Raw genomic sequence first — 55763 nt, 5'->3', positions numbered from 1 at the left:
CCGGCACCGTGTCGGACAGCATCGTGTGAGCCGACGTCGCGTCCCGGAACCCGGTCGCGGCCTGTGCGGCGGTCGGCGAGCCATGAGCCGCCTGCCGTATCGCTTCGGTGATGTCGGTTTTGAGCCGTTCTTTGGCGAACAATCCCTGCGCGCCGGCCGCAATCGCTTCATCCCGGTAGACGTCCGTCGAATACGAGGTGACACAGATGACGCCCACTTCGCTCGTTCTGCGTCGGATGCGCCGGCACACGTCCGCGCCGGTGACGCCGCCCAACGCCATATCCAGCACAAGCACATCCGGTCTGGTACGTGTGTTGTGACAGTGCTCGATCGCCACGGCGGGCGACCCGGTGGCCCACATAATGCGGAAATCCCTTGACATGGCCGAGATCATCGCGCACATCGCGTCCAACGCGAACGGATCGTTGTCCAATACGCCGATGCGAATCGTGCCCGTCGCACCTGTCGTGTCCGGCTCGTTCCCAAGTCCCATGACGTCCACTGTACCGCCGCCAGACTATGGCCTTCCGGCGCGAAACGGCGGCATCGATGATGTCATGCGGTCGCTTGACGTGACGTTGCGGAGGCGATGCGCAGCGGTGTGTAATAGTAATAGCCGGATCACTATGGACAACGGCTCGAAGAAGAGAGGTGATCGCCATGAAGAAGCCCACAGATAACAGGTCGGCGCATGGACGCAATGCCGGACGGCCGGTCGTCATACTGCTGTTCGCATCCATAACGCTGCAGGCTCTCGCATTCGCGGTATCGGAAGATGCCATCAGATTGCTTTGTCGCGCCGTTGGAGTGACGTTGCTCGTCATTGCGCTGTTTTTCGCTTTGAACAATGCGGGATCGCAAGACGGTCCAGAAACTCCGGATACGAGGTGACGCAATGGGATCGGTATTCACCATCATCGACATGCTGCCCGCATATGGGTTGTTGTGCTATCTGCTGGTCGCTATATGCATCGTCATCGCGTTCCGGGCCATGATCAGGATAGAGGGCGAGCGTCGTCGATTGCGCGTGGCGGTGGTCGCAATGCTCGCTGGTTCGGCGTTCGTCGCGCTGCTCGCCTATGCGACGTATGCCATCGCGGCGCCGTACGCGCAGCCTGACATGGTCGACTTCTACCGCACCTACCAGCCCGTCGTCCCGCTCTTCCTTACCGGACTGTTCTGCGTGCAGACCGTGTCCGGCGTCGCCGCGGCGACCGGCTGGCGACGTGGACGGTGAGACCGGCGGCGTTCCTGATACCGGTCTCATATCGAATGATCCCATGCGATTCTCCGATGGGCGAACCGCATCCACGGCGGTAGACTCCATGCAGTCGGCATTGTGGCATCAGCAAAGGGGGAGCTCGATATGTCTTTGACCACCGCACAGCGTGAGGCGACCATCCGCGAATTCCGCGAGAACATGAATCTGCTCGGCTTGACCGTCGACGAGATCGGCGTCGACTTCGGGGTCGGCGGCCAGACCATCCGACGCATCATCGACCTCGAGTCAGGTGTGCTGGAATACCCGTGGATCGTACGCCGCTACCTGCTTGACAAGGCCGAGGCCGCCGGCATCCGCCCGGTGCCGTTCACCGCGCTGCGCGGCGACCCGCACGACTACTGGTTCCTCGACGACCGGATCATCGACGCGAACCGGCTCGACTGACACGAACAAACCGACGAGACGAGGAAACCGATGACGATCCGCATAGCGCCGATCGAACCGCGATGGTTCGAGGAGAAGGCGCAGGTGCAGTCCCGCACATGGCGGGAACTCAACCAAGGGCATATCCCGCAGGACATCGTGGACGCCATCACCCCGCAGTTCGCGCTGAAACTCACCCAAGCCCACGCCGAGGACCCCGGACAGGCCACGCTGGTGGCGCTCGCGGACGATCATGTGATCGGGTTCGCGGAACTGCTGCGCACGCCCCGGCCTCCGATCGACCGTCCGGACGCGGCGGAACTGGCTTCGCTGTACGTGCTGGAGTGCTGGCATCGGCATGGCGTCGGCCGCATGCTGGTCGAAGCCGGAAAACAGACCATCGGCAACGACCGGCTCGCGTTATGGGTGTTCAGATTCAACGACAACGCGCGTGGCTTCTACCGGCATATCGGCTTCCATGAGACCGGACTGACCCAGACCGAGGATCTGGGCCCCGAACTCGAGATGGCCAACTACCGGTAGAAGCGGCGGATTCTCCGGCTACAACCCGACCTGCTCCCATCGCGAGGGCAACGGGATGCGCCGCGTCGGGGTGAGACAGGCGAGCAGCAGTCCGGCGGCGGCGCACAGGACGACGAGCAGCATGACCGCGCGGAACCCGAATCCCGGCGTCTGCAGCAGCCATCCGACCAACGCGGGCGCCAACGCGCCCGGCACCCCGACCGTCGTCTCGAACACGGTGGACACCCTGCCCTGCATGTCGTCCGGTGTGCGTCCGAAGATGAAGCCGAGCTCGCCCGCGTTCAATGCCGGGAACAGCACCGATGCCATGGCCATGCACGTGACGGCCGCCGCATACGAGTCGGTGAACACGAGCGGCAGCATCGCGGCGGTGAACACGGCGAACGTGAGGATGATGAGCCGGCCGGTCGGCACATGCTCGACCAGCCATCCGGCGGCGAGCGATCCGATCAGCGCGGCGACGCCGGTGGCGGTGCCGACGAGCCCGATGAGCGCCGCGTCCGTGCCGCGTTCCGCCAGCATGATCTGCACGCCGATGACGCTCCCGTAGCAAGCGACGTTCATGACCGCGCCCTGCGCAATCGCCGCGAGCACGGTCCTGCGGGTCAGCGTCCACCGCCATCCTTCGACGAATTGGGATAGGAACGACGGCTTGCCGACGTCCGGAGAGGAAGGGGCGTCGGCCCCGTCGGCGGCGTCGCCGTTTCGTTCTGGCAACGCCATCGAGGCGAACACGGAGGCCAGGTACAGCAGTGCGGAGGCAAGGAACGGCATCCATCCGGCGATTCGATACAGGAGCCCGCCGATCGCGCCTCCGGACAGTTCGACGCATGACTCGCGCGCCTCGCGGATGGCCTGCGCCTTCGCGAACCGGTCCATCGGCACCAGGGATTTGAGCATCGCGTCGTTCGACGGTCCGAGCAGTCCGTTCACCACCGCGAACAGGACGACCGCCACGGCGAACGTCGTCGCGCGCATAGTCCCGGTGGCGAGCATGACCGTCACCGCGGCGGACAGGGCGGTGCCGGTCAGGCCGAGCATGATCATCAGCCGTCGCCGGTCGTGACGGTCGGCGAGCGCCCCGCCGACGGACATGAGCGTCAGCCCGATCGCCGATTCGATGGTGACGAGCAGGCCGGCGACGAACGGCGAGCCGGACAGGGCGAGTCCGAGCAAGGGTATGACGAACGTGCGCAGGCTGACGGCGACCACGTCGGCGGTGTCGGCGGCGAACCAGCGGCGGTATGCGGGGAGCCGCCAGAGCGGGCGGGTGCGTTGCGACGGTCCGTTCGCGGGAGCGGTCGCGGTGGTCGTGATGGTCGCGCTGGGAGGGAGATCGGGGGATTGCGTGTGGATCGGGTTCGGGTGGTCGTCGGCGTTCATGATGGGTCTCGTTTCATGATGCGCCATGACCGGCGCGCGGGCCTTCACCCGTCACCGTCGACGATCGTCCCTCGGCATCCGCTTGCGGTGGAGAATCATGCCGGTCGACGATCGACGGACTGCGTGGGGGGATGCTGCGCACCGTTCATGGACGGCGTTCGGAAAGTTCGCATAAAGGCGCGTCACGGCCGTATGGTCGCCGGCCGTGACACCATGATGTGGAAGGCAGGTGGGGGCCCGGCTCTCAGCTGTATGCGAAGGATTCCAGAACGACGTACATGCGAGGCTCCTTTGGCTCGACTAATGTTCCGATTTTCCATCCATGATAGTCGACGGACGTGCCGCGCCCCGCCGAGGCGGGGCGGACGGATGGGTTACAGGTCCTGGATCTGCGCGCCGAACGGCCAGAGGGCGAGCTTGGCCATCTTGAACGATTGGATGCCGAACGGGATGCCGATGATGGTCACGCAGTTGGCGAGTCCGGCGACGACGTAGCCGATCGCCATCCAGAGTCCGGCGAGCACTACCCAGATGATGTTCGCGAGCGTGGAGCCGAATCCGCCGCCGTAGCGCACGGTCTTGCCGAACGGGGTGAGCGTGAGCCCGGCCATCTTGAACGCCTGGAGCCCCAGCGGGATGCCGACGATCGTGATGCACAACGCCAGACCGATCACCGCCCATCCGAACGCGATGGCGAGCCCGCCGAGCACCAGCCACAGGATATTGCCGATCAGCCTCATGTTCTCTTCACTCCTTCACGTATGGATTCCATGTGCCGCAATCATCCCATTGTCCCATCGCGCGGCGGCGCCTGCCATCGGGGGATTCCCTGATTCCTCCCTGAATGGCCTTCCGTCCGGCGCTCAGAACAGCCGGATCGGTTCGACGTGTTCGACCGGCGTGATGAGACGCCGGCCGTCGCCATCCACCGGCAACGGAGCGACCTCATGGAACCGCAGCCGGCGCGACAGCTCCGTGCCACGCTCCCGCAACGTGCCGGTCAGACGCGCGCCGTCGATCGTGCGGTCCAGCCATGCCGCGGTCATGTCGTCCGGCACGAGCAGCGGCATACGGTCGTGCACGCTCGCCGGTCCGTCCACGGCCGGGCAGGTGACGATCGTGGCGGTCAGCCGCCATGGCGAGGCGTCGGAGGCGCGCCACCACGAGTACAGTCCGGCCATCGCCAACGGCTCGTCGCCGTCCGCATGGAAGTAGAACGGGCGTTTGCCCTTCCACTCGTAGTAGCCGCTCGCGGGGATGACGCAGCGCATGGAACGCGTCGATTCGGCGAACGTGGGTTTGGCGTGGATGGATTCGACGCGCGCGTTGTATGTGGGGTAGGGGAGCGTTTTGCTCCGGCTCCACCGGGGTACGAGCGTCCAGTACGCGCCGGTCAGGTGCCGGCGTGCGTCGCGTCCCTGCGCGACGACGCCGATGGTCCGTGTGGGCGCGATGTTGTACGAGGGTCGCGGCAGCCGGTCGCGTCTGATGCCGTCCTCCCCGACGTCGAGCCACCGGGCGACCGCGTCCCAATCCAGGTCAAGCGCGAACCTTCTGCACATGCGGTTCAGTCTACGCGCGTCCGTCCGCTCGCGGGTACCATGGTGATGTCCGATGGGAGATGCGTGGGACGCGAGGAGGAAGCCATGTCCGTTGACGCGAGGAAGAACGACGGCACGATGCCGCGTCGGGAGTCCGCTGTCGCATCGTCGGACGCGCCCACCCTGTTCGACGTGGAGGACGAGAAGGATCGGACGAGCCGTCGCGGCGTCTCGGTGAAGGCGACCGTGGCACGCGCCCGCTGGCAGCGGCGCAAGAAGATCGCCACGCGCGCGACGATCCGCGAGACCGCGTTGCGCCTGTTCGACGAGTACGGCTACGACAAGGTCACCACGCAGCGCATCGCCGACGAGGCGGGCATGTCCGCGATCACCCTGTTCCGGTATTTCCCGTCCAAGGAGGATCTCGTCCTGGGGTTCCCGACGGATGGCGAGATGTTCGCCGACCTGCGTCGGGAGCTCAAGGAGCGGAAGGGCGGCTCCCCGATCGGGTTCGTCCGGCGTATGGTACCGCAGGTGCTCGGCGGACTCGAACCTTCACAGTTGGAGGAACTGGCGCGCCGGCTTCGCATCGTGCGTTCCGACGAGGGACTGCGCGTCGCGTTGTACGCGCGCATACCGCAGTGGGCGGCCGCCGTCGCGGCGGTATGGGGAAGCGACGACGCCGCTGCCGACGGCGGTGCGCGCGTCGGTTTCCCCGTGCGCCTGTCCGTCTCCCTCATCATCGACTGCATCATCGAATCCCTGCTGGAATGGTCGCGGCGATGCGACGATGGCACCGGCGACGCGGATGTCGTCGACGTGCTCGTCGACGTCGTCTCCGAGGCGATGGAGACACTGTCGCACTGACCCGCCTTCGCGGTTCGCTGCCATTCGGACCGAATGGCTGTCGGCAAGCGCGCGTTTCCGTGCCGAATATTCAAATGATAGTGACTACATTATGAATTAAAACGGCGGAATACAGCCGTTTTTCCGGCTAGTTCGAAGTGTTTGCCGAAGACTGTTTTCTTTCATATGAAAGACGCATACATATGGAAGAAAACAGCCTTGCCATTCATAAGAAATAAGCTTTCATATGAATACTCGGAGTGGGGAAGATCCATGCCGACTCAAACGCATGGACGTTCGGTAGGACGCTTCGTTGCGTCCCACCGATGTGTCGGCCCCGCTTCTTCGATGCCCGGAATGAGAAAGGCGGGTCGTCTTCCGGCCGCATTCGTCATGCGATGTTCGGAAGGCGACCCGCCTTAGCGGTGCCTAGTAGTCATCTAGTCGTCCCGCCTCATCGTGAGGTCGGGATCTTGGCGACGTCACTTCGTGAACGGCTCGGACGCCTTGTCGAGCGCGGCGATCTCATCGGCCGCAAGGTCGAGGTCCACGGAGGCGAGGAGCGCGGGCAGCTGTTCGGGCGTGCGCGCCGAGGCGATCGGACCGGCGACCTGCGGACGGTGGCGCAGCCAGGCGAGCGCGACCGTGGCGATCGCCACGCCGTGCGCCTTGGCGACCTCGTCCAACGCGTCGACCAGCGCGAAGCCGTCGGCGGTGAGATAGTCGGCGACCATGCCTTGGCGTGCCTTGCCCTCCGCGTCGGCGGCGGAACGGTACTTGCCGGTGAGGAATCCGGCGGCCAGCGAGAAGTATGGGAACACGGCGAGGTTCTCTTGTGCGGCGAGGGGCGCGAGCGTGCGCTCGTAGCCGCCGCGGGTGACGAGGTTGTAGTGCGGTTCCAATGCGACCGGCAGCGCGTAGCCGTGTTCGCGGGCGATGCGGAACCACTCCTCGATACGGTCCGCCGTGTAGTTGGACAGGCCGATCGCGCGGATCTTGCCCGCCTTGACGAGCTCGTCGAACGCGGCCGCCGTCTCCTCGAGCGGCGTCGCCTTGTCGTCGAAGTGCGCATAGTACAGGTCGATCGCGTCGACGCCGAGACGCAGCAGCGACTCGTCGGCCGCGGCGACCACGTTGTCGTGCGAGAGGCCCTTGTACTGCGGGTGCTCGCTCACCTTCGTGGCGACGACCACCTTGTCGCGGTTGCCGCGCACGGCGAGCCAACGGCCGAGGATGATCTCGGATTCGCCGCCCGCATTGCCCGGCGCCCACGCCGAATACACGTCGGCCGTGTCGATGAAGTCGCCTCCGGCCTCCACGTATTCGTCGAGCACCCTGCGGCTGGTCGCCTCGTCGCTCGTCCAGCCGAACGTGTTGCCGCCCAGCACGAGCGGAAACACCTCCAGGTCGCTGTTCCCCACTTTCACACGTTTGTCCGTCATGGCCCAGACCATCCTTTTTCGTGTCGTCGCCGCGGTCCCTTCGCCGCCGGCGTTCCCCATCATTATGCAGCCGGCATGACGTGGCCATGCGGCGGACGCTATAGACATAATCCATGGCCGGTTGCCCGTTCCCGGCACATGCCGTCAGATGAGGATGCCGTCGCAGTGGTCGATCTCATGCTGGATGATCTCGGCGGTGAATCCGTCGAACGTCGCGGCCGCCTCCCGCCAGCGCCGCGTCCGATACGTGACGGTGATGCGCTCGTAGCGGACCGTCGGCCTCACGCCCTTCAGGGACAGGCACCCCTCCTCGGTCTCGTATCGGCCGGACTTCTCGACGATGACCGGGTTGAGCATCGTCATGTTCCGGCCGGTCGTCTCGTCATGGAACACGATGATCCGCTTGGCGACGCCGATCATGTTCGCGGCCATGCCGACGCACGAGTCCGCGTGCGCGGCCAACGTGTCCATGAGGTCGGCCGCCACCGGCAGGTCGTTCTCCTTCGCCTCGTCGGACGGTTGCCGCAGGAACGCCTCGGAGGTCATGATCGCCCGTTCCATGATGTTTCCCTTCTTCTCGCCCGTGGTGAACGCTCCGATTGTATCGGCTTCCCGGGTACATGCCGCGTTGCGCGGCGGGAAGCGGGACGGCGTGACCGCGGCTATCATGTTCGGATAGCCCCGATGTCGTCCCGGAGATTCGAAAGGCGGGTCCCGCATGCCGGTTTCCTATGAGGAAGCGTTGTTCCACTCGTATTTCGCGTGGCTGCTGCCCGACGAGACGATCGTCCAGGGGGATACGGAGCAGTTGGACGGCCAGGAGCTCGACATGTACTTCCCCGACCGGAAGGCCGCGTTCGAAATCGGCTCCTGGGGCCTGCACAGCAGGACGCAGGACAAGGACACGCGCAAACGCCGCAAGGCGAAACGACGCGACATCCGACTGGTCACCCTGTTCACCGACCGCGACCGCGCCACCATGCCCAAAGCCGACGGTGAGCCGCTCATGGTCGCGCCCTGCCCGAACAGTCCCAGCATCATCTGGGCCGCGACCTCGATCCGATGGACGAGCGGCCGCAAGGGACGCATCACCCGCACCCGGTTCCTCCAGATCGCCGAACCGGTGTGCGAGGCGCTCGACTTCACCTACAAGCCGATTCCCGAAGACCAATGGCCCACGATGCGCGACGAGGCGGCCTGCGCCTGCGAGACGCTGAAACTCAAATCCGCCGCGGACGGCAAACCCGCCCCCGGCAAGCGGAACGCGAACCCGGCCGCCGAGCCGGCTACGGCCGCATCGTCGCAGGAGCTCGCCACGGCGGACGGGACCGTCAAGGAACTCCGCGCGCAGCCGGCCGCCGACCTGCCGACGATCGGACGGGTCTGCGAATCCCTGCACCGCGACTGGGTGCTCGTCTTCGCCACCATCGCCGGACTGCCCGACGAGGCGAGAACCGACTACGCGCGTCGGCTCGTCACCGACGTGTTCCCCACGGCGATCGGATACGCGAAATGGCCGCAACCCGTGCAAAGCCGGTTCCAGGCGCTCGGCCAGCGCGCACTGGACGCCATCGCCACGCAGCCGGGCGACACCGACGCGGAACGCACGCTCGCCGTCGTCGGCGCCCTCCAACAGGCGTACCGCCAATGCCGGGAGCACGCGAGGACCGCGTCCCTTGCGATGGGCTCCGCGGCCGCCGCGTACCGGCTCGGCTGAACCGGGGGTGGGCGGCGCATGCCATGCCGTCCGCGCCGTGATTCCCGCGCTACAGTGGAGACATGCTCGACCATCTGACGCTCAAGGTACGCGACATCGACCGCAGCATCGCCTTCTACACGCAGGCGCTCGCCCCGCTCGGCTACATCGTCAAAGCCCACCACGAACCCACGCTCGGATTCGGCGTCGACGACGGCACCCCGCATTCCGACTTCTACCTGTCGCCCGCCGACGAACCGGACACGGCGCGGCAGCCGTGCCCGGTCACCCACATCGCGTTCCTCGCCCCCGACAAGGCCGCCGTGTGCGCGTTCCACGCGCGGGCGCTCGCCGCCGGAGGCCGCGACAACGGCGCCCCCGGCCCGCGCCCCTACCATCCCGGATACTATTCCGCGTTCGTCCTCGACCCGGACGGCAACAACATCGAAGCCGTCACCGACTGGTCCGGCTGGTACAGCGAAGATCGATGACACCCGGGGACAAGCGGGACGAAACCCGCCCGACAGCAAGACGGCCACACGCAACACCACACGAAAGGCGACATCATGACGGGACTGCTCATCGGATCGCACCTGTCCACCGCGGGCGGATGGGACAAGCTCATCGAACGCTCACACGCGGAACATGGCACCACGTTCGCGTTCTTCCCACGCTCCCCATACGGCAGACGGTCGAAAGCCCTCGAGCCGGACAAGGCCGCCGCGTTCGGCGCGCGACTGGCCGCGGAACACTACGGGCCGCTCGTCGTCCACGCGCCCTACGTGTACAACCTCGCCGGCAAGGATCCGGCCAAACGGGCGTTCGCCATCGACGCGCTCGCCGAGGACATGCGCCTGCTCGCACCCATCCACGAAGCAGGCCAGGAGACCTACCTCAACATCCACCCCGGCTCCCACGTGGGACAGGGCGCGGAAACCGGATGCCGGCTGATCGCCGAAGCCCTGAACCGCGTACGCGAACAGGCGGACGGCACGGGCATCACGATCCTGTTGGAGACCATGGCCGGCAAAGGCACCGAATGCGGGCGCAGCTTCGAGGAACTCGCCTCCATCATCGACCGGCTCGACGACCCCACGCGCATAGGCGTCACATTCGACACCTGCCACGTGTTCGACGCCGGCTACGACCTCGTCGACGACTACGACGGCGTAATCCGCCGACTGGACGACGTCATCGGCCTCGACAAGGTCAAAGCCATCCACGCGAACGACTCCATATACGGCCTCGCCTCCCGCAAGGACCGGCACGCCAACATCGGCGACGGCAAGCTCGGCCTGCCGTTCTTCACGCGTCTCGTCAACGACCCGCGCATGAACACGCTGCCGATGATCCTCGAAACCAAGGAGAACACACCCGACACGCACCGCGAGGAGATCGCCCTGCTGCGCGGACTGCGGGAGAACTGACCGGCGGGGGAGCGGCGGCCGACGGCACGGCGCGACAACAGCGACGCACGCCGCCGGCCGGCCACGATATCATTCGACCGCCGCCACATCCCGCAGACCGTCGGTGAACTCCCGGGCCCAACGCTCCGCCTCGCCAAGCTCGCGGAACGAACGATGATGCACCATCGCCCCGCCCACGATCAACGCGCCCGGCGTGGTCTCCCTACGCGACGGAAGCATGCCCTCCGGCACCGTGACGGCCACATCATAATCAAGATGCGGCGTCAGCCGGGTGATCCGGACGCGCACGCCCTCCGGAACATCCGTCGCACGCGAATCATGATCGAACGTCGAATCGACAGCGATGAATCTCATATGAACACTCTCCTGGACAAACAAACAGTCGCCGGAACCCCCAGCAGACGGAACAATGACGGCGACAACCAATGCTTCGAACGGCTTCCATAGCCGTGGGAACTACTATCCAACACCCGAATGCTACACGCAAGCCCCACACGAAGTCAACCGGCGGCCATGCCACCCCGTCCACCCCGTCCGGCATGGCGGGACAATGGAACCATGAACACAACCACCACACGCACCGCACTCATCATCACATCCAACCCCGAACACCACAGCCTCACCAACGCCGCCGGCAAAGCCTTCGCCGAAGGATTCCGCGCACACGGCGGCGAAACCCACACCATCGACCTGTACGACACCGGATTCAACCCCGTCTACACCAGCGCCGACCGCGCCCACTACCTCGGCAAAGCCGACACGCCCAAAGACGTCGCAGCCATCCAGACCAGTCTCGCCCAAGCCGACGTGATCGCACTCGTCTTCCCCATCTACTGGTACACCATGCCCGCCATGGTCAAAGGCCTCTTCGACCGCGTCATCTGCCGCGGATTCGCCTACAACGCCGACGGCACGCCCGGCGCGCTCGCCGGCAAGACCGTGCGCGTCATCATGCTCACCGGCGGCCCGGAATCCTGGTACGAGTCCGACGGAATCGGCGAGGCGTTGGACAACCAGATCCGCCGCCAGACGTTCATGAAGTACTGCGGCGTGAAGGACGTCGAGATCGTCTACGTCGACAACCTCTCGATGGGCGACGACGACCCCGCCAAGCGCGAAGCCGCGGCCAAGCAACTCGACGGGATCAGGGAGCTCGGCGCCTCGCTCGCCTGAGACGCTTCCGTCGGGTATGAGCGGCGTCCCGGCATCTACGCCGATGGAGGGGAGACGCCGGGACAGCCTATGCCACGGGGATTCCGTCGATTCCGGCGAGGAAACGGTCGGCTCCCTCCCGTTCCTCCCTCCACAGGCGCAGCGTCACGCCCATCGCCTCGCATGCGGCGTCGGCGATGGACAGGCCGAGTCCCACGCCGGAGACGGCGCTGATGCGGGAGTTCACGCCGCGATGGAACGGCTGGACGAGTTCGGTCAGATCGTCGGGCAGTCGCTCCCCGGTGGTGTTGCCGATCGTCAGGAGGAGCCGGTCCCCCTCGCGGTCGAGCGTCACGTCGATCGAGCCTTCGGAGTCCGTGTTGTGCATGACGGCGTTGCGGATGAGATTGTCGACGGCGAGCCGCATCAGCGTCGGGTTCGTCTTCGCCGTGATGCCGTCATGCCCGTCCATGTCGATAGTGACGGCGATGCCGCGTGCGGCGATCTCCGCGTCCATGTCCGCCAGGGCGTCCCTCACGCAGGCGGCGACGTCCGTCGACCCGTCCGCGGCGCTGCCGGCATCCGCGGCGCCGTTGCCTTCGAGCTTGCCGTATGCGCCGCTTTGGATGCGTGAGAGCGTCAGCAGCGCGTCGACCAGTTCGGCGCCGCGCCGGTTGGCGGCGAGCGCACGGCGTACGGAAGGTTCCACGTCGGCGGGGAAACGCCCTTGCGCGAGGGGCGCGTCGAGGTTCGTCTCGACGGCGGCGATGGGCGTGCGCAGCTCGTGCGACGCGTTCGACACGAACCGGCGTTCCGCTTCGGAGGCGGCCTGGATGCGGTCGAGCATCCCGTTGATGGAATCGCCGAGCCGGGCGACCTCGTCGTCGCGTGCGCTCCGTTTCGCCGCATCCCCGCGTCCCACGTCGATGCGCGTGCCGAGGTCGGAGGGGTCGAGCGCGGCGGTCTGGTCGCTGATGGATTGCAGACGTTTCGCCATGCGCGAGGTGACGATCCAGATGACGAGGATGCTGATTGCGCCGAATGCGACGAAGATGATGGCGGCGCTGATGCGCAGCCCGTTGGCGATGGTGTTCTGGTTCCATACGGAGACGCCGTAGGGCGTGCGGATGGTGAACGACCCGTCGCCACCCCAGTCGACGCGGTACGGTTCGCCGTTGATCCGTCCGCTGGCGCTTCCCTCGCCCTTCCCGTCGCTCGAGGAGCCGAGGAAGTCGGGGACGTTCCCGCCCGCGGAACGGTGCGATCGGCTCCATGCGTCGGGATCGGGGTCCGTGGACCAGCCTTGGGCCGACAGATAGTCGTCGTTGTCCGACGACGATCCGTTCGAGCCGTCCCCATTCCCGTTCCGGCCGTTTTCATAGGTGATGGTCATCGCGTAGGAGAACATGCCGTTGACGACGAACATCTGTACGATGGTGGCCGATCCGAGGGCGATGAGGAACACGAGGCCGATGGCGAGCGTGAGCTTCGCACGGAACGTCCTGGGACGGATACGGTCGAGCACCCCTCTGAAGCATGTGGCGACGCGACGCCGGACGCCGGGTCTTCCGCCGGAGCCGGCGACGGGGGTCGTCCTATCGGTTTCGTCGGTCATGCGAGCCGGTATCCTTCGCCGCGGGTGGAGACGATCAGGTCACGGCCGCCGAGTTTGCGCCGCAGCGAGTATACGGTGGTCTTGACCGCGTCGGAGGGTTCTCCCGTGCCGTCGCCGTCCCAGACGTTCCGGTAGAGTTCGTCCACGCCCACGTAGCCGCCGTCGGCGCGCATGAGCTCCAGGAGCACGCCGTACTCCTTGGGCGTGAGCCTGACGAGCGTGCGCCCGTGGTCGCGGAACACGAGCCGTCGCGTCGAATCAAGGGTCAGATCGCCGCGCGTCAGGACCGCCTGTACGGCGAGCCCTTTGCCGGTCCGACGCTGCAGGGCGCGGATGCGGGCGAGCAGCTCCGGGTAGGCGAACGGTTTGGTCAGATAGTCGTCGGCCCCCAAATCGAGCCCGCTGACCCGATCGCCGATCTCGGCGGCGGCCGTGAGCATGATCACGGCGACGGGGATGCGGTTCGCGGCGATCGTCGTCATGACCGCGTCGCCGGACAGGACCGGCAGATCCCGGTCAAGCAGCACGATGCCGACATCCGTATCGGCGAGCGCCGACAGCGCCTCCACTCCGGTCGAAGCCACATCGGTCGCATACCCTTCGTATCTCAGCGCATCATCCAACGCGGCCGCCAGCTCACGGTCGTCCTCGACGATCAGTATCCGCATCCCCGTCTCCTTCCCGTCCCAGGACGGACGTCGTACCCGTCATTATCCTCCCCGAACCAAGGTAAGACGAAAGTGAGAGCGCCGACCACCCGGACGTCACCGCGGACGGTGTTCGATGGATGGTGAAGGAGGGCCGCATCATGATACGCATAACCGCAGCTTCCACCGGCAAGCCGGGAACGGCCGTACGGCTCGCCGCGGTCATGGCGGCGACGCTGATGACGCTGCCGCTCATGTCCTGCACGGCACCATACGCGCATCCCACCACGGACGACGCCGACACGACGGATGTTTCGGCGCAAGCCGGCTCCGACGATACGACCGACACGTATCCGATCCCCACCATCACGCGCCGGTTCGTCGCATGCCTCGTCTCGAAAGGATTCGACGCGCGCGTCGTGGGGGAGCACAACGACCAGGTCGCCCTGCTGGAGATCGACGCGGCCGGCAACCCCAAACAGCCCAAGCTCATCGACGACGGTGACGGCGTCGTCACACGGGATTGGACCACCGATCCGAACCTGTACCCGAACATCACGTCGACAGGCACCATCAGCAACACCGTCACCGGCGACGATTTCCCATACATCATCGCCGACGGCGCCGCCGACCTGGCCGGCTCACCGTACGCGTCCAGACAGGGTGACTACGCGGCGTGCGAACACGCCAACCCCGACTTCACCCAAGGCGTGGCCTCCACAGGCATCGACGACTCCCACGCCAGCAGGAAGGACAAGGACGCGGCACTCGCATTCGCCCGGAAAGCCCGGGCCAAAGGCTTCACCTGGGTCGCCGACCCGACCGGCGACGAACCCCTGCGCATCATCATCCCCGACACCGTGCCCGAAACCGACGTGCGCCGCTTCTTCAAGGAATGCCCCGCCGACGGAGCACCCGTCATCTTCAGCTGGACCGGCGACTACCCATACGACACCAATGCGGTCCAACAAGGACGATGACCCCGTCCGGTCCGCCGGAACCATCAAACCCGACGGGACGATGAACACGGTAATCCGAAAGTGAGCCGACTCCACACGGACACTCCACGCGTCGCACGCTTGGATGGAGACACGGCAACCACACAGGGGAATGGGACACGCCATCCCCAAGATGACCAAGGAGGACGCCATGACCAGCATCCAACCAATCCTCGCAGCCAGCCGACACATCTTCGCACTGACCGCGGCAGCCGGATTCTGCCTCGCCGCGCTCGCCGGCTGCGCCACACCATCTGCCGCCGGCACGAATGGCGACGACGCGGATTCGGCCGGCACAACCGCACTCGAAACCGATGCCACCGCCAAACGATTCGTCGCCTGCCTCACCGGCAAAGGCTTCGACGCCCAAGTCGCCGTCGGCCCCGTCACCCCCGGCGCCGACGGCAAGGCCAAACGCCCCACCACCAAAAACATGGCCGAACTGCGCATGATCGACCAATCCGGCAACCCCATCCAAGCCAACGCCGACGGCACCAACGTCGACACCAACGACACAAGCCAGCAGCTCTACACCAACGCCATGTACACCAGTCTCGAAGACAACGCCGTCTGGGTGGCGTTCAAGGACTCCACCGCGCTCGCCGGCACACCATACGAGCCGAAACGCTCCGACTACTCCGACTGCGAGAAAAATAACCCCGATTTCAGCCAACCCGCGCAGGACCTCGCCACACCCCAGACCATCTCCGAAGACGACAAACGCGCCGCACTTCACTACGCCCGAAAAGCCCGGGCCAAAGGCTTCACCTGGGTCGCCGACCCGACCGGCGACGAACCCACCACGATTCTCATCCCCAAAACCGTCGGAGAGAACGAACTCAGACGCTTTCTCAAGGAATGCCCCGTAGGCGACGCCCACATCGCCTACGGCTTCGACGGCACACCCGAGGAATTCGGCTACGACTACACGAAGACGATGAGCGAAATCGACGGCTCCGCAACCTCATCCGTCACGGCTCAATAGACGTACAAACCCCGACCCCGGCCGAAAGAACCGGGAACACCCAACGAAAGAGGCCCGACATGACACGAACCGCAACGAGGAGGACCAGAAGGATCCGCCGCGCCATCACGGGCATCGCGGCGCTCGCCGTCGCCGTGGGGCTGGTCGTGGCGTGCGTGGTGGTCAAACCGTGGACGTTCGTCGGGCATACGACCGGCATCGGACGCGCGGCGTCGGCCGCGAAGGTCGATGTGACCACGCTGCGCACCCAGCCGGTCGTCAAGGGCGTCCTCGACGCCGAGACCCGACTGGGAGGGACCCTGCAGTACGACGCGTCATCCGACTTCCAGCCGGCCACCGGCGTCATCACCCGACTGCCCATGCCCGGCGCCGAAATCGCCACCGGGCAGCAGGTGTACGAGATGAACGGCACACCCGTGCCGCTCTTCCACGGCGAGCGGCCCTTCTGGCGTACGCTCCAGGTGGATGCGCCGGACGGCCCGGACGTGACCCAGCTCGAACAGAACCTCGCGGAACTCGGATTCTTCGCCGGAACCATCGACGGGCATTTCGACTGGCTGACCCGTGAGGCGGTCCGCCAATGGCAGCGTTCGCTCGGCCTGGCCGGCGACGCCGCCAACGGCGTGTTCGAGCCGTCCTCCGTGGTGCTGGCGCCATCGGCGCCGATCCGCGTCAAGACCGTGACCGCGAGACTCGGGGACAGGGACGCCAGCCCCGGCAGCTACACGGGTACGGCCTTGCACGTGGAGGCCACGCTGACCTCCACGCAGGCCGCCACCTTCAAGGCCGGCGACAAGGTGCAGGTCATCATGCCGGACAACACGACCATCGACACCACGCTTACGGCGGTCGACCAGGGCGGCCAGTCCACGGGCAAGGACGGGCAGGTCACCCCGCCCTCCGCGCGCGTCGACTTCCCCGACCAGACCCAGGTGGCGCGCTTCGGCACGACATCGGTGCAACTCGTCATCCCGAATACGGCGGATTCCGATCAGGCGGGCTCCGGCGAATCGCTGATCGTGCCGGTGACCGCGATCATCGCGTCCGCGGGCAACACGTACGCGGTCGAAGTGGTGCGCGGAGACACGGTCACACGCGTCCCCGTCGAAATCGGGCTGGTCGCGAACGCGCGGGTCCAGCTGACGAAGGCCGACGGGCTCGAAGCCGGCGACAAGGTGGTGGTGTCATGACGGGCAGCGGAATGGTACGGCCATCGACCATGCCGGCACCGCTCCTCACCTTGGAGCGGGCGACGAAAAGCCATCCCGGACGGGACGGCGAACCATTGGAGATCCTGCACGAGACATCCCTCTCCATCGGCCGCGGGGAGCGCATCGCGATCGTGGGACCGTCCGGTTCGGGTAAATCGACGCTCCTGTCGCTGCTCGGCACGCTCGACATGCCCACCAGCGGCACGTTGCGCTACGACGGCGACGATGTGGCCGCGATGGGGGAACGGAGACGCAGCATGCTGCGGGCCGCGCGAATCGGCTTCGTATTCCAACAGTTCCACCTCATCCCGACGGTCTCCGCGCTGGAGAACGTGACGACGGGACTCCAATACACATCCACGCCCCGCGCAACGCGTAAGGCACTCGCGATCGAGGCCCTGGAACGCGTCGGACTGAAGGAACGCCTCCACCATCGCCCATCACAGCTCTCCGGCGGCGAACAGCAGCGCGTGGCCATCGCCCGCGCCCTCGCCAAACGGCCGGACATCATCTTCGCCGACGAACCCACCGGCGCACTCGACACCGCCACAGGACACGCGGTCATCGACCTGCTGCTCGAAGCGGCGGACGACGGGGCGAGCCTCGTGATCGTCACGCACGATCCCGACATCGCGACCCGTTTCCCGCGCCGCCTCCACATCCAGGACGGCAACGTACGGGACGACACCCCACAAGACGACTCCATGACGGGACCGACGGAAAGGGAACGACCATGAACGACCGCACCCGGTCCACGCGGCCAATCGGCACTCGCATCATGGACCTCCTGCACACGGCATGGATCGGCGCGACCGGACGGACATCACGTACGACGCTCGCCACACTGGGCATCGCGCTCGGCGTCGCCGCATACGTGGCGCTGTCCGGCATCGCCGCATCAAACCAGGCGGCGCTGCTCGCACGACTCGACGCGCTCGGCGCGAACCTGCAGGTGATCACGCCGGGACAGGACGCCGCACGACAGCCGATCCCATTGCCTCAATACGCGCCGAAGACCATCGCCCGCCAACCACAGGTCGAACAGGTCGGCGTCTTCGACACCCCACCGGAGAACGCCCGGATCTTCAAGAACGAATTCGTACCCAAATCCAACGGCAACGCGCTGGCGTTATCCGTCATGAGACCAGGCGCCCTCGACGCCCTCGGCGCCTCCCTCGCACAAGGCCACGGCATCGACACGGACAACGAGAACCTGCCCGTCACGATCCTCGGCTCCGAAGCCGCCTACCGCCTCGGCGTGACCACGACCGGAGACCGCATCCTCATCGACGACGCATGGTACGGCGTCATCGGCATCCTCGACCCGATGCCGCAAGCGCAACACCTCGACTCATCCGTGATCATCGGATCGAAATACGCGAAAACCCACTACCCGGACCAAACGCAAACCATCAGCCGAATCAGCGCCATCTACGTACGCACGAAACCCGGCGACGCGGAGACGCTGCGCCGCATGATCGCCCACGCGGCGAACCTCACCGGAACCGGCGTGACCGTCAACGCGGCCGCCGACCTATCCGAAGCCCGCAACGCCACCGACGACTCACTGACCGCACTGGGACTCATGATCGGCGCGATCGCACTCGCCATGGGAGGAATGAGCATCGCCAACATGATGATCGTCACCGTGATGGAACGCCGCGGCGAAATCGGACTGCGCCGCGCACTCGGCGCGACCCCCGGCGCCATCCGCATGCAATTCCTCACCGAAGCGGCACTGCTCTCCACACTCGGCGGATTCGCCGGCGTCCTGCTCGGCGCAGGAACGGCGATAGGCGTCGCACTATCCACACGACAACCAATCGCACTGGACTGGACATCCCTGCCGACGGCATGGTGCGCCGCCATCCTCGTCGGCGCGCTCGCCGGCATCCATCCAGCTTCCCGAGCGGCGCGGTTCACCCCTACGGCGGCGTTGCGCGGCGACTGACGGCGACGGCATCACGGAGCCGCGGCGGCGCGGCGGTACGCCGGTGCGGGGGAGCCGGAATGCGTCCCCCATGCCCGGAATGTAGGACGCGCGCGCCGGTTGCGGACATGGTTGGCCTATGGTGGCGCATGGTCAGACTTCAGACATTCAAGGGAGGACCATGTCGGTACTGGACGAATTGGTGGCGGGCGCGCTGGAGGACCAGCAGGCCCGTGAGCGCACCGTGTCGTTGGAGGACGTGAGGAAGGCCGCGCTGGCGGCCCCGGCCCCGATCGACGCGAAACGATGGCTCAAGCGCGCCGACGGCATCCCCGTGATCGCCGAGATCAAGCGCGCCTCCCCGTCCAAGGGCCACCTGAGCGACATCCCCGACCCGGCCGCGCTGGCACGCGAATACGAGCGGGGCGGCGCGAGCGCCATCTCCGTGCTCACCGAGGGCCGTCGCTTCCTCGGATCCCTCGACGATCTCGACAAGGTGCGCGCCGCCGTGCACATCCCGGTGCTGCGCAAGGACTTCATCGTCACCGACTACCAGATCCTCGAGGCGCGCGCGCACGGCGCCGACCTGGTGCTGCTCATCGTCGCCGCGTTGGACGACGCGAAGCTGAGGCACCTGCTCGACCTGGCGCACGAGCTGGGCATGACCGTGCTCGTCGAGACGCACACGCGCGAGGAGATCGAGCGCGCCATCGCCGCCGGCGCGAAGGTCATCGGCATCAACGCGCGCAACCTGAAGAACCTCAGGGTCGACGTCAACAAGTACGCCGAACTGGCCGACGACCTGCCCCACGACGTGATCCGAGTCGCCGAATCCGGCGTGTTCGGCGCGGTCGAGGTCGAGGACTATGGCCGGGCCGGCGCCGACGCGGTGCTGGTCGGCGAGGGCGTCGCCACGGCGGACGACCATGAACTTGCGGTTGAACGACTAGTGAAGGCAGGAGCAAGAGTGAAAGCATCAGAAACCACCCCATTGAGCGAACACCACGGCCCGTACTGGGGCCAGTTCGGCGGCCGATACGTGCCCGAGGCGCTCATCACCGCGCTCGACGAGCTGGAGCGCGTCTACGACGAGGCCAAGAAGGACCCCGAATTCCACAAGGAGTTCATGACGCTGCAGCAGCGCTATGTGGGCCGTCCCTCGCCGCTGACCGAAGCGCCGCGCTTCGCGGAGCTCATCCGCGAGAAGACCGGACTCGACGCCCGCGTCTTCCTCAAGCGCGAGGACCTCAACCACACCGGCGCGCACAAGATCAACAACGCGCTCGGCCAGGCGCTGCTCGTCAAGCGCATGGGCAAGACCCGCGTGATCGCGGAGACCGGCGCCGGCCAGCACGGCGTCGCCACCGCCACCGTGTGCGCGATGCTCGGTCTCAAGTGCCGCATCTACATGGGTCAGATCGACGCCCGCCGCCAGGCCCTCAACGTGGCGCGCATGCGCATGCTCGGCGCCGAGGTCGTCGAGGTCACGCTCGGCGACAAGATCCTCAAGGACGCCATCAACGAGGCGTTGCGCGACTGGGTCACCAACGTCAAGGACACGCACTACCTGCTCGGCACGGTCGCGGGCCCGCATCCGTTCCCCGAGATGGTGCGCGACTTCCAGAAGATCATCGGCGAGGAGGCCAAGCAGCAGCTCAAGGACTGGTACGGCATCGACCATCCGGACGCGGTGTGCGCGTGCGTGGGTGGCGGCTCCAATGCCATCGGCGTGATGAACGCGTTCCTCGACGACGAACGCGTCAACCTGTACGGCTACGAGGCCGGCGGCAACGGCCCCGAATCCGGCAGGCACGCCATCCGCTTCGCCCCTGGCACCGGCCAGCTCGGCATGTTCCAGGGTGCCAAGAGCTACCTGCTGGAGACCGACGAGGGCCAGACGCTCGACACGTACTCCATCTCCGCCGGCCTCGACTATGCGTCCGTCGGCCCCGAGCACGCGTGGCTCAAGGACATCGGCCGCGTCAACTACTCGTGGGCCACCGACGAGGAGGCGATGAACGCGTTCCGCGACCTGAGCCAGACCGAAGGCATCATTCCCGCCATCGAAAGCTCGCACGCGGTCGCCGGCTCCTTCAAGGCCGCCGCCGACCTCAAGGCGAAGGGCTACGACAAGGCCGTGATGATCATCAACATCTCCGGCCGAGGCGACAAGGACATGGCCACCGCCGGCAAGTGGTTCGGCTACCTGACCGACGACCAGGCCGCCGCGCTCGAAGTGACCGGCGCGCACGGGAACACGGTCGCCTGAACGGCGACGGATGCACAGCATCAGGAGGAGATTTTCGATATGACAAACGCAGCAACCACGCCCTCCGGCCAGCCGCTGGGCATCAGCCACCGGCCCAGCCCCACCGAGGCCATGTTCGCGAAGTTCAAGGCCGAGGACAAGCCGGCCTTCATCGGCTACCTGCCGTACGGCTTCCCGGACCCCGAGGTCTCGCTCGACGCCTTCCGCACGATGGTCGAGCACGGCGTCGACGCGGTCGAGATCGGCCTGCCGTACTCCGACCCGGTCATGGACGGCCCGGTCATCCAGGCCGCGTCCTCCATCGCCCTGAACAACGGCGAGACCATCCGACGCGTCTTCGAGGCCGTGGAGACCGTGGCCAACGCCGGCGGCGTGCCGCTCATCATGAGCTACTGGAACCTCATCTACCACTACGGCATCGAGAAGTTCGCCCGCGACTTCGAGAACGCGGGCGGCGCCGGCCTCATCACCCCGGACCTCATCCCGGACGAGGCGGGGGAGTGGATTGAGGCGTCCGACCGTCACGGGCTCGACCGTATCTTCCTCGTGTCGCCCGACTCCGCCGACGAGCGTCTCGAAGTCGTCGCGAGGAACGCGCGTGGCTTCGTCTACGCGGCCGCCCGCATGGGCGTCACCGGCGAACGCGCGAGCATCGACGCGTCCCCCGAGACGCTCGTCGCGCGCACCCGCAAGGCGGGCGCGAAGAACGTGTGCGTCGGCATCGGCGTGTCCACCGCCGAACAGGGCGCGAAGGTCGGCTCCTACGCGGACGGCGTGATCGTCGGCTCGGCACTTGTGCACACGCTGCTCGCCGACGACAACCGTTCGCCGCGCGACACCGCCGAAGGCCTGAAGCTGCTCGCCGCTAAGAGCGAGGAGCTCGCCGCGGGCATCCACGGGGCGCGCGCCTGACGTCCGCCGTTCCGCACGGGCGCGTCGGATCCACGGCGCGCCCGTCGTAGGATGAGAGCGATGAAACCCATGAATCTCGCATACATTCCCTCACCGACGTTCTCGAAGTTCCAGATCGGACCGGTGACCATCCGCATGTACGCGGTGTGCATCCTCATCGGCGTGTGCTTCGCCGTGTGGATCCTCACCCGCCGTTGGAAGCGCGTGGGCGGTACCTTCGACCAAGTGCTCGACACCACGCTCGTCGCCGTGCCCTCGGGGCTCGTCGGCGCGCGCCTGTACCACTGCATCACCACGCCGTCCGCATACTTCCCGCCCACCGGCAGCCTCGTCAATATCCTCAAGGTGTGGGAGGGCGGCATGGCCATCTTCGGCGGCATCGGCGTGGGCGCGCTGGCCGCGTTCCTCTGGTGCCGCCACAAGCGCTACCCGTTCGCCCTGCTCGCCGACTGCCTCGCCCCGGGGCTTCTCGTTGCGCAGGCCATCGGCCGTCTCGGCAACTGGTTCAACCAGGAGCTGTTCGGCTGGCCCACCACCCTGCCGTGGGGACTGAAGCTCAACGATTCGGCGGACGCGATCGGCAGCACCGAAGTGTGCTACCAGGGGACCGCATGCCCTTCCGGCACGCTGTTCCACCCCACGTTCCTGTACGAGATGATCTGGAATCTCATCGGGGCCGCGCTCATCGTATGGATCGGACGCAGGTTCGCCGACCGGCTCAAGGCCGGCCAGCAGTTTGCCATGTACATGATCTGGTACGGCCTCGGCCGCACATGGATCGAGAACGTGCGCATCAACTACTCCACCGTGATCCTGGGCCTCAGGACCAACGTGTGGACCGCCATCCTCGTCTTCCTCGCCGGATGCGTCCTGTTCGCCGCGCTGCACCGCGTCGGACGGGAGACGTCGACGCTCGCCGCCCGTCTCACCGCGGTCACCGCGGACGAACTCGAACGGCAGCGCCAGACCGAGGAACGTTCCGAAGACGAACGCACGAGGAACGACGACTGAACATCCGCCCCGTCCGGCGGCGCAACGCTCCCGGACGCCGGCCATAGTCCCATTTGATGGATAAGGTATGGAACCATGAAGAAGATTGAAATCGCCCCCAGCATCCTGTCCGCCGACTTCTGCAACCTTGAGCGCGACCTCAAGGCGATCGCCAACGCGGACCTCGTCCACGTCGATGTGATGGACCATCACTTCGTCCCGAATCTGACGCTCGGCGAGCCGATCGTCAAGCGCATCTGCGAGGTCACCGATTTGCCGGTCGACGTGCACCTCATGATTGAGGACCCGGACCGCTGGGCCCCCGAATACGCGCGTCTCGGCGCCTCCTCCGTGTCCTTCCACATGGGCGCCACCCACGCCCCGGTCCGTCTCGCCCGCCAGTTGCGCGACATGGGCTGCAAGGCCTGCTTCGCCGTCCGTCCCGCCGAGCCGGTCGAGCCGATCTTCGACATCCTCGACGAGTTCGACATGATTCTCATCATGACCGTCGAGCCCGGCTTCGGCGGCCAGAAGTTCCTCGACAACCAGATGTCCAAGGTCCGTCGCCTGCGTGACGAGATCACCCGCCGCGGCCTCGACACCAAGATCCAGGTGGACGGCGGCGTCAGCCCGAAGACCGCGCACATCGTGGCCGAGGCCGGAGCCGACGTGCTCGTGGCCGGCTCCGCCGTGTACGGCGCCGACGACCGCGCGGCCGCCATCGACTCCATCCGCGAGAAGGCCGCAGCCGCGTACCGCGACTGAGCGTCGACACGCACGGTTTTCCCGCGGGATTCCATATTCCGAAACCAAGAAGAAAGCATCACAGACACATGAAGACGTTCGAATCGCTGTTCGCCGAACTGAGCGAGAAGGCCAAGACCCGTCCGGAAGGCTCCCTGACCGTCGATGAGCTCGACAAGGGCACTCACTTCATCGGCAAGAAGATCGTCGAGGAGGCCTCCGAGACCTGGATTGCCGCCGAATACGAGGGCGCGGACCGCACCGCCGAGGAGATGAGCCAGCTGCTCTACCACGTGCAGGTCATGATGATCAAGCACGGTCTGAGCCTCGAGGACGTCTACAAGCACCTGTGACTGTTTCTGCGGCGCGGGCGATATAGCCCGCGCCGCATCCATGACTAAGGGGAAAACCATGCTGAGAATCGCCGTGCCCAACAAGGGCATGCTGTCCGAACCCGCCTGGAACATGCTGGCGGAGGCGGGCTACCGTCTGCGCACCAACTCGCGTCAGCTCGTCGTCGAGGATCCGGACAACGACATCGAACTGTTCTACCTGCGTCCGCTCGACATCGCCGTGTACGTGGGCCGCGGCACCATCGACTGCGGCATCACCGGCCAGGACCTGCTCAAGAACTCCGGCACCGCCGCGCTCGAGCACATGCCGCTCGGCTTCGGAGCCTCCACGTTCCGCTTCGCCGCGCCGAACGGATCCTCCTTCTCCAAGCTGGAGGACATCGACGGCAAGCGCGTCGCCACCTCCTTCGACAAGCTCGTGCACGACTACCTCGTCGACCACGGCATCAACGCGGAGACCATCCATCTGGACGGCGCCGTCGAATCGTCCGTGCAGCTGGGCGTCGCCGACCTCATCGCCGACGTCGTGTCCACCGGCACCACGCTGAGGAACGCCGGCCTGCGCATCTTCGCCGACCCGATCATGCACTCCGAGGCGTGCCTCATCCGCTCGCCGCGACTGGACGAGAAGGACGAGCGCCTGACCATCCTGAGCCGTCGTCTCGAAGGCGTGATCACCGCGCAGCGCTACGTGCTCATGGACTACGACATCCCCGTGTCCAAGGTCGCCGCCGCCATCGACGTGACCCCCGGCTTCGAAAGCCCCACCATTTCGCCGTTGCACGATAAGCAGTGGAACGCGGTGCGCGTCATGGTGCCCAAGGCGAAGGTCAACCAGCTCATGGACAAGCTGTACGACGTGGGCGCGCGCGGCATCATCGTGACCGCGCTGACCGCGTCGCGCATCTGACCCACGCGGGCGACGACGCCATAATCCCCATACGACCAGAGGCAAACGAAACACCGACAGCATGACCGAACGCAACACCAAGTCGACCTACAGCCCGGAACCGCGCGACATCTATCTCACGATTCCGAACCTGCTCAGCCTGTTCAGGATCATCTCGATTCCGTTCATCGCATGGCTGATGTCGAACCACGAAATGGTGAACGCCCTGATCGTGCTGGCGGTCTCCTCACTCTCCGACGGATTGGACGGCATCCTCGCCCGCAGACTCAATCAGGTGAGCAAGATCGGCCAGATTCTCGATCCTCTGGCCGACCGCTTGCTCATTCTCTGCTCGATCATCGCGCTCGGCGTCGCCGGTATCATCCCATGGTGGATGCTCATCGTCATCGGCATACGCGACCTGTTCATGGCCATCCAGGTGCTGTGGCTCGCGCAATACGGTTATGGCCCGCTGCCCGTGCATTTCGTCGGCAAGACCGGCACCGCATTGCTCATGATGGCGATCGTCTCGCTCACCATCGCCGACCTCGGCACCGGGTCGCTGTTCCGTCTGCTGCATCTGGCGGCGCTGGCCACCGGCATCTGGGGCGTCGCCATGTACTGGCTCGCCGGGTACATCTACTTCCGCCAGGGAGTCACCGTGCTGCGCCAGGAGCTGCCGCAACGGCATGAGCAGCGAGAGCGCGAACGGCGTGAGAAGGCCCGCGCATGAGCGTGGACGAGCCGGTGCCGGCATCATATCCAGCGGGGAGAGGAACGGACGGAGCGCCGACAAGGCGTCGTCGTTCGGCATTCTCCCACGCGTACGGGGGACTCCTATCCCACCATACCGCCCAGGCAACGGCTCCGCTGAGCGAGCGGGAACGCCGCCGACGCATCCGCCAGGACGATTCCTTGAGACTCATCGACGATCTGACCAACCGTCCGCTCGACCCGATCTATCTCGATTCGAACCTCGCCACCCACCGCGAATCGCCGATGATGATGTGGGTGACGCGCGTGGTCTGCTTCATCGTCTGCATCGGCGTCGGATTCCTCGGCAGCCTGTTCGTGCAGCAGCTCCATTCCGATCCGCGCAAGGCGGTGAGGGCGTCGCTCGCCGCCGAACTCGAATCCTCGCAGAAGAACGTCGGCAAGCTCACCGGCGAGGTGAACACGCTGCGCGGCCAGATCGAACGGCAATCGAAACGTCTCGACGTCGCCGGCTCCACGCAGACCGTGTTGGACGACGAGATGGCCAGCGGCCAGGTGAAGGTGACCGGCGAGGGCGTCACGCTCACCGTATCCAACCCGATCGCCGCCTCCAATGGCTCCACGAACGGCGCCACGCCGCGTGAATCCTCCGGCGGGCATCTGCGCGTCGTCACCGACGCCGACCTGCAGCAGCTCGTCTCCCTGCTCTGGCAGTCCGGTGCCGAGGCGATCGCGGTGAACGGGCATCGGCTCGGCATCCAGACCTCGATCCGCACCGCCGGCGGCACGATCCTCATCGGATTGGACGCGGTCGACAGCCCGTACCGCATCGAGGCCATCGGGGACAGGACCGCGCTGTCCCAGGTCGCCGATCCCGACAGGCTTGGGACCCTGTATGACGCCTACAAGGACGCCGGCATCACCCTGCAGATGAAACAGTCGAAGTCGATTACACTGGAAGCGGCCGTAGTCGGAGACATCAGCTACGCGAGGAAGGCGAAGTAATGGCAGCAGTGCTCGGACTGATCATCGGCGTGGTGATCGGCGTGTTCGTCCAACCGGACATTCCCGTATGGATACAGCCGTATCTGCCGATCATGGTGGTGGCGGCGCTTGACGCGCTGCTCGGCGCCGCGCGCGCCTATTTCGAGCGCCGCTTCTCCGATCGCGTGTTCATCATTTCGTTCTTCGCGAACGTCATCACCGCCACGCTGCTCGTCCTGCTCGGCAACCAGCTCGGCGTCGGCTCGCAGCTGCAGACCGCCGTCATCGTCGTGCTCGGCATCCGCATCTTCTCCAACGTGTCCGCCATCCGACGGTTCATCTTCCGAGGCTGACATGGCGAGACGAAGCAGGAAACCCGCACGGAACGGCGGGAACATCATCGGCGAGATGAAGGCGCGCGACGCCGCCGAGAAACGCAACGATTCGTTGGAGACCGGATCGTTCCCCCAGGTCGGCAAACGTCGGGACGGCAAACGTGAGCTCGGCGGGGCCGGACTGAAGACCAAACTCGCCTCGACGCTGCTCGTCGTGCTCATGTGCGCCCTCCTCGGCTTCGGCTACATGACGCAGATCAACAACACGCAGTCCACCTACGAGACGATGAGCGAGGACGAGCTCGTACGCCTCATCAACGAGACCAGCACGCAGGCCACGAACCTCGAACAGCGCAAGAACGAACTCACCAGCCAGCTCACCAGCCTCAAGGCCGCCGCCGACCAACGCGACCAGGCCGAGAAGATCGCCAAGCAGAACGAAGAGACCAGCGGCATCATCTCCGGTAGGCTGCCCGCGCAGGGGCAGGGCGTGATCATCCGCATCACCAAGGGCACGAAGCAGAGCATCGACGCAGCCACGCTGTTCACCCTCATCGAGGAGCTGCGCAACGCCGGCGCCGAAGTCATCTCCATCGGAGACGTGCGCGTCGTCACCTCCACCTCGATCGTCAAAGGCGACGATGGCAAGCTGCAGTGCGACGGCGTCACGCTCGACACGCCGTATGTGGTGCGTGCCATCGGCAATCCGGGGGACCTGCAGAACGCGGTGAACATCGCGGGCGGCATCGGCTCCAGACTCAAGGTCATGTACGGTTCACGCGTCACCGTCGAACAATCCGACGACGTCGTCATCAACGCCGTGCGCGGCGAAAAGCAATATAAGTACGCAAGGACGGTAGAATAGGAAACCATGACAGAACCAATTCCCAGCGCAGGCGAGACGACCATCATCGGTCTGCCCGCAATCACCATTCCCGTAACCGCGACCGGCGACCGTCCGCTCACCACGGAGGATCTCGACACCATCGCCCGACTGTCGGAGGGCACGGCGCTGCTGATCTCCACGCGAGGCGCGGTGTCCGGCTCCCGTTACCTGCTCGATGAGGACGAGGTGACGGTGGGGCGCGACCCGCGTGCCGACATCCTGCTCGACGACTCCACGGTCTCGCGTTCACACGCCGTGTTCCGTCGCACCGGGGGAGTGTTCACCGTCGTGGACGCCGGTTCCCTGAACGGCACGTACGTGAACCGCCAGCGTGTCGACCAGGCCACGTTGAAGAACGGCGACGAGATCATGATCGGCAAGTTCCGTCTCGTCTTCTTCACGAAGTCGGCCGTCATCTCCTGACGATGGTCCACAGGGCGTAGCCGGGCACGGGAACAAGCGAGGGGAGTGACGATGGACGAGGATGATCGTCGGCTTCATCTGCACGTGCGACTCGAGGATCGTACCGATCTCAATGAGGACGCCGTACAGGGGGAACTGTTCGCCACTCCCGACGACGAGGACATCATGCGCGGCTACCGTGGCTCCATCGCATCCAAGATCGCCGGCATCACCTACCGTCAGCTCGATTATTGGGCGCGCAAGCAGATTCTGGAACCGTCGATTACGCCATCGCACGGTTCCGGATCACGCCGTCTCTACTCGTTCAAGGACGTCGTCATCCTCGCCGTGTCCAAGCGTCTGCTCGACGCCGGCGTGAACCTGCAGAACGTGACCACGGCGATCAGCTTCCTCACGCAGCGTTCCGTCGGCCAGCTCGAGCACATCACCATCATGTGCGACGGTCAGCACGTGCACGAATGCACCACCAGCGAGCAGATGCTCGACCTGCTGCAAAGCGGCAAGGCGGTGTTCGCGGTATCGGTCGGATCGCTGTGGCACCAGATCAGAGTGGCGTTGGAAGGGGAGGACTACGTCGATCTGACGAAGGCCCCGGCCAAACGCTCCACCGGTCGCCCCATCGATGATCTGACCGCTGCGCGCATGCGTAGGAAGATCCAGGAGCGGCGTCTCCAGCGGGAGCAGGAGTCCGCGCGGCGCTGAAGCCGTCGTATACGTAGTGGAGAATCAATCTGGCATGACTACGTTATGTCAGATTCGTTGTATTTCGGAGCCGATACCCGGTATTACGACATTCAGGGGGGCCTCATGGTGGACATCCTTCCAGCGGCGCTGTGGTGCGTCGACGTGGTGCTTTCGCTCAACATCATCGTGATCTGCCTGCGTCGAGGCGGCCTGCTGAAACGGTATGCGGGCGGCGTGGCACGGGTGAGCTGGCCGGTGACGATCGCGCATGTGGCATCGGCGCTGTTGGGGTTGACGCCGTATCTTGCGTTCACCTGGTTCGCCGATGGCGGATTCGATCCGGACGTACGTGATTTCTACGTCAGGTACGGTTGGCCGTCCGCAGCCGTGGTGATCCTGCTGATTCTCGTGCAGCTCGTATGCCTGTACCTGCAGGCGAGACGCGCGATGATGAGCGAGATGGATGCGCGGCTGCACCGCGCGAAGCGGAAGTGATCGGGGGAGCGTCCGACGGGGGCGACAATTGGGGATTGCGGCATGAATGTCGGATGATGAGGCATGCCGGGGTACACGCGTACATTGCTAATCTGACATAACGTACATTATCGGATAATTGAGAATAGATATATTGCGGTGCCTTCGCAGGCACACGCCCGCCCGTATATACCCACGGATACGCCACGCATGCCGCCTGTCGCACCCGTGGTCCCCGTTTCGCCTTTGTCGTTTCCCTATTCGTATCGTACCGATTGTGATTTACGGCGCTATATGAAACGACGCGCGTGAATATTCAGTCGACTGTATATTCGGTTGAATATTCACGCGCGCCGTCCAAATAATGAACTTACTTCGCGAAGTACTCGTTCACTGCGTCTCGCAATTCGGACACGTGGTCGATGATGCGGTAGCATCCATGTTCGGCCAGCTCGCCGGGTTCGGCGTAGCCCCAGCCGCAGCCCAGGCAATCGAGCCCGCACGCCTTGGCGCCGTCCGCATCGGTCCAACGATCGCCGACCATCAGCGCACGGTCGCCCGCGGCGGCATCGAAACCGATGTTCTCGAAGCAGTACCGGATGACCTGGTCCTTGTTGATGCGCGAGCTGTCCTTGCTGGCGCCGTAGATGCCGGACACCAGCGGCGTGACGCCGAAGCGTTCGCAGATCGGCTTGGCCTGGTACTCGGGCTTGCAGGTGGCGACAGCGAGATAGTACCCGTCCTCGTCGCGCAGCTTGATGAGCTGCTCGGCGATGCCGTCGAACAGCTTGTTGACGTAGCATCCGGAGACTTTCTCCCCCGGGTTGTTCGGATCGTCGAACACCTGCTTGTTGCCGTAGTAGTCGCGGTAGGTCTCCACGGCGAAGTCGAGCCTGTCGTCGGGCACGTGGTTGAGCGTGAGCGACGTGCTGATGGCCGGACCGACGAAGCGATGCAGCGTCTCGTCGTCGGGCACCGCCATGCCCAGCGCCTTGAACGTCTCCGTGACGGCGGCGAGGATGCCGGGTGCGGAATCGGTAAGCGTGCCGTCCAGATCGAGCAGGACCACGTTCTTCGGATGTTCGGCCATTGGTGTCACTCCCCTTGTTGCTGTATCGGGTTTCTACGCATTATGCCCGGTCGAGTTGACCGGGCATGAAGTTCAGGTGTCGTTCACCTGCATCACTCGTAGTCGGGAATCCAACCTTCGCGATGCATCTTGAGACGCTTTTCCAGAAGCTCCTTGAGCTCCTCCTCGCTGCGGCGTTCGAGCAACATGTCCCAGTGGGTGCGGGTGGGCTTGGCGATTTCGTTGGCGGAGGCGTCCTCGCCTTCACGGTGGGCGGTGGAACCGCAGCGGCACTCCCACTCGTCGGGAATCTCCGCGCCTTCCGCGAACGGCAGGATCGTGCGATGCCCGTTCGGGCAGACGTAGGCGACTTCCTCACGTGCGGCGAAATCGACGTTGCTGTCGGATTCCAGCGATTTCGCACCGATGCTCATACCACGCAGACTGCGTTCGGCCATAGTACGGGTTCCTCCTTGTTTTTCGACATATCCACATTACGCAACAGTTCGGACGTGGCGGTTATTCCATGCCCATCGCGACACCGCGTACATCGCGGGCCGGGCGCATGGCACCGGTCGTACCCGTCAGTCGACGCCCGAGTACGCGACGACGCCGCGGTTGACCATATCCGCCGCGAGACGCGCCCGATGCGCGAGATCGGCGTGCCCCGTACCGATGTACGGTTCGGCGGACGCGATCTGGTGCAGGATGTCCACCAGACGTTTCGCGTTGCGCACGAAATCGCCGCCGGTGAGTTCGGTGCCGTGCAGCACGTCGGCGAGGTCACGGCCGTCCGCCCACTCATACATGACGTCCAGGATTCCGGCGTCGACATCGGGCAGCGGGTCAAGTCCATGATCCTCGCACGACATGTCGATCTGGTCGCGCAACGCCTTGAGCTCGCCCGCCGCGACGGCGATCGGACCATGGATGGAACCGGGATAGTACCGTGGTTCTCCCCCGCCGCCGCGTCTGGCCTCGTAGACCAGCGAGGAGAGGACCGCGGCGAGTCCCGCGGGTGGCAGCAGGTCCAGCGCGCCGGTGAGGATCGCCTGGGCGAGCACCACGTCGAGTTCGCTGTACAGGTGACGCAGCAGCTGGCCGCTTTCGGTAAGTCTCAAATCGCGACCATGCGTCGAACCGGCATCGACCTCCTCGAGATAGCCGAGCCCGGTGAGGATGTCGCAGATGCGGTCGAACTGGCGTGCGACCGAACCGGTGCGTGAGTCGTACCGTTCCCTGACGCGTTTCAGCTCGCGCATCTCGCGCATCCAACGATGCCCCCATTTGAGATGCTGCTGCAGATCGGGGCACTCCCGGCACGGGTGATGCTGATCGGCCCTGCGCAGTTCGCCGATGCGGCGGTCGAGATCACGGAACGCCTCGGACCGCTCCTCATCGGAGCGGAACACGGTCCGCTTCAGCCGGTTGCGTTCGGTCTTCTCCAAATCGCTCAGTCGCATGCGCAGATCCATGAATCCGCGGAAGTCCCCATGGTCGCAGGCGAACGCCTTCTCATACCCTTCGATGGCGTGTTCGAGCGTGTCCATCTGCGATTCCAGCTGCCACGCGGAGGCGTTCGCCTCCCACTGCGCGAACGAATGGTCAAGCGTCACGCGCGAGGTCTCGTAGTCGCTGGAGTTCAGAAGATTCACCGCCATGTTGAACGTGGCCTTGAAGCTGGAGTGCAGCGGATAGACGCGCTTGCTGGACAGCGCGGCCGCCGTGGCCGGCACGAACCCGTGATGGTCGACGACGATGGCATGGCCGATGGTGTCGATGCCGCGTCGTCCCGCACGGCCGGTCAACTGGGTGAACTCCCCCGGCGTCAGCGCGACGTGGCCGGTGCCGTTGAACTTCTCCAGCTTCTCCACGACGACGCAGCGGGCCGGCATGTTGATGCCCAGAGCCAGCGTCTCCGTGGCGAACACCATCTTGACGAGCCCCTCCTCGAAGAGCCGTTCGACGATTTGGCGGAACAGGGCGATCATGCCCGCATGATGCGAGGCGAAGCCCTCTTCGAGCGCGAACCGGAACCGGGAGAAGCCCAGCGCCTTGAGATCGGCCTGGGAGAGCTGCCCCTCCACCATTTCGTCCACGATGTGGCGGATGCGGTGCATTTCCTCTTCGGTGGTGAGCTCCAGACCGGCGTTGATGCACTGTTCGACCGCCTGATCGCAGCCGTTGCGGGAGAAGATGAAGTAGATGCCCGGCAGCATGTCGAGATAGTTGAGCTCGTCCACGACCGCCCAACGTCGCGGCACGTGGCGTTCCGGCTTGCGCGCGGGCGCGCCGTTCCGGCCGCGTCCACCGCGTGGATCCCCCCGGCGACCGTGCCTGCGCGGGCGTTCCTCGCCTTGGAGTCGCGCCGCGATGCGGTCGAACTGGTCGAGTCTGTTGGCGAGTTCCGGGTTGAGTTTGGGGGTCTGGTCGCCGTCGCCTCCGCGACGGTACAGGTCGATGATCTCGGGTTCGGTGCGGTCGTCCTTCTGCACGATCACATGCTGTTCCAGCGGCACGGGCCTTTTCTCGGATACGACGAGTTCGGTCTCGCCACGCACCGAGGAGATCCACTGGCTGAAATCCTCCACGTTGGACACCGTCGCGGACAACGCCACGATGCGTACCCGCTCCGGCAGATGGATGATGACCTCCTCCCACACGGGACCGCGGAACCGGTCGGCGAGGTAATGGACCTCGTCGAGGATGACGTAGCGGAGCGCGTCGAGCGTCGTCGAATGCTCGTACAGCATATTGCGCAGGACCTCGGTGGTCATCACCACGATGTCCGCCTCCGAGTTGATGGAGGTGTCGCCGGTGAGCAGGCCGACGCGATCCGCGCCGTAGACGTCGACGAGGTCATGGTATTTCTGGTTGCTCAGCGCCTTGATCGGCGTGGTGTAGAACGCCTTGACGTTATGCTCCTGAGCGAGGAAGACGGCGAAGTCCGCGACGACGGTCTTGCCGGCTCCGGTGGGTGCGGCCACGAGCACGTTGCGGCCGGCTTCGAGGGCTTCGTTCGCCTGCTTCTGGAAATCGTCCAGTTCGAACGGCAACGTGCCGGCGAACCGTGCGGCGATCCCCGCCTGCCGCTGTTGCCGCTTACGGAACGCCGCGTATCGGGCGGCGGGCGATGATGCCCGTCCGGCGTCGTCGTTGCGGCTGACGTGGTTCGTATGGTGCTTCGAGGCCATGATCGTGTCTACAGAGCGTCCTTCCATCGCTTCCATGCCTGCACATGACGGTCACGCGTCGCCTGACGGCGCGCGATGACTTCGGCGTGGGCGTTCTCATACCGTTCGGCCGCGACCTGCAACGGCTGGGTGAAGATGGGCTTATCGTCTTCGGAGGAGATTTCGGCCGGCTCTCCCATGGTGGCCAGCCGATCAGTCACCTGCTCCCCCGTGCGCGAGATGGTACGCAGGGCGGCCATGCCATGACGGAATGCATAGACGCCGCCGATGACGATCATCGCGAGCATGAACAACACCAGCAACAGCCAAACCCACCAAGGCATGGTGACTCCTTCCTCCGTCGCGCCGTCATAGCGGCATAGCGTCCGCTTCAGACCGTGTCGCCGTCATGCGTGACGACGCTCAGCTCCCTTTGCGCACGCGCGATGATCATCGAGCGAAGCGTCTCCGGGGCCACGGCCACGATATGGCGTGCATGCGCGATGCAGAACGCCACGAACCATGAATCCGAGGATACGATGAGGTCGACCTTCTCGCCGTCGCCGTAGGGCTCCACGGTGGCGCCGGGAAGGTTCTGCACGAATCCGGAGTCCTTGGCATCGGTGATGAACGTGGCGGCGGTGCCGTTGTCGAAACTCCACTTGCGAAGCTCGCTCAACGGCATCTCCGGAATGTCGAGCGCCGTGGTCGGTTCGACCAGCTTGGCCTGTTCGATGCGGGCGATGCGCAGCACCTGCCATGTGCGGGGCTTCCCGTTCGCCCTGTTGACGGCCGGGTTCCTGAGCACCAGGTTGAGCTTGTCCTCCGGGGCAGCCTTGGACACGTCCGTCCAGACGGCCACGTAGTACACGCCTTCATCCACGTAGATCTTGACCGGTGCGACCAACCGGCGGCGCGTGTTGCCGGCGCCGTCCGTGTAGGTCATGTCCAGCAGCGAGTTCGCGTTGATGGCGCGCTTGACGGTGCCGAAGTTATGGGGTTCGAGCTCGTATCCGGTCAGGCTCAGCCATGGCGTCTGCCCCGGCTTGACGTGCTGATGCAGACGATGGTAGAGGTTCTCGGCCTGGGCGCGCTGCTCGTCCGGGAGCAGCGGCGAATGCGCGAGATAGCTGACCGATGCGGTCAGCATGCTCAGATACTGCGGCGAAATGCCCGCAAGACGTTCCAGACCAAGCGAGTTCGTGGCGGAGACGATGCCTTCGGCGTCCAGCAGGGACCAATCGATGTCGAAGAACTGGCTGCCCGCCATTTCGCCGTCGTCGGAGACCGTGGTGAGCGTGTTGATATCCTTGTGGATCACGTTCACGGACTTCTTGAGCTCCTCGGGCGTCTTCGCCTTGCCGATGAACCGGATGGCCAGCTCCTCGAGCGAGAACTCCTCGCCGAGATGGGCGGAGAGGAACAGCATGAGCCTCAGACGGCGGTCCACCTCGCTGCCGGTCTGGAACGAGGCCTTCTTGCCGTGGGACTTGCCGCTCTCCTTCTCATCGGGATCGGCCGCGTCCGAACCTTCCCGGGATTCTGCCGCGATGGAGCCGTCGCGCATCACATCCTCGACGGAACGCATGTCCTCCGCGGCCTTGAGACGGCGGTGGAACGCGTCCGCGGCCTCCTGCGGGCTCACGATGGAGGCTCCCGGATGCTCCAGCACATACATCGCCAAATCATCGGAATCGGTGTACGCGACGTTGATGTGCTCGCCGTCCACGTCGATGGTGGCGGCGAAGCGACGGGAGTCGATGACCTTCACCAGCGCGTCCGGGATGGTCTGCGTGCCGAGGCCCGGGGCGATCGAATCGAGTCCGAGGCCGGGAATCGGGGTCTGCGGCACGCGTGGAGCCGTGCGCGAGGCGTGGGCGTTGCCGGACTGCTGCTCGTGGTCGCTCGACATGGACATGGAGCGGGCGAGATAGTTGGCCGCCGCGAGCACCGACATGTCCTCCGGCTCGAACCTCAGACGAATCCGAGGTTCGTCGCCGAGCTGGAGACGATACGAGGCGAAGTCCTGCCCCTCCGATTTGGAGGAGTATTCGGGCTGACGGGACTCGATGGCGATGCCCATGGCGGCCAGCTTCGCACGGTCGCGTTGGAACTGCTTCGCGAATGCCGCCTTCGCCGCCTGATCGGCCAACTCGCCGTACGAGTCGGCATACGCCTTCACGCGCTGTGCGATCTGACGTGAGGTGAGCCATTGCGGGAACGCGGATGACAACACGGCCAACACATCAAGCTCATGCTTGCCCCACTTGTCGGAAAAACGCCGCCTCCCGGTGCTACCCTCTGCCATTAGTCCTCACGTATCGTTAAGGTTAAATCTCAACTGCGCCTCGTGAGCGCAACCTCCATCTATATTACGGTGTTTTTTCCGGAGTCGTCGGCTTTTCGCCAAAATTGGCTCCGTTTTTTGTGTTTTTAGATCCAGTCGTCGGGTTCGATGCCCTGCGGACCCACGTATTCGCCGTTCGGTACGTAGCGGGCTTCGCCCTTGTCCTCGAGCTTCGCGTCGGCGAACATGATGATGTCCCTGCCGAACGTCCAGTCGCCCTCGATGGTCACCGAATTGGCGGCGGCGAGGGACGGCACGTTGTACGGGAAGCGCTCGTCGAAGTCGTGGATGTTCTTGTAGTAGCGCGGGTCGAGCGTGACGTTCGGGAAGATGTAGTTGCCGTCTTCCATCTCATACGTATCCGTCAGGTGGAATCGGTCGGATCGCATGATGAACAGGTCGTCGGTGGTCTTGACCGGCAGGAAGCGCATGCGGTCGACCTGCACGCAGATGGCGCCGTCGAACAGGCCGATGGCGGCACCCATGGCGGTCTCCAGCTGCAGGACGGGCGTCGTCGACGAATCCGTCGGGTCGACGGTCTTGTGGTTGAGGATCACCGGAAGCGGCAGTACGCCGTCATGCTCGGCCAGCATCGCCTTCAGCGCGCTGACGCGCACCCAGATCGAATTGGTGTTGAAGTACGGGTGCTTGTCGATGTTCTGTGCGTCCTTCTTGTCCTCGGGGCGCACCTGGCTCATCTCGCGCAGCATGAGACGGCCGGTCTTGCGGTCGCGGACGATGTGGCCGCCCTTGCGGTCGGCCTCGGTGCGGCGGGCCACCTCGACCATGAACGGCGCGCCCGAATCCTCGAAGTACTGCGCCAGCGTGCGGGACGGGCGGGCGCCGAGATTGTCGGAGTTCGAGATGAACAGGTATTCGAAGCCGTGCTCCTCCAGCTTGTCGAGCAGGCCGGACTCCCAGATGGTGGAGTACAGGTCGCCGTGTCCCGGCGGGCACCATTCGAGGTCGGGGTTCTGCGGGAACGAGACCGGCTCGCCGGTGGCCAGGTCGATCTTCGGCTCCACATGCTGCACGATCTCCATCGGGATGTCCTCCTGATGGAACTTGCGGTTGTGGTGCAGCACCTTCATCGTGTCCGCCGAAGTGCGGAAGGAGTTCATCAGGGTGAGCGGCAGCTCGACGTCCAGACGGTTGCGTGCGGTGAGCACCTGACCGAGGATGATGTCGATGAAGCGCATCTGCTTGGCCTTGTGGCGGCGCACGGGCAGCAGCGACTTCGCGCAGTCGAGGCCCATCGACGTGCCGAGGCCGCCGTTGAGCTTGAGGAACGCGGTCTTGGCGAAGGCCCCGACGGCCTTGTCGTGATCGATCGTGTCGTAGATGTCGTGGAAGCTCGGGACGCCGGTGAGAGGCTCGACGTCGGACTCCTGGATCCAGGTGGCTCCCTCGTCGTTGCGCCACACATCGTACAGATGCCTGAACTGGCTGATGGCCATTTCGCTCATGCCGTGATCGCGCATCTTCGCGGCGGACTTATCGAAAACGTCTGACAACTATCTCTCCTTTACGACTATTCGATAGACGACCAGTGTACCGGATATTGGAAGAACGCCATCGTCATGCCGGAAAACATGGCGTGTAGAAATGGTGAACGATAGGATGAAATCGGCGGAAACAAGCGCTTTCACACGCCGCTTCCGCCTGATGCTCGCGAATCACGCCCTCGGGACGACGTCATATCGCCGCGGCGGCGAGGACCCCGGCGGCGGAGCTCGCCGACAGTCCCACGACGATGATCACGATGATGAAGATGATGTACAGGACGATGAGCGCGGCCGACAGGATGACCGACACGAGCGCGCCCTTGCCCGCTTTCGCCGCGTCCAACGGGCGCGTGTCCTTCCAGACCAGCCAAAGGATGAGACCGGCGACGGGGACGAAGAATCCCAGGACCGCCCATCCGAACGAACCGCTGTCCGCGGGGTCCGTGTAGACGGGCCGCGGGTAGCCGTAGGGTGCCCCATACGGCGGCGCAGGCTGCTGGGCGTACGGGTACGCCATCTGCGGCTGGGGTTGTTGTGCCGCATATCCGTATCCGGGTTGCCCGGATACGGGTTGCTGAGGGTGCTCCCCCATCGTCGTGTAGGATTGCCATTCGGCGTCGGGAGGGACGTACGACTGTTGCGTGTACGCGTCGTATGCGCTCCGTTCCACGGCGGAGGACTCGGACTGCGGAATCTCTGTTTCAGGCTGCTGCGCCTGAGGTGCTGTCTGGTTCGGCTCTGACATGACAGACTCCCTTCGTTTGTCCAAGGATATTCCCTGTACTGGGGATGATGCAAGCGCTCGAAGATGATGGCGGCGTGATGCGGGACGACACGCCAGCGATATGAGGCGTGTCGGGGTGGGCGCTCCCATTGCGTTCCAAGAGAGAGAATGGATGGCATGTCATGGAATGCAAAAAGTCCGGAACCGCTGAGATTCCGGACCATCTGGTCGGACCAGCGGGATTTGAACCCGCGACCCCTTGACCCCCAGTCAAGTGCGCTACCAAACTGCGCTATGGTCCGATGTCGCATTTGCAACAGTCGAATAATTTACCAGATGGTTCTGGAAACGCAAATCGGCGTGTCTTATTCGTGCCGAACCAACCGGAACAGTCGGATTCGTCAGAACAGGATGGCAGCACCCATAAGCAGTAAAGCGATCGCGGGGAATGCGAATTGCTTGATCGCAGCACCTCGCTTGTCAGGACTGCCGATGGACAATACCAGAGCTGCGAGGACCATGGACGAGGTCCCGGCGGTTATCAGAGTCACTCCTGCGATGTGGTATCCGGACAGCGACAATGCCGATCCCACTATGGCCATGATGCCGAGGAACAGATTGTAGAAGCCCTGATTGTACGCCATCTCCTTCGTGGCCTCGGCCTCTTGGGTGGATCGAATGGAGAAAATCTCCATCGTCCTCGGTTTCGTCCAACGGAACGATTCCAGAATGAAGATGACGACATGGAGCAATCCTGCAAGAATCGCGAAGATGCAGGCGGCGACGAGCATGCGCGGGGTCCTTTCGATGTAACGGCGAATGAGCGGAGTGGCCCTGAATCGCCGCTGAAGGAGGCACATTCAGGGTCCGGAACACACTTTACCGTCGCAATGCCCCCGCATGGGGCTCAGTGAAGCCGTAGCCGCACGAGCAGACAGACGCTTTGCTGCTTATGCGGTATTCACGAAACGATGGGGCATCAACAGGCGGGGCGTTGGGAGGAGTTGGATACACCCCCAACACATCAGGAATTCAATGGAAAGTCGCGAGAGACACCCTTCGGTACGCTACGGTGCTTGTTGACAGCCCGTACGTAGACGCGTTCTCTGCTATTGACGGCATATGCCGCGTCTTGCCAGCTAGCTTGCTGGCAAGACGCGGCCCGCATGCAATCCATGGAGTATGGGGGTAGACGAGTCGTTACCGGTGTCTAAAGGGCGAAATTCCGTACGAGTTCAGGAACTGTTAGCTGGTGCATTGTTCATGCAACGAGATGGGGATGGCAGGAGCATCGAATGGCAAAGCAAGCCGAAGAAGAGGCTTCTGCTGTTTTCGTGGGTTAGGTTCTTGGTTGTGGTAGTCGTATGTTGAGTCCGCCGCATCGGAGCATGATCAGGGCGATGAGGTTGGTGACGTGGTGGAAGCCGTAGCCATGCGGATGGCGACCTTGATCCTGTTGCTGAACGCCTCGAGCCTGGCGCTGGAATAGCCCAGCCGGATGGTTCTGAGGATGTCGGACCGGTGTCGCCGGATCTTCCTGGAGAGTTCGACGATTTCGGGAATACGGCTGTAGGACGCCCAGAACACCCAGTGGTTCAGCTTCTCCCGGGCCTGTCCGATCGGGTGTCCGAGCAGGGTCCTCAGCAGTTCCTTGAGCTGCCAGGCGCGGTAGAGCTGGCCTTTCGGGTCCGTGTTCCCGATGCCGTCGAGCGTCTCGTTCTGTTTGCCGGTCAGGCCGTCGAGGTTCTTCAGGACCGCGTATTTGACGCCGCGCATGCGTCTGGCCGCCTCCTCGTCGCCGTTGCGCCTCGCATGGTTCCACAAGCGTTTGCGGCCCCTATCGAGCGCGCCGGTCATCCAGCCGACGATGTGGAATCCGTCGAGCACGCGCTCCGCCTGCGGACATCACTCGTCGACGAATGAGTCGATCCAGCGGGTGCCGTCCCCGGTGACGACCCGGATGGAGGCGCGCTGTTCGGGTGTGAGTGCCCTGAAGAACCGGCCGAACACGTCCTTGCCGTACCCGTCGTGCGCCCAGATGACGCGGTGGCGTTCGTGGTCGACGACGGTGATGTACGTGTGGCCTTTGCAGTAGCTGGTCTCGTCCACGCCGATCGCGCGCAGGCCGTCGAACGGGCACGGCATCGACGTCCTCAACCGCTCGGCGACCCTGCGGGCGATGTTGCCCGCGGTTTTCCACGCCACGTGCAGGAAACCGCTGACCGTCTTCTGGTTGGCGGCGCTCATCAGCCACGCGCACTCCGACTCGAAATCGCGCGTGAACCGGCTGCCGGGCTCCGCCCATGGTACTTGGGCGACCACGATCCCGCATTCCGGGCAGTCCACGCGGAGCATGTCGGCGACCAGCTCCACCTGCCAGCAGCCGAAATCCTGATGACGCCAACGGCGGGCACCGCCGCCCCGGTCATAACCGCAGCGGCGTTTGCCGCAGCGAGAGCATCGGAGCATGCCCTCATGCGGGCGCACATGGACCTCGAGCACGGGCTCGGGGCGCATGGGGCGAGTCGACAATCCGCGCGTCCTCGACGACCGTGTTTTTGACGTTCAGTAGTCGGGTGAATAAGCTCTTGTCTAGGCGTTTTCCGTGGTTCATTTCTTTGGTCGGGAGCAGAATGCGCGGGAACGCCCCTCACACTTACACACTCAACGGCTCAACGACGAACCACTACCCACAAAAACAGCAATAGCGCCCCAAATTACCATTGAGATGCTTCAATGGCGCTCATATTGAGTATTCTAGAGTATTTTGCCTTGATGATATTTTCGCAGGCTTCTTTAAGCTCTTGATGTAAAGCCTGTGTGGATAAAATATTTGATACTGCTTTTTTCATATCAAAAAGAACAGGCCATGCATTTTCTTCATCTTTGACAGAATGGTCCGCCATATTATAAATAGATCCGTAAGTATATTTGATTAAATCCTTGAAAAATCTTTCTGCTGCATTATTGCTATCTCTCTCCTTAAAGGAGCCGACGTCACAGTCAATATAACTGCATAATGTATTGAAACAAAAACTAATTTCTTTTTCTCTGTAACTAAGTTCTTTTTCACTGTCGCTGTTTATTTCTATTTGAAACCTCCCAAAATCGGTATACATCTCAATCAGTAAATATAGTACACCAAATACATTCGATGGAGTATATGAATTCTTTTCCTCATCTACATTGGAAATCTGTGCAACAAAATCTTGCCTCAAATCATCATTGAGAAACATTACATCCATGAACTTGAAGAAAGAATAATTTTCATTCCATGATCGAATCATTAAGCCATCTCCAGAAAAGAAGGAGTTGGCGATAAAAGACCAGACAGAGGGGGAAACGGGATCGGTCTGAGAGTTTGGTCCTTGATAGTTCTTAATATCTCTTAGCGTCCGTTTGCGAAGCGTTCGACCAAGTGACGGGCACAATGACCATGCGACCGTCCGGGCCCAGACATGCTGGATAACCAACAATCCATCTGGCTCGTCTATTCTTGTATCGACGGTTACACTGTCCAGATTATCATCTTGCAGCGCAGATATCGCATCTTCAATATATATGGAATTTGTCTTATTTAAAACATTGACAAGGAATATAGGTAAACTTCCATGCATCCAGTAATCTTTGTGTTTGCCTACAGGAATATCTTGAGGCTTATCTCTTTCCGAAGATGACTTAAGTTGGAATCCGGCCAAAAGGCTTGTGGCTACAGGAGTATATCTAGTGCTTGTGGGAGTGAGTTCTGATGGCGGCAATGATGCTATGCCAATCACATCGACGCCATTGTCGTTTTCCAGTGGCCAATCAAATGGTGTAAAATTATGCCCCAGTAGGTATCTCTTAAAGAGAAGAACCCCTTGTTGTTCGGATATTATGTTACGTCTTGCTGAATTATATTGAATTGACATATTACTCCTTTTTTTAATTACACCATGGTAGTGTTTCATATTTATTTCGTTGCTGCTGCGTATGTTGAAACGTCCTGAATAGGCCAACTAGCTGCTGCGCGTGAACATCAACGGCGCGGCATTGTCCTGCACGCTCGCGAACGAGCTTCGCAAGCTGCGCGTGTCCAACACCGGCGGGCGTCTCTTCCCGGAGATCCCGCTGAGCTTCAACGGCTCTTCACATTTTGGTATATAGGAGTGGGTTTGTCGGGCTTGTCCGAATCCGGGCTTCTCTTTCCCGCTTGGCAGGGGTACATCCTCACCGCTCCGGACATCCACCTGCGTTACGAGGGGTACTTGATTAAGGCTTATCCGAGGAGCAGGCGCCGCAACGGCCGTAATGTACCTCGATGCAGCACCCCTAGGCACCCCTCATACGCCAGTTGCCTCCGGAGAACGACGGGAAGGTACCCCTGCCAAACGAGAATTCGACGGAATGACGACCGGTCACTCCCGACTTGCCGCTGCCCACTCCGGATTGGCGGGCACGCTGGACGGCATCCGCGCGTGCACGAGCACCACCGTGGAAGGCCAGTACGTGAACGCGAACGATTCTAACCGGCCTTACACGGCATGATGTGGAACACCGTGTTTCGCTTCCCGCGATTTTGCGGGCGGGGCTCTCGACGGTTGCTAAATCATCATCAGCGATGACAAAGCATACCCGTACCACGTGGTTGACCATCCAGTTCCACCGACGGCGGCACGGAGTTGACTGCATGGGACATGAGCGTCGAAGCTACATATACAGAAGACTGATGGAAAGGCTCCCTGCGCTCCAGAGCCAATAACGGGTTCGAGAGGTAAGGAAGCCTTGCTCATCCAATATACTGAAAAGCTAAACTATGCCGAAGGGCAAAGTCAGGTTCCATAGCTCCGGCGCGCTGGATGTACTTAACAGTGTGGGCGTGCACAATGACATTGAACGGTGCGCCGAAACCGTGCCGAAACAGCCCACCCTAGAACCGCTGGGCCACGTGCGCGATCAGCGGCAGCATCGCGACAGCCAGAACGAGCGTCATCGCCAGGACCATTCCCGCCGGATAGACGCTGTACGCCCAGCCGTACACGATCTGTCCGAGGGGTTGCGCGCACATGCTCGCGGAGAGCGCAAGCGACATCACCTTGCCGGTCATGTCCTCGGGGCAGTCCATCTGGATCGCCGGCACGGCGATGAGGTTCGCGAGGGTGATGGCGACCATGGTTCCGCAGGTGCTCGCCGTGAGTACCGCGAGGCGCACTCCCCCGCCTGCGGGAAGCGTCATGACGAGCGTCTGGGGCAGGATGGTGAGCGAGAACGCGGCGATTGACATCGGGAATCGCCGCATGGAAAGCGACTTCGCAATCCTCCCGCCGACGAGCGCGCCAAGCAGACCGGATGCGCCCACGAGACCGTATGCAAGACCATACGCCGTGGAGCCGAAGCCCAGCACGGTCCGCACCATGTAGGGGAAGCCGACCTCCGCATAGCCCGTCACCAGGAAGTTGAGCGCTGCGCAGATCAGCACCAGGTGCAGCACATGAGGGCGTTCGCGGGTGAGGAAACGTCCGGCCGCGCGCAGATCGTCCAAAGCCGAGGCGCGCCCACCGTCCGCGCGTGCGGGGGCACCGAGCCGGATGAAGCACTCCACGACGGCGGCCGTGCCGAACCCCGCGATCGTGATGCCCATCATGGGCATCACGCCCACCGCCGTGTAGAGCACGCCGCCAAGTACGGCCGGCACGAGCGTGCTCGTCTGGTTCACCACGTTCACCACGGCCATCGCGCGCCGCATCACGTCCTCGCCATGGGAGCGGAACATCTGCGGCAGCGCCGCCTGCACCGTAGGCGTCTCCATGGCATCGAGCACGGCGAGCACCACCTGCATCACGGCGATTGCCCCCAGATTGAATCCGATGACCGAAAAGACCGCCGCGCAGGCAATCACCGTCACGGCGGAGAGCGCGTCAAGCATCACCATGACGGTCCGGCGGTTCGTGCGGTCCGCCACCACGCCACCAAGGGGCGAGAGCAGGATCGTGGGCAGGATGCTCGCGGTGAGGATGGAGGCGAACGCCGCCGCCGAGCCGGTCTCGTCAAGCACCCACATGGACATGGCGAACCGCAGCATGAGGTTGGCGAAGAGCGATATGCCGAGGCCTGCGACGAGCAGGGTGAAGTCACGTACACGAAGGGGGGCCGCGGCCTGGCCTCTTTGCGTCCGAATCGGATATTTGGATGTGTTCGTCATCGTGGATTCCTTTCCTGTGGATTAGTCACGGTATCTATTCAAACCGACCGTCGGTCTGTTATGGTGACGACAATGCACCCAAGACAAAGGGCGCGGGAACGTTACGCCATCTGGGACACCGGGATGCGCGGGATGACGCCCCCGGATGCGCCGCCTATGCGGCCGCCGCCTCCCCTTCCGGCATCAGCGCCGTGAGACCCTTGACCGCCCGCGGGATAAGCGTCTCGTCGAACACCGGCACGCCGATGGCGTCGAGCATCGTGGCGAGGCAGCGTATGCGGCGTTCCATGTCGGCACGATCAGCGGGATAGAAGCAGGGCATGAGCCAGTAGTTGCCGAGGAGTGAGAGCAGCTGCGCCGCCTCCTCGGGATACGTCGTGGGAATGGAGCCGTCCTGTACGCCCATATCGATGAGCGTGCGGAAGGACTCCGGCAATCCCGTCGACCAGAAGCGCATGTTCGCCGTGAAGAACGCGGGGTCCTTGAGCAGCGCCAATTGGGAGCGGACAAGGTCCAGATGGTCGGGGGCGTCCACGGCGGAAACGATGAGCGTACGCAGCTTCTCAAGCGCGCTCATGTCCTTGCGGTTGATGAGTTCGTCAAGGAGGCGTGCGGTGGCGGCCCACTCGTCGGCGTTCAACTGGTCGAGAATCGCCTCCTTCGATTTGAAATGATGGTAGAGGCCGCCCTTGGAGAGGTCGCCCAGATCGTTCAGGATGTCCTGGATGGACGTCTTCTCATAGCCCTTTTCGGCGAAGAGCCTACGGGCGGAATCAAGGATCCGCCGTTCGGTCTCCTCGGGATGTGCATTGCGTGCCATGTGGTCCTCCTTCCGTTCGCTGTCTCCGACAGTATACAGACCGTCGGTCGGTCTGTCAAACTGATTCAAAGCGCCGCCGGGCGATATGATCGAATGTCATATGATTCGGTAGTGAAGTCCAACCACAACCGGTAACCAAGGAAGGACGGACCATGGCATCACTCAGCGGCAGTCGCATACTCATCATCGGCGGGACGTCGGGATTCGGTCTGGGAATCGCACGACGGGTCCTTGGCGAGGGTGCACAGGTCACGGTGATCGGCCGGTCACCCGAACACGTTGCGACCGCGGGGAGGGAACTCAGCCCGTTGGGAACGGTCGATGCGATCACATTGGACGCTACGGATGAACGACGGCTTGACGAGTTCGTCAAGCCGAACGCGCCGTTCAACCATGCGGTGTCGATGATGGGCGGCGCGATGGGAGGTGGATTCCTTGACAACACCGTGGACGACGTACGTGCCGCGGTGGACGGCAAGTATCTCGTCGCGCTGCGGATTGCACGGATTCTGCTGCCGAAGATCACGGACGGCGGATCGCTGACGTTGACCGCAGGCTCCGGCGGACGGCCGTACAACGCGTCAGGCGCCGTGCTCGGCAATCTGGCGGTGGAAACGTTGGTGCAGGGCCTGGCTGTGGAATCCGCGCCGCGTGTGCGCGTGAACGCGGTGGCGCCATGGTGGACTCCGACGGGTTTGTGGCGCGAGACGCCGCCTGATCGGCTGCAGGCGCAGGCGGAGCAGATGGCGGCGTCCAATCCGCTCAAACGTCTGGGAACAATCGATGAAGTGGCGGATGCCTATGTGTTCCTGATGCGCAACGGTTTCATGAACGCGGAAACCATCCACGTCGACGGCGGCGTCAGCGCCTTGTGACGCGACGTCCGGAGACGCTTCCTCACCAATCCGGGTTCACGATCTGCATGGCGACGCCGTCGTCCATGACGCGGAAACCGTGCCTCTCGTAGAACGACGCGTTCCTGCTCTCCTCGGGCATGACCTCGATGTAGAAGTAGTCGCGGTACTTGTCTTTGAGCATCTCGATCATATGGCCTGCGATGCCGTTGCCCTGATACTCCGGGTCGACCAGCACGTAGTGCACGTAGGCGAGCATCGATCCGTCGTCCAATGCGCGCACGAGTCCTACCAGCCTGTCGCCGTCCCATGCGGTGATGACCGTGGACGAACCCATCAGCGCCTTGTACAGACGTTCCGGGTAGTCGGCGGACACCCACCCGACCGAGCGGAACAGACGACGCGCCTGCTCCTGGGTGAACGTCCTCTCTTCGGTGAACGTGATGGCCATGGCGTTCCTCCTTATCGACTTATCACCATGCGCCGGCATCGCCGGCCGGCGTGGAACCGCGGATATGCCGACACATGGTAGCCGTTCCGTTGCAAACTAGTTTGTTCTGGTTTGCAGGACGGTCTTGCGACCGTCCGCTCCAAGTCTCACGCGGCTTTCGCCGCAGCTTGGTTCGTACTTCACCGGGTCCTGCGTTGCGCGACGCGATGCGTCGTTCCGTCTTCCGGTCCCTCCATGCGCGTTTAGGGTCTCCGGGGCACTCCCGGCGACCTGGATGTTGATGGCCGCGTTCAGATCGCGGTCGATGGTCAGTCCGCAGGCGTGGCAGCAGTAGGTACGCTCGTTGAGGGAGAATTTGGTTTTCACGCTCCCGCAGTTCGAGCAGAGTTTCGAGCTTGGATACCAGCGGTCGATGACATGCAGCCCCGCACTCGTGCGGACGGTCTTGTATTCCAATTGACGACGCAGTTCAGCGAACGAGGCGTCCTCGACGGCCTTGGCGAGCCGATGGTTTCTGACCATGCCCGCCACGTTCAGATCCTCGATGCAGATGTCCGAGTACGTGGACGCGAGCATCGTGGTGAGCTTGTGCAGCAGGTCACGTCGTTGATTGGCGACGCGGGCATGCAGACGGGCGACGCGCTCTCGCGCCTTGCGATGACGGTTCGATCCGCGGGTTTTGCGGCTCAGCGCCTTCTGCGCACGCTTCAGCCGATATTCGTTGGTTCCGAGCGTATGCGGATTAGGGATGACCGTGCCGTCCGAGAGTGTCGTCAGAGTCTTGACGCCCAGATCGATGCCGACCGCCTCGCCTTTTGGCGGCTGGATGGGTCTCACGTCCGGCCGTTCCACGGTCAGGGACGCGTACCAGCGGCCCGCGCGACGGGAGACTGTCATGCGCAGCACCTTCGCGTCCCCGACACGTTCCGCGATGTTCTCCATGCAATGGACACGCCCGATGCGCGGCAGTCTCAACGCATGTCGGTCGTCGTCAATGAGGCCGAACGAGCCGGTCGTATACGCGAACCGCGGCGTCGCCTTGTCCTTGGCCTTGAACTTGGGGAATCCGACCTTGCGGCCCTTGCGTTGTCCTTTGCGGCTTTTCGACCAATTCGACAACGCGTCCGACAATGCTTCGAGACCGCTGTTGTACGCCTCCTTGCTGTTCTCACGCCACCACGGCACGCCGTTCCCATCCACGGCCAGCGTACCCTTGTTCGCATTCCACCAGCGGCGCAGCGCATACAGGGACCATTCGGGTTTTCCCTTGGCTTCAATGGCCTCCTTGACGTGCGCCAGCCCAGCATTGAACGCGAACCGGGCCGCGCCCGCATGGGACAGCAGCAACCGTTTCTGGGATGGCGTCGGATCCAACGCCACTTTGACCGCCTCAAGCATTCTCCGCCGCCTCCAATGCGGCCTTCGCCTTGCTGCGGGCGGCCCGGCGATCGTACAGGCGCGCGCAGAACGAGGTCAGCACCTCGGTCATGTCACGTACGAGGTCGTCGTCCAGTTCCGAATCGTCCACGACGACGAGTCGACGGCCCGACGCCTTCAACGCGGACTCCACGAGTCCCGCGTTCATGCGGGCCAGCCGGTCGCGATGCTCCACGACGATGACGCCTACTGACGGGTCGGCGAGAATCCGGTTGAGCTTGCGACGCCTGTCGTTCATGCCGGAACCCACCTCGGAGACCAATTCGGGATTCTCGCATCCCATATTCAAGGCGAACGCTTTCAGCCGATCCGCCTGACGCCGCAGATCCGCCTTCTGGTCGGCGGAGGATACGCGCGCGTAGCACACGGTGCGTGAACCCACGACGGTAGCGGCCGGAGTCTCGTATTTCGGGTCGTGGATGAGAATCACACCCGTCTTCGTACGCTCGAACGGCACGGGCATCCTGCCGGTGCGGCACCACAGCCACACCGTCTGCTCGTTCACCCCCTCACGGGCCGCCCATTCTCTGACGCGCATAAATCAATTATGCCATACCAAAACAAACAAAACAAGAGGAAACAAGCAGCAGATTACAACCCCGACGGCCGCCTGGCGGCTGTCTCAGAAATCAGGGACGCACGTATTCACTGGCCACCATGCAGACGGTGTCGTCGGTCAGTACGCCGTCGACCGCCCGCCGGTCGAACAGTCCATCCACCCATGTCCGGTACTCCTCGTACCCCGCTTCGTCCGGCAGCGGGCTGTGCGAGTGCGAGTCCATGTAGGCACGCCATGCGTCACGCGTGTAGCGGATCGGATTGGGGAACGAACGGACTTCGGGATTGTGGAAGAACATGGCCGTCGTGTCCTCGAAATGCCGGATGCTGCCCGTGATGACGTCACCGTGCCCGTCACGCCGGTCCGGTCGCATCGCCGAGTCAAACGACGTGACGTTGTACAGCGAAACCAGTAGGTATCGTCCGTCGCGTGCGATGCGATGGCATTCCGCGGCGAAGGCGTCCGGATCGAACCAGTGGAGCGCCTGTGCGACGGTAATCACATCCACGCTGTGCGGCGACAGTCCGGTGTGGTCGGCGGTGCCGGCGGTCACCGTCACGTCGGCGAGTCCGTGCGTGCGGTCGATGAGTTCGGCACGCATGTCGGCATCCGGTTCGACGGCGTATACGGGCATTCCCAGCTCCGTCAGCGCGACCGTGAGCTTGCCTGTGCCGGCACCGACGTCCGCGATGACGTGAACGCCACGGTTATCGGAGCTATCGGCGCCGTCGGCCGCCGACGTGGATTCCCGTCGGATCAGCCCGCCGATATACCGGATGGCCGTTTCGGGATAGCCGGGTCTCCCCGCCGCATACGCCTGTGCCTTGCCATGAAATCTTGTCTTCCCCATGCCGCATAGCATAGGCGTCCGGACGCACGTCATCGGTGGAAGGGACGGATACCGAAATCGCCGTTTCCGGTGATGACGCATAGCCATCACCGGAAACGGCGATCATCGGGTCGATGCGAATCGTAATCCGCCTACTTGCGCTTCTTCTTCTCGCGGATGTTCACCGAGATCTGGATCGGCGAACCCTCGAAGCCGAACTCCTCGCGCAGCGAACGCTCGATGTAGCGACGGTAGCCATGCTCGAGGAAGCCGGTCGCGAAGATCACGAAACGCGGCGGACGCGTCGAAGCCTGCGTAGCGAACAGGATGCGCGGCTGCTTGCCGCCACGCAGCGGATGCGGGTGGGCGGACTGCAGCTGGCCGAGGAACGCGTTGAGCTTGCCGGTCGGCACGCGCTTGTCCCACGATTCCAGCGCCTCGCGCATCGCCTTGGCGAGACGGTTCGTGTGCCAGCCGGTCTTCGCCGACAGGTTCACGCGCTGCGCCCAGGTGACGCGGTCGAACTCGGTGACCCACAGGCGTTCGAGACGCTGCTTGTCGAACTCGTCCATCGCATCCCACTTGTTGAACACGAGCACGATGGCGCGGCCCGCGTCCACGGCGGAGCTCATCACCTTGAGATCCTGGTCGGAGATCGGCACGGACGCGTCGAACAGCACGAGCGCCAGCTCGGAGCGTTCGATCGCCGCCTGCGTACGCAGCGACGAATAGTATTCCGCGCCCTTGAGCTTGTGCTGACGACGCTTGATGCCGGCCGTGTCGATGAACAACCAGTCCTCGCCGTCGATGTCGATGACCTCGTCGACCGGGTCGCGCGTGGTGCCGGCCAAATCGTTGACGACCGTGCGCTCCTCGCGGGCCAGTTGGTTGAGCAGTGACGACTTGCCCACGTTCGGACGCCCCACGAGCGCCACGCGGCGAAGGCCGGACGGCGTGAGATAGCCGGACGTCTTCTCCGCCTTGCGCAGCGAGTCGAGCGCCGCGTCGAGCAGGTCGCCCACTCCCCTGCCGTGCATCGCGGAGATCGCATACGGCTCGCCGAGTCCCAGCTTCCAGAATTCGGCGGCGAGATATTCGCTTTCGCGGTCGTCGACCTTGTTCACGGCGAGTGTGACCGGCTTGCCGGAGGCGCGCAGCATCTTCACGATGCGCTCGTCCGTGTCGGTCATGCCGACCTGCCCGTCGACGACGAGCACGACCGCATCTGCGAGGTTCACGGCGACCTCGGCCTGCGAGGCGATGGCGGAGTCGATGCCTTCGACGTCCACCTCCCAGCCGCCCGTGTCGACGAGCTTGAAATCGGTGCCGGACCATTCCGCGTCATAGCTCACGCGGTCGCGCGTCACGCCGGGAGTGTCCTCCACGACGGCGACGCGACGGCCGAGGATGCGGTTGACGAGCGACGACTTGCCCACGTTCGGACGCCCCACGACGGCGAGCACGCCCACCTGCTTCGGACCGGGCCTGCCGGACGTCTCGCCGGTGCCGCGGCCCTCGATCAGCGCCTCGTCGCCCTCGTCCAGCTCGTAGCCTTCGAGGTTCGCGGCGTAGCGCGCGTACTCCTGCTCCTCGATGGCCTCGTCGACGAGCCCGATCAGCGTGTCGAGCGTGTGCGCGAAATCCATGTCGGAATTGTCGATGGTGACGACGCCGTCCGCGGCGGTCGTGAAGTTCGTGACACGCGAGTCCATGCGGTCGCGCGCGGCCACGTCCTCCGCACCCACGCCGCCGGCCGCCTGACCGGTGCGGCGCGCCTGGCGCACCTCCTCGCGGGCGGTGAGCAGCACGCGCACCTCCGCGTCCGGGGCGACCACGGTCGTGATGTCGCGGCCCTCCGCGACGATGCCGAGCCCGCCGGAGAACGACTCCTTGTCCGCCTCGCGCGCGATGTACGCGCGCTGGGCGGCGATGAGCACGTTGCGCACCGGGATGATGTTCGACACCTTGGACACGTGCGTGGAGACCTCGGAGGAGCGGATCGCCTCGGAGATGTCCTCACCGTCGGCGGTCACGGCCGGCGCGTCCGGATCGACGGAGATGTCGAAATGATCGCCGGTGAAGAACTCGCCCACCGCCTCGGTGACGACGCGTTCATCCACCTGCTCCGCGTCGAGGTCGATGCCCTGCTTGAGGCACCACCACGCGCAGGCGCGGTACATGGCGCCCGTGTCGAGGTAGGCGAAACCGTAGTACTTGGCCAGCGCCTTCGACGTCGACGACTTGCCGACGCCGGCGGGCCCGTCGATGGCGACGCGAATCACAGGCCCACCGCCTTCGACAGGGAACGGACCTCGGTCTGGCTGAGCACGCGGTAGGAACCGGACTTGAGCTCGCCCAGCTTGATCGGGCCGATCTGCGTGCGCACGAGACGCTTGACCGGGAAGCCGATCGAACCGAAGATGCGTCGCACGATGCGGTTCTTGCCGGAGTGCAGCACGACCTTGACGATTGTGGCGTCGCGCTTCTGGTCGATGATCGCGCAGTGGTCGAGCTTGATCCAGCCGTCGTCCAGCTGTACGCCGGTCTTGACGAGACGGCGGCACACGGTGCCGGACAGCTTGCCCTCGACCGTGGCGATGTAGGTCTTCTCGACCTCGTACTTGGGGTGCATGACGTGCTGGCTCAGCTCGCCGTCGTTCGTCATGAGGATGAGACCCTCGGAATCGTAGTCGAGACGTCCCATGTGGAAGATGCGTTCGTACTTGTCGCCGACGATGTCGGCCAGCGTGTAGCGGCCCTTCGGATCGTCCATGGCGGAGAGCACGCGGCGCGGCTTGTTGAGCGCGAGCGTGACGTGGTTCGGGTTGATGCGCACGCGCGATCCGTCGACGCGGACCTGCTGGCGCGACATGTCGACGCGGGTGCCGAGCTCGGTGACGAGTTCGCCGTCCACTTCGACGCGTCCTTCGGTGATCATCTCCTCGCACTTGCGGCGGGAACCGAATCCGGCCTGGGCGAGGATCTTCTGCAGTCGGATTCCTTCGTTGTTGCTTTCATGCGCTTTCATGGCGCGGGAATATGCGTTTGGCATCGTTCTCCCAACGTGGCCTAGGGGTATTTCCAACCTGAATATGATACCGTACCCCCCGGATACGGCCCGATGTGCTACTGCTAGACTGTCAGTGCTCCGACGGGCCGCGCCCCCGGAACAACTCCGAACAAGAATCGAAGGAAACACACATGACATCTGAAGAGAACATCACGAAGGAACAGCCGTGGCCGCTTCGCGTGGGGGCCGAGCTGGTCGGCACCTTCCTGATCTGCTTCGCCATCTACGTGTTCAGCACGTTCGGCTCGATCGTCTTCCAGCTGAACCTCGCCTACATCGCGCTCGGCACGGGTCTTGTCTACGCGGCCGCCGTGCTCGCGCTCGGCGGAGTCTCCGGCGGCCAGTTCAATCCGGCGGTGACGGTCGCGGCCATGGTCACCGGCCGCACGAAGCTCGTGGACGGCATCCTCTACATCGTCTTCCAGGTGATCGGCGCCACGCTCGCGGGCATGCTCGTCAAGTTCCTGCTGCCCACCTCCGAGAACGTCACGCTGGCCCAGTGGCTGACCACCACCGTCAACGGCTTCGACAAGGGTTCCGTCGCCTACAGCACGCTCACCCAGTATGGCCTCAACTTCTCCATCACCCAGGCGATCGCCGTCGAGCTCGTCGCCGGTCTGCTCATCGTGGGCGCTGCCATGGCGACCTACGGCACGAAGCGCTACGCGCTGGCCACCGGCGTGTCCTACGCGGTGGGTGCCGCCGTCGCCTTCCCGGTCACCGGCGCCGCGCTGAACCCGGCGCGCGCCACCGGCATCGCGCTATTCGCCCAGAACCAGAAGCTTCAGGTCGAACCGCTCAGCCAACTGTGGGTGTTCTGGATCTGCCCGGTGCTCGCCGCCGCGCTCGTCGCGCTTGTGATGGTGCTCCAGCAGATGATCGTCGCCCCGAAGGCGAAGGGCGACGACCCCGCCCAGCTCACCGCATACAACGAGGCCGCCGACTCCGCGCAGGAAGCGCAGGAGACGACGGCCGATGAGGACGGCGAGGCGGACGACGCCGCGGCGTCACAGGGTGATGCCGTACACGCTGAAGTAGGTGGCGAGCAGTCCGACGCCAAGGCAGATGCCGATGAAGGAGTCGAACGCGACTGACCGCACCTTCCAAGGGCTTCGTTCGCGCATGATGAGACGGATGAGCCCGGTCACGATGGCCGTCACGGAGATCAACACCGTGGCGGCCATCGTGTATCCGAGGACCGCGAGCACGCCGGAAGCGATTACCAGCGCGGCGACGATCCACTCGAACCACGGCTTGCCCTCATGGGCTTCGGAGACGAAGGGATGGTTTTTCATGCCTGTACCTCAGTGCGTTTGTCTGGTTTGCGTGCGTTTGCGGTTTGCGATATCCATGCCGACGGGGCCGGCCGTGCTTCCCTCCGAAGAGGAGCACGGCCGGCCCCGTTCGTCGATCAGTGGAAGAAGTGGCGGGTGCCGGTCAGGTACATGGTCACGCCGGCCTTCTTCGCGGCCTCGATGACCTCCTCGTCGCGGATGGAGCCGCCGGGCTGCACGATGGCCTTCACACCGGCGTTCATCAGCGTCTCGGCACCGTCCGCAAACGGGAAGAACGCGTCGGACGCGGCCACGGAACCGGTGGCGCGGTCGGCGCCGTCCGCCAGCGTGTTGGCACGTTCGACGGCCAGATGGCAGGAGTCGACGCGGTTGACCTGGCCCATGCCGATGCCGACGGTCGCCTGGTCGTGGGCGAGCAGGATCGCGTTGGACTTGACGCAGCGGATGGCGCGCCAGGCGAACACGAGATCCTTGAGCGTGTCGGCGTCGGCCGGCTCGCCGGAGACGAGCTTCCACGCGTCCGGATCGTCGCCGGTAGCGTTGATGAGGTCCATGTCCTGCACGAGCAGGCCGCCGTCGATCTGGCGGAACTGCGTGTGGCCCTTCGGCGGTTCGGCCACCTTGAGGATGCGCAGGTTCTTCTTCTTGGTCTTCAGCAGTTCGAGCGCCGCGTCCTCGTAGGCGGGGGCGACGATCACCTCGGTGAAGATCGGACGCACGCTCTCCGCCATCTCCAGGGTGACGGTCGTGTTGCAGGCGATGACGCCGCCGTACGCGCTCACCGGGTCGCAGGCGTGGGCCTTGCGGTGCGCCTCGGCCGCGGTGGCGCCGATGGCGAGGCCGCACGGATTGTTGTGCTTGACGACGGCCACGGCGATGGACGGGGCGAGATCCCACACGGCGCGCCATGCGGCGTCCGCATCCACGTAGTTGTTGTAGCTCATCGGCTTGCCGCCGAGCTGTTCGGCGTGGGCGAAGCCGGTCTGGTCGAGCGGGTCGAGGTAGAGCGCGGCCTGCTGGTGCGAGTTCTCGCCGTAGCGCAGCGTGTGCGAGCGGTCCCAGGTGCGGGTGAACGCGGCCGGGAACTTCGCGTCGTCGACCGGCTGGCCCTCATCGTCATGGTCGGTCTCGTCGATGGTGGCGGGCTTCGGCCAGTGCTTCGCGGTCCACTCGTTGATCGTCGCGTCGTAGGCAGCGGTGTGCGCGAACGCCTTGCCGGCCAGCCAGCGACGCTCCTCGAGGCTAAAGCCCTCGCCGTTCTCCACGCGGGCGGCGACGAGCGCGTAATCGGCCGGATCGGTGACGATGGCGACGGTGGCGCTGTTCTTCGCCGCACCGCGCACCATGGACGGGCCGCCGATGTCGATCTTCTCGATGGTGGCCGCCTCATCGGCGCCGGAGCGCACGGTGTCGGCGAACGGGTACAGGTTGACGACGACCAGGTCGAACGGCTTGATGCCGAACTTCTCCAGCTGGGCGGCGTGGTCCGGGTTGGTCATGTCGGCGAGGATGCCGGCGTGGATGTGCGGATCGAGGGTCTTGACGCGGCCGTCGAGGCACTCGGGGAATCCGGTGACCTCGCTCACTTCGGTGACGGGCACGCCGAGTTCGGCGAGACGCTTCGCGGTCGAGCCGGTGGACACCACTTCGGTGCCGGCCTTGACGAAGGCCTCGGCGAGCACCTCGATGCCTTCCTTGTGGAAGACGGAGACCAGCGCCCGCTTAATCGGA

At 64.2% G+C, this 55763-nt stretch carries 57 protein-coding genes, 1 tRNA gene and 3 pseudogenes (3 of these 61 running past the window's edge); 29 read left to right on the top strand and 32 right to left on the bottom strand.

The window, feature by feature from the left end; translation table 11 throughout:
- Positions 1-493, bottom strand: the 5' portion of a protein-coding gene (locus AC1AYD_RS02300) for a response regulator (RefSeq protein WP_476501664.1). The gene continues 215 nt to the left of window position 1, outside the view; the window shows 493 of its 708 coding nt (coding positions 1-493); its start codon is at positions 491-493; the stop codon falls past the left edge of the window.
- A gap of 167 nt (positions 494-660) precedes the next feature.
- On the opposite strand from AC1AYD_RS02300, the gene AC1AYD_RS02295 reads away from it, so the two are divergent.
- From AC1AYD_RS02295 to AC1AYD_RS02280, 4 genes are all read left to right on the top strand, one after another.
- Positions 661-891, top strand: a complete 231-nt coding sequence (locus tag AC1AYD_RS02295; RefSeq protein ID WP_476501665.1) for a hypothetical protein — start codon at positions 661-663, stop codon at positions 889-891.
- Positions 892-895: 4 nt separating this feature from the next.
- Complete coding sequence (locus AC1AYD_RS02290; RefSeq protein ID WP_476544628.1) at positions 896-1237, top strand: hypothetical protein; 342 nt, start codon at positions 896-898, stop codon at positions 1235-1237.
- Positions 1238-1366: 129 nt separating this feature from the next.
- A complete protein-coding gene (locus tag AC1AYD_RS02285) occupies positions 1367-1666 on the top strand; it encodes a DUF2316 family protein (RefSeq protein WP_476544627.1) in 300 nt (99 codons plus the stop codon).
- 30 nt (positions 1667-1696) lie between these two features.
- Complete coding sequence (locus AC1AYD_RS02280) at positions 1697-2188, top strand: N-acetyltransferase family protein (RefSeq protein WP_476544626.1); 492 nt, start codon at positions 1697-1699, stop codon at positions 2186-2188.
- A gap of 18 nt (positions 2189-2206) precedes the next feature.
- Here AC1AYD_RS02280 and AC1AYD_RS02275 read toward each other — a convergent pair whose 3' ends face one another.
- From AC1AYD_RS02275 to AC1AYD_RS02265, 3 genes are all read right to left on the bottom strand, one after another.
- Positions 2207-3571 carry an MFS transporter gene (locus tag AC1AYD_RS02275; RefSeq protein WP_476544625.1) on the bottom strand — a complete coding sequence of 455 codons (1365 nt, stop codon included), beginning with the start codon at positions 3569-3571 and terminating at the stop codon, positions 2207-2209.
- A gap of 374 nt (positions 3572-3945) precedes the next feature.
- Positions 3946-4311 carry a YccF domain-containing protein gene (locus AC1AYD_RS02270; protein WP_476544624.1) on the bottom strand — a complete coding sequence of 122 codons (366 nt, stop codon included), beginning with the start codon at positions 4309-4311 and terminating at the stop codon, positions 3946-3948.
- Positions 4312-4434: 123 nt separating this feature from the next.
- Positions 4435-5133, bottom strand: a complete 699-nt coding sequence (locus tag AC1AYD_RS02265) for an SOS response-associated peptidase (RefSeq protein ID WP_476544623.1) — start codon at positions 5131-5133, stop codon at positions 4435-4437.
- Positions 5134-5217: 84 nt separating this feature from the next.
- Between AC1AYD_RS02265 and AC1AYD_RS02260 the strand changes: the two genes are divergently transcribed.
- Positions 5218-5979 (top strand): TetR/AcrR family transcriptional regulator, encoded by a 762-nt coding sequence (locus AC1AYD_RS02260; RefSeq protein ID WP_476544622.1) that lies wholly within the window; start codon positions 5218-5220, stop codon positions 5977-5979.
- Between the two features lie 461 nt (positions 5980-6440).
- On the opposite strand, the gene AC1AYD_RS02255 is transcribed toward AC1AYD_RS02260, so the two are convergent.
- A complete protein-coding gene (locus tag AC1AYD_RS02255; RefSeq protein ID WP_476544621.1) occupies positions 6441-7400 on the bottom strand; it encodes an aldo/keto reductase in 960 nt (319 codons plus the stop codon).
- 144 nt (positions 7401-7544) lie between these two features.
- Positions 7545-7961 carry a peptide deformylase gene (locus AC1AYD_RS02250; RefSeq protein ID WP_476544620.1) on the bottom strand — a complete coding sequence of 139 codons (417 nt, stop codon included), beginning with the start codon at positions 7959-7961 and terminating at the stop codon, positions 7545-7547.
- A 157-nt stretch (positions 7962-8118) separates the two neighbouring features.
- Here AC1AYD_RS02250 and AC1AYD_RS02245 point away from each other — a divergent pair, with 157 nt between their 5' ends.
- The 3 genes from AC1AYD_RS02245 (at position 8119) to AC1AYD_RS02235 (ending at position 10523) form a co-directional block, all read left to right on the top strand.
- Positions 8119-9117: a hypothetical protein gene (locus AC1AYD_RS02245; RefSeq protein WP_476544619.1), complete on the top strand. Its 999-nt coding sequence runs from the start codon at positions 8119-8121 to the stop codon at positions 9115-9117.
- 62 nt (positions 9118-9179) lie between these two features.
- Entirely contained in the window at positions 9180-9587 is a 408-nt protein-coding gene (locus AC1AYD_RS02240; protein ID WP_476544618.1) for a VOC family protein, read from the top strand.
- Positions 9588-9662: 75 nt separating this feature from the next.
- Entirely contained in the window at positions 9663-10523 is an 861-nt protein-coding gene (locus AC1AYD_RS02235; RefSeq protein WP_476544617.1) for a deoxyribonuclease IV, read from the top strand.
- 69 nt (positions 10524-10592) lie between these two features.
- Here the strand turns inward: AC1AYD_RS02235 and AC1AYD_RS02230 are convergent, their stop codons facing one another.
- Entirely contained in the window at positions 10593-10877 is a 285-nt protein-coding gene (locus tag AC1AYD_RS02230; RefSeq protein ID WP_476544616.1) for a hypothetical protein, read from the bottom strand.
- A gap of 204 nt (positions 10878-11081) precedes the next feature.
- On the opposite strand from AC1AYD_RS02230, the gene AC1AYD_RS02225 reads away from it, so the two are divergent.
- A complete protein-coding gene (locus AC1AYD_RS02225) occupies positions 11082-11696 on the top strand; it encodes an NAD(P)H-dependent oxidoreductase (RefSeq protein WP_476544615.1) in 615 nt (204 codons plus the stop codon).
- Positions 11697-11763: 67 nt separating this feature from the next.
- Here the strand turns inward: AC1AYD_RS02225 and AC1AYD_RS02220 are convergent, their stop codons facing one another.
- Together AC1AYD_RS02220 and AC1AYD_RS02215 are read right to left on the bottom strand one after the other, a co-directional pair.
- Positions 11764-13290 carry a sensor histidine kinase gene (locus tag AC1AYD_RS02220; RefSeq protein ID WP_476544614.1) on the bottom strand — a complete coding sequence of 509 codons (1527 nt, stop codon included), beginning with the start codon at positions 13288-13290 and terminating at the stop codon, positions 11764-11766.
- Complete coding sequence (locus tag AC1AYD_RS02215; RefSeq protein ID WP_476544613.1) at positions 13287-13958, bottom strand: response regulator transcription factor; 672 nt, start codon at positions 13956-13958, stop codon at positions 13287-13289. Before AC1AYD_RS02215 ends, AC1AYD_RS02220 begins: the two co-directional genes overlap by 4 nt.
- A gap of 140 nt (positions 13959-14098) precedes the next feature.
- On the opposite strand from AC1AYD_RS02215, the gene AC1AYD_RS02210 reads away from it, so the two are divergent.
- The 18 genes from AC1AYD_RS02210 (at position 14099) to AC1AYD_RS02125 (ending at position 29739) form a co-directional block, all read left to right on the top strand.
- The gene (locus AC1AYD_RS02210; RefSeq protein ID WP_476544612.1) at positions 14099-14917 is read left to right on the top strand and encodes a hypothetical protein; all 819 of its coding nucleotides are present in this window, start codon (positions 14099-14101) and stop codon (positions 14915-14917) included.
- A gap of 169 nt (positions 14918-15086) precedes the next feature.
- Entirely contained in the window at positions 15087-15920 is an 834-nt protein-coding gene (locus tag AC1AYD_RS02205; RefSeq protein WP_476544611.1) for a hypothetical protein, read from the top strand.
- 59 nt (positions 15921-15979) lie between these two features.
- Positions 15980-17110 (top strand): peptidoglycan-binding protein, encoded by a 1131-nt coding sequence (locus AC1AYD_RS02200; protein WP_476544610.1) that lies wholly within the window; start codon positions 15980-15982, stop codon positions 17108-17110.
- Between the two features lie 29 nt (positions 17111-17139).
- Positions 17140-17868: an ABC transporter ATP-binding protein gene (locus tag AC1AYD_RS02195; RefSeq protein ID WP_476544609.1), complete on the top strand. Its 729-nt coding sequence runs from the start codon at positions 17140-17142 to the stop codon at positions 17866-17868.
- A complete protein-coding gene (locus tag AC1AYD_RS02190) occupies positions 17865-19082 on the top strand; it encodes an ABC transporter permease (RefSeq protein WP_476501686.1) in 1218 nt (405 codons plus the stop codon). Before AC1AYD_RS02195 ends, AC1AYD_RS02190 begins: the two co-directional genes overlap by 4 nt.
- Positions 19083-19242: 160 nt before the next feature.
- The gene (locus AC1AYD_RS02185; protein ID WP_476501687.1) at positions 19243-21330 is read left to right on the top strand and encodes a bifunctional indole-3-glycerol phosphate synthase/tryptophan synthase subunit beta; all 2088 of its coding nucleotides are present in this window, start codon (positions 19243-19245) and stop codon (positions 21328-21330) included.
- A 39-nt stretch (positions 21331-21369) separates the two neighbouring features.
- A complete protein-coding gene (trpA, locus tag AC1AYD_RS02180; RefSeq protein WP_476501688.1) occupies positions 21370-22242 on the top strand; it encodes a tryptophan synthase subunit alpha in 873 nt (290 codons plus the stop codon).
- A 69-nt stretch (positions 22243-22311) separates the two neighbouring features.
- Positions 22312-23253, top strand: coding sequence for a prolipoprotein diacylglyceryl transferase (lgt, locus tag AC1AYD_RS02175; protein WP_476501689.1), 942 nt, complete (start codon positions 22312-22314; stop codon positions 23251-23253).
- Positions 23254-23328: 75 nt separating this feature from the next.
- The gene (gene rpe / locus AC1AYD_RS02170) at positions 23329-23997 is read left to right on the top strand and encodes a ribulose-phosphate 3-epimerase (RefSeq protein WP_476501690.1); all 669 of its coding nucleotides are present in this window, start codon (positions 23329-23331) and stop codon (positions 23995-23997) included.
- Positions 23998-24065: 68 nt separating this feature from the next.
- Positions 24066-24329 carry a phosphoribosyl-ATP diphosphatase gene (locus AC1AYD_RS02165; protein WP_034528235.1) on the top strand — a complete coding sequence of 88 codons (264 nt, stop codon included), beginning with the start codon at positions 24066-24068 and terminating at the stop codon, positions 24327-24329.
- A 58-nt stretch (positions 24330-24387) separates the two neighbouring features.
- On the top strand, positions 24388-25239 hold the full coding sequence (gene hisG / locus AC1AYD_RS02160; RefSeq protein ID WP_476501691.1) for an ATP phosphoribosyltransferase: 852 nt from the start codon (positions 24388-24390) through the stop codon (positions 25237-25239).
- 61 nt (positions 25240-25300) lie between these two features.
- Positions 25301-25951 carry a CDP-alcohol phosphatidyltransferase family protein gene (locus AC1AYD_RS02155; RefSeq protein ID WP_476501692.1) on the top strand — a complete coding sequence of 217 codons (651 nt, stop codon included), beginning with the start codon at positions 25301-25303 and terminating at the stop codon, positions 25949-25951.
- On the top strand, positions 25948-26937 hold the full coding sequence (locus AC1AYD_RS02150) for a DUF881 domain-containing protein (RefSeq protein WP_476501693.1): 990 nt from the start codon (positions 25948-25950) through the stop codon (positions 26935-26937). Before AC1AYD_RS02155 ends, AC1AYD_RS02150 begins: the two co-directional genes overlap by 4 nt.
- Positions 26937-27269, top strand: a complete 333-nt coding sequence (locus AC1AYD_RS02145; RefSeq protein WP_101623019.1) for a small basic family protein — start codon at positions 26937-26939, stop codon at positions 27267-27269. Before AC1AYD_RS02150 ends, AC1AYD_RS02145 begins: the two co-directional genes overlap by 1 nt.
- Before the next feature lies 1 nt (position 27270).
- Entirely contained in the window at positions 27271-28116 is an 846-nt protein-coding gene (locus AC1AYD_RS02140; RefSeq protein ID WP_476501694.1) for a DUF881 domain-containing protein, read from the top strand.
- Between the two features lie 6 nt (positions 28117-28122).
- A complete protein-coding gene (locus AC1AYD_RS02135; protein WP_476501695.1) occupies positions 28123-28560 on the top strand; it encodes an FHA domain-containing protein in 438 nt (145 codons plus the stop codon).
- A 51-nt stretch (positions 28561-28611) separates the two neighbouring features.
- Positions 28612-29262: a MerR family transcriptional regulator gene (locus AC1AYD_RS02130; protein WP_476501696.1), complete on the top strand. Its 651-nt coding sequence runs from the start codon at positions 28612-28614 to the stop codon at positions 29260-29262.
- A gap of 105 nt (positions 29263-29367) precedes the next feature.
- On the top strand, positions 29368-29739 hold the full coding sequence (locus AC1AYD_RS02125; protein WP_476501697.1) for a hypothetical protein: 372 nt from the start codon (positions 29368-29370) through the stop codon (positions 29737-29739).
- 349 nt (positions 29740-30088) lie between these two features.
- Here the strand turns inward: AC1AYD_RS02125 and AC1AYD_RS02120 are convergent, their stop codons facing one another.
- The 14 genes and pseudogenes from AC1AYD_RS02120 to AC1AYD_RS02055 all read right to left on the bottom strand — a co-directional run bounded on the left by AC1AYD_RS02120 (position 30089) and on the right by AC1AYD_RS02055 (position 45537).
- Positions 30089-30808 carry an HAD hydrolase-like protein gene (locus tag AC1AYD_RS02120; RefSeq protein WP_476501698.1) on the bottom strand — a complete coding sequence of 240 codons (720 nt, stop codon included), beginning with the start codon at positions 30806-30808 and terminating at the stop codon, positions 30089-30091.
- 92 nt (positions 30809-30900) lie between these two features.
- Positions 30901-31245, bottom strand: a complete 345-nt coding sequence (locus AC1AYD_RS02115; protein WP_034528258.1) for an RNA polymerase-binding protein RbpA — start codon at positions 31243-31245, stop codon at positions 30901-30903.
- 126 nt (positions 31246-31371) lie between these two features.
- Positions 31372-33981 carry a DEAD/DEAH box helicase gene (locus AC1AYD_RS02110; protein ID WP_476544608.1) on the bottom strand — a complete coding sequence of 870 codons (2610 nt, stop codon included), beginning with the start codon at positions 33979-33981 and terminating at the stop codon, positions 31372-31374.
- A gap of 8 nt (positions 33982-33989) precedes the next feature.
- Entirely contained in the window at positions 33990-34304 is a 315-nt protein-coding gene (locus AC1AYD_RS02105) for a hypothetical protein (protein ID WP_476544607.1), read from the bottom strand.
- A gap of 47 nt (positions 34305-34351) precedes the next feature.
- Positions 34352-35467 (bottom strand): annotated as a pseudogene (locus AC1AYD_RS02100) (helix-turn-helix transcriptional regulator); the annotation flags it as partial.
- 86 nt (positions 35468-35553) lie between these two features.
- Positions 35554-36268: pseudogene (locus tag AC1AYD_RS02095) on the bottom strand (helix-turn-helix transcriptional regulator); the annotation flags it as partial.
- 125 nt (positions 36269-36393) lie between these two features.
- On the bottom strand, positions 36394-37788 hold the full coding sequence (locus tag AC1AYD_RS02090; RefSeq protein WP_476544635.1) for a UTP--glucose-1-phosphate uridylyltransferase: 1395 nt from the start codon (positions 37786-37788) through the stop codon (positions 36394-36396).
- 214 nt (positions 37789-38002) lie between these two features.
- Positions 38003-38557: a PLD nuclease N-terminal domain-containing protein gene (locus tag AC1AYD_RS02085; RefSeq protein WP_476544606.1), complete on the bottom strand. Its 555-nt coding sequence runs from the start codon at positions 38555-38557 to the stop codon at positions 38003-38005.
- 204 nt (positions 38558-38761) lie between these two features.
- Positions 38762-38838 (bottom strand) — tRNA-Pro (locus tag AC1AYD_RS02080).
- A gap of 99 nt (positions 38839-38937) precedes the next feature.
- Positions 38938-39327, bottom strand: coding sequence for a DUF1304 domain-containing protein (locus AC1AYD_RS02075; RefSeq protein ID WP_476544605.1), 390 nt, complete (start codon positions 39325-39327; stop codon positions 38938-38940).
- A gap of 601 nt (positions 39328-39928) precedes the next feature.
- Positions 39929-40891: pseudogene (locus tag AC1AYD_RS02070) on the bottom strand (ISL3 family transposase).
- Positions 40892-41253: 362 nt separating this feature from the next.
- The gene (locus tag AC1AYD_RS02065) at positions 41254-42447 is read right to left on the bottom strand and encodes a DUF4365 domain-containing protein (RefSeq protein ID WP_476544604.1); all 1194 of its coding nucleotides are present in this window, start codon (positions 42445-42447) and stop codon (positions 41254-41256) included.
- 998 nt (positions 42448-43445) lie between these two features.
- Positions 43446-44717: an MFS transporter gene (locus tag AC1AYD_RS02060; RefSeq protein ID WP_476544603.1), complete on the bottom strand. Its 1272-nt coding sequence runs from the start codon at positions 44715-44717 to the stop codon at positions 43446-43448.
- Between the two features lie 154 nt (positions 44718-44871).
- Positions 44872-45537 (bottom strand): TetR/AcrR family transcriptional regulator, encoded by a 666-nt coding sequence (locus tag AC1AYD_RS02055; RefSeq protein WP_476544602.1) that lies wholly within the window; start codon positions 45535-45537, stop codon positions 44872-44874.
- A 152-nt stretch (positions 45538-45689) separates the two neighbouring features.
- Between AC1AYD_RS02055 and AC1AYD_RS02050 the strand changes: the two genes are divergently transcribed.
- Positions 45690-46412, top strand: a complete 723-nt coding sequence (locus AC1AYD_RS02050; RefSeq protein WP_476544601.1) for an SDR family oxidoreductase — start codon at positions 45690-45692, stop codon at positions 46410-46412.
- 22 nt (positions 46413-46434) lie between these two features.
- Here the strand turns inward: AC1AYD_RS02050 and AC1AYD_RS02045 are convergent, their stop codons facing one another.
- From AC1AYD_RS02045 to AC1AYD_RS02020, 6 genes are all read right to left on the bottom strand, one after another.
- On the bottom strand, positions 46435-46842 hold the full coding sequence (locus tag AC1AYD_RS02045; RefSeq protein WP_476544600.1) for a GNAT family N-acetyltransferase: 408 nt from the start codon (positions 46840-46842) through the stop codon (positions 46435-46437).
- A 96-nt stretch (positions 46843-46938) separates the two neighbouring features.
- Positions 46939-48240 (bottom strand): IS607 family element RNA-guided endonuclease TnpB, encoded by a 1302-nt coding sequence (gene tnpB, locus AC1AYD_RS02040; protein ID WP_476544599.1) that lies wholly within the window; start codon positions 48238-48240, stop codon positions 46939-46941.
- Positions 48233-48817 (bottom strand): IS607 family transposase, encoded by a 585-nt coding sequence (locus AC1AYD_RS02035; protein ID WP_476544598.1) that lies wholly within the window; start codon positions 48815-48817, stop codon positions 48233-48235. Before AC1AYD_RS02035 ends, tnpB begins: the two co-directional genes overlap by 8 nt.
- Positions 48818-48908: 91 nt before the next feature.
- Entirely contained in the window at positions 48909-49688 is a 780-nt protein-coding gene (locus AC1AYD_RS02030) for a class I SAM-dependent methyltransferase (protein WP_476544597.1), read from the bottom strand.
- A 131-nt stretch (positions 49689-49819) separates the two neighbouring features.
- Entirely contained in the window at positions 49820-51949 is a 2130-nt protein-coding gene (gene der, locus AC1AYD_RS02025; RefSeq protein ID WP_476544596.1) for a bifunctional cytidylate kinase/GTPase Der, read from the bottom strand.
- Positions 51946-52719: a pseudouridine synthase gene (locus AC1AYD_RS02020; protein ID WP_101623001.1), complete on the bottom strand. Its 774-nt coding sequence runs from the start codon at positions 52717-52719 to the stop codon at positions 51946-51948. The genes der and AC1AYD_RS02020 overlap by 4 nt, the downstream gene beginning before the upstream one ends.
- A gap of 149 nt (positions 52720-52868) precedes the next feature.
- Between AC1AYD_RS02020 and AC1AYD_RS02015 the strand changes: the two genes are divergently transcribed.
- Positions 52869-53831, top strand: a complete 963-nt coding sequence (locus tag AC1AYD_RS02015) for an MIP/aquaporin family protein (protein ID WP_476544595.1) — start codon at positions 52869-52871, stop codon at positions 53829-53831.
- Here the strand turns inward: AC1AYD_RS02015 and AC1AYD_RS02010 are convergent.
- Positions 53745-54032 carry a DUF3017 domain-containing protein gene (locus tag AC1AYD_RS02010; protein WP_476501717.1) on the bottom strand — a complete coding sequence of 96 codons (288 nt, stop codon included), beginning with the start codon at positions 54030-54032 and terminating at the stop codon, positions 53745-53747. The genes AC1AYD_RS02015 and AC1AYD_RS02010 overlap by 87 nt on opposite strands.
- A gap of 116 nt (positions 54033-54148) precedes the next feature.
- Positions 54149-55763, bottom strand: partial view of a bifunctional phosphoribosylaminoimidazolecarboxamide formyltransferase/IMP cyclohydrolase gene (gene purH, locus AC1AYD_RS02005; RefSeq protein ID WP_034528290.1) — the 3' portion only. Its footprint extends 17 nt past the window's final position; the window shows 1615 of its 1632 coding nt (coding positions 18-1632); its start codon lies off the right edge, out of view — the gene reads right to left on this strand; it ends in the stop codon at positions 54149-54151.
- Positions 55755-55763: the final stretch of a cell division protein PerM gene (locus tag AC1AYD_RS02000; RefSeq protein WP_476544594.1), read on the bottom strand. 1545 nt of this gene lie beyond the right edge of the window; only the last 9 of its 1554 coding nucleotides appear in the window; its start codon lies beyond the right edge, outside the window; its stop codon occupies positions 55755-55757. Before AC1AYD_RS02000 ends, purH begins: the two co-directional genes overlap by 26 nt.

It is taken from the genome of Bifidobacterium sp. LH_426, from assembly GCF_056356875.1.
This window is presented reverse-complemented; position numbering and strand designations above follow the sequence as displayed.

Excerpts from the sequence above, each read along its gene's own strand:
- AC1AYD_RS02295 (WP_476501665.1), top strand. The coding sequence starts at position 661 with ATGAAGAAGCCCACAGATAACAGGTCGGCGCATGGACGCAATGCCGGA.
- AC1AYD_RS02290 (WP_476544628.1), top strand. The coding sequence starts at position 896 with ATGGGATCGGTATTCACCATCATCGACATGCTGCCCGCATATGGGTTG.
- AC1AYD_RS02285 (WP_476544627.1), top strand. The coding sequence starts at position 1,367 with ATGTCTTTGACCACCGCACAGCGTGAGGCGACCATCCGCGAATTCCGC.
- AC1AYD_RS02280 (WP_476544626.1), top strand. The coding sequence starts at position 1,697 with ATGACGATCCGCATAGCGCCGATCGAACCGCGATGGTTCGAGGAGAAG.
- AC1AYD_RS02275 (WP_476544625.1), bottom strand. The coding sequence starts at position 3,571 with ATGAACGCCGACGACCACCCGAACCCGATCCACACGCAATCCCCCGAT.
- AC1AYD_RS02270 (WP_476544624.1), bottom strand. The coding sequence starts at position 4,311 with ATGAGGCTGATCGGCAATATCCTGTGGCTGGTGCTCGGCGGGCTCGCC.
- AC1AYD_RS02265 (WP_476544623.1), bottom strand. The coding sequence starts at position 5,133 with ATGTGCAGAAGGTTCGCGCTTGACCTGGATTGGGACGCGGTCGCCCGG.
- AC1AYD_RS02260 (WP_476544622.1), top strand. The coding sequence starts at position 5,218 with ATGTCCGTTGACGCGAGGAAGAACGACGGCACGATGCCGCGTCGGGAG.
- AC1AYD_RS02255 (WP_476544621.1), bottom strand. The coding sequence starts at position 7,400 with ATGACGGACAAACGTGTGAAAGTGGGGAACAGCGACCTGGAGGTGTTT.
- AC1AYD_RS02250 (WP_476544620.1), bottom strand. The coding sequence starts at position 7,961 with ATGGAACGGGCGATCATGACCTCCGAGGCGTTCCTGCGGCAACCGTCC.
- AC1AYD_RS02245 (WP_476544619.1), top strand. The coding sequence starts at position 8,119 with ATGCCGGTTTCCTATGAGGAAGCGTTGTTCCACTCGTATTTCGCGTGG.
- AC1AYD_RS02240 (WP_476544618.1), top strand. The coding sequence starts at position 9,180 with ATGCTCGACCATCTGACGCTCAAGGTACGCGACATCGACCGCAGCATC.
- AC1AYD_RS02235 (WP_476544617.1), top strand. The coding sequence starts at position 9,663 with ATGACGGGACTGCTCATCGGATCGCACCTGTCCACCGCGGGCGGATGG.
- AC1AYD_RS02230 (WP_476544616.1), bottom strand. The coding sequence starts at position 10,877 with ATGAGATTCATCGCTGTCGATTCGACGTTCGATCATGATTCGCGTGCG.
- AC1AYD_RS02225 (WP_476544615.1), top strand. The coding sequence starts at position 11,082 with ATGAACACAACCACCACACGCACCGCACTCATCATCACATCCAACCCC.
- AC1AYD_RS02220 (WP_476544614.1), bottom strand. The coding sequence starts at position 13,290 with ATGACCGACGAAACCGATAGGACGACCCCCGTCGCCGGCTCCGGCGGA.
- AC1AYD_RS02215 (WP_476544613.1), bottom strand. The coding sequence starts at position 13,958 with ATGCGGATACTGATCGTCGAGGACGACCGTGAGCTGGCGGCCGCGTTG.
- AC1AYD_RS02210 (WP_476544612.1), top strand. The coding sequence starts at position 14,099 with ATGATACGCATAACCGCAGCTTCCACCGGCAAGCCGGGAACGGCCGTA.
- AC1AYD_RS02205 (WP_476544611.1), top strand. The coding sequence starts at position 15,087 with ATGACCAGCATCCAACCAATCCTCGCAGCCAGCCGACACATCTTCGCA.
- AC1AYD_RS02200 (WP_476544610.1), top strand. The coding sequence starts at position 15,980 with ATGACACGAACCGCAACGAGGAGGACCAGAAGGATCCGCCGCGCCATC.
- AC1AYD_RS02195 (WP_476544609.1), top strand. The coding sequence starts at position 17,140 with ATGCCGGCACCGCTCCTCACCTTGGAGCGGGCGACGAAAAGCCATCCC.
- AC1AYD_RS02190 (WP_476501686.1), top strand. The coding sequence starts at position 17,865 with ATGAACGACCGCACCCGGTCCACGCGGCCAATCGGCACTCGCATCATG.
- AC1AYD_RS02185 (WP_476501687.1), top strand. The coding sequence starts at position 19,243 with ATGTCGGTACTGGACGAATTGGTGGCGGGCGCGCTGGAGGACCAGCAG.
- trpA (WP_476501688.1), top strand. The coding sequence starts at position 21,370 with ATGACAAACGCAGCAACCACGCCCTCCGGCCAGCCGCTGGGCATCAGC.
- lgt (WP_476501689.1), top strand. The coding sequence starts at position 22,312 with ATGAATCTCGCATACATTCCCTCACCGACGTTCTCGAAGTTCCAGATC.
- rpe (WP_476501690.1), top strand. The coding sequence starts at position 23,329 with ATGAAGAAGATTGAAATCGCCCCCAGCATCCTGTCCGCCGACTTCTGC.
- AC1AYD_RS02165 (WP_034528235.1), top strand. The coding sequence starts at position 24,066 with ATGAAGACGTTCGAATCGCTGTTCGCCGAACTGAGCGAGAAGGCCAAG.
- hisG (WP_476501691.1), top strand. The coding sequence starts at position 24,388 with ATGCTGAGAATCGCCGTGCCCAACAAGGGCATGCTGTCCGAACCCGCC.
- AC1AYD_RS02155 (WP_476501692.1), top strand. The coding sequence starts at position 25,301 with ATGACCGAACGCAACACCAAGTCGACCTACAGCCCGGAACCGCGCGAC.
- AC1AYD_RS02150 (WP_476501693.1), top strand. The coding sequence starts at position 25,948 with ATGAGCGTGGACGAGCCGGTGCCGGCATCATATCCAGCGGGGAGAGGA.
- AC1AYD_RS02145 (WP_101623019.1), top strand. The coding sequence starts at position 26,937 with ATGGCAGCAGTGCTCGGACTGATCATCGGCGTGGTGATCGGCGTGTTC.
- AC1AYD_RS02140 (WP_476501694.1), top strand. The coding sequence starts at position 27,271 with ATGGCGAGACGAAGCAGGAAACCCGCACGGAACGGCGGGAACATCATC.
- AC1AYD_RS02135 (WP_476501695.1), top strand. The coding sequence starts at position 28,123 with ATGACAGAACCAATTCCCAGCGCAGGCGAGACGACCATCATCGGTCTG.
- AC1AYD_RS02130 (WP_476501696.1), top strand. The coding sequence starts at position 28,612 with ATGGACGAGGATGATCGTCGGCTTCATCTGCACGTGCGACTCGAGGAT.
- AC1AYD_RS02125 (WP_476501697.1), top strand. The coding sequence starts at position 29,368 with ATGGTGGACATCCTTCCAGCGGCGCTGTGGTGCGTCGACGTGGTGCTT.
- AC1AYD_RS02120 (WP_476501698.1), bottom strand. The coding sequence starts at position 30,808 with ATGGCCGAACATCCGAAGAACGTGGTCCTGCTCGATCTGGACGGCACG.
- AC1AYD_RS02115 (WP_034528258.1), bottom strand. The coding sequence starts at position 31,245 with ATGGCCGAACGCAGTCTGCGTGGTATGAGCATCGGTGCGAAATCGCTG.
- AC1AYD_RS02110 (WP_476544608.1), bottom strand. The coding sequence starts at position 33,981 with ATGGCCTCGAAGCACCATACGAACCACGTCAGCCGCAACGACGACGCC.
- AC1AYD_RS02105 (WP_476544607.1), bottom strand. The coding sequence starts at position 34,304 with ATGCCTTGGTGGGTTTGGCTGTTGCTGGTGTTGTTCATGCTCGCGATG.
- AC1AYD_RS02090 (WP_476544635.1), bottom strand. The coding sequence starts at position 37,788 with ATGCGCGATCACGGCATGAGCGAAATGGCCATCAGCCAGTTCAGGCAT.
- AC1AYD_RS02085 (WP_476544606.1), bottom strand. The coding sequence starts at position 38,557 with ATGTCAGAGCCGAACCAGACAGCACCTCAGGCGCAGCAGCCTGAAACA.
- AC1AYD_RS02075 (WP_476544605.1), bottom strand. The coding sequence starts at position 39,327 with ATGCTCGTCGCCGCCTGCATCTTCGCGATTCTTGCAGGATTGCTCCAT.
- AC1AYD_RS02065 (WP_476544604.1), bottom strand. The coding sequence starts at position 42,447 with ATGTCAATTCAATATAATTCAGCAAGACGTAACATAATATCCGAACAA.
- AC1AYD_RS02060 (WP_476544603.1), bottom strand. The coding sequence starts at position 44,717 with ATGACGAACACATCCAAATATCCGATTCGGACGCAAAGAGGCCAGGCC.
- AC1AYD_RS02055 (WP_476544602.1), bottom strand. The coding sequence starts at position 45,537 with ATGGCACGCAATGCACATCCCGAGGAGACCGAACGGCGGATCCTTGAT.
- AC1AYD_RS02050 (WP_476544601.1), top strand. The coding sequence starts at position 45,690 with ATGGCATCACTCAGCGGCAGTCGCATACTCATCATCGGCGGGACGTCG.
- AC1AYD_RS02045 (WP_476544600.1), bottom strand. The coding sequence starts at position 46,842 with ATGGCCATCACGTTCACCGAAGAGAGGACGTTCACCCAGGAGCAGGCG.
- tnpB (WP_476544599.1), bottom strand. The coding sequence starts at position 48,240 with ATGCTTGAGGCGGTCAAAGTGGCGTTGGATCCGACGCCATCCCAGAAA.
- AC1AYD_RS02035 (WP_476544598.1), bottom strand. The coding sequence starts at position 48,817 with ATGCGCGTCAGAGAATGGGCGGCCCGTGAGGGGGTGAACGAGCAGACG.
- AC1AYD_RS02030 (WP_476544597.1), bottom strand. The coding sequence starts at position 49,688 with ATGGGGAAGACAAGATTTCATGGCAAGGCACAGGCGTATGCGGCGGGG.
- AC1AYD_RS02020 (WP_101623001.1), bottom strand. The coding sequence starts at position 52,719 with ATGCCAAACGCATATTCCCGCGCCATGAAAGCGCATGAAAGCAACAAC.
- AC1AYD_RS02015 (WP_476544595.1), top strand. The coding sequence starts at position 52,869 with ATGACATCTGAAGAGAACATCACGAAGGAACAGCCGTGGCCGCTTCGC.
- AC1AYD_RS02010 (WP_476501717.1), bottom strand. The coding sequence starts at position 54,032 with ATGAAAAACCATCCCTTCGTCTCCGAAGCCCATGAGGGCAAGCCGTGG.